Below are 56,196 nucleotides of genomic sequence, written 5' to 3' on the forward strand. Positions count from 1 at the left end.
GCCTGCCCTCGCTCTCCGACCGCCTCGGCGGACTCGACCCCGCCCCGGTGATCGACCCGTACACCATCGACCGCCAGGTCGACCGCTACCGCCGTGGCAAGCGCAACCTCGAAGCGGTCTGCGCGGAGTACGGCGTCGTGCTCGACTCCGCCCACGACGCCACCGCCGACGCCCTCGCCGCGGCCCGCCTGGCCTCGGCGATAGCCGACCGCCACCCGAAGATCGCGGTCCTCGGACCGGCGCTGCTGCACCAGCGCCAGATCGAGTGGTACGCGGCCTGGGCGGCGGACTTCCAGAACTTCCTGCGCGGCAAGGGCGACGCGACGGCGGTGGTCGACGGGACCTGGCCGCTGCGCGAGCCGGCGGACGAGAAGGTCTGACCCCGGGCACGTCGGTCCGGGCCGGTCAGAACGGATACCAGCGCACCGTCCCGTCCCCGTCCCGCAGCGACGCCACCCGGCGCCGGAACTCGGCCAGCGCCTTGGGGTTGGCCGGCGCGTGCTGCGCCACCCACGCGCAGCCGGCCGTCTCGCGGGCGCCGCGCAGCACCGAGCATCCCTCCCACTCCCGCACGTCCCAGCCGTAGGCGTCCGTGAAGGAGTCGTAGGCCTCGGCGGGCAGGCCGTAGCGGTCGCGGGCGAGGGCCATGACCACCAGGTCGTGCTCGCGCAGGTCGGCGGAGAAGGTCTCCAGATCGACCAGGACCGGGCCGTCGGGGCCGACGTGCACATTGCGGGGCAGTGCGTCGCCGTGGATCGGCCCCGGCGTCAGACGGGGCGTCAGCGCGGCCGCCGCCGCCGCGAAGCCGTCCCGCCGCTCACGCAGGTACGCCGCGTCCGCCGGGTCGATCGCGTCGCCCCCGAGACGCAGCCAGCGCTCCACACCGCCCAGCAGATCGCGCGGCGGAAGGGTGAAGGAGGGGGAGGGCAGTGCGTGCACGACCCGGAGCAGTCCGGCCAGATCCCGTGGCTCGGCCGGCCGTACGGGATCGGGCAGCCGGTGCCACACGGTCACCGGGTGCCCCTCCACCAGCAGGGCCTTCGGCCCGGCCGCCCGCACCGCCGGCACGCCCGCCTCGGCCAGCCAGGCCGCGATGTCCAGCTCGCGCCGAGCCCGGCCCAGCAGTTCGGCGTCGCGGCCCACCTTGACGACCAGGTCACCGGCGGCGAACACCGCGTTCTCGCCCAGGGCGAGGAGCCGCGCGTCCCGTGCCGGATCCGGCAGCACCCCTGCCGCGGCCAGTACGTTGCGCGCCCGTGCCTCGTCCATCGTCCGCCTCCGTGCCCTGTCCCGGTCCTGACCAGTCTCGCATTCACACAGGTCGGACCATGTGCGTGCTCCCTTGACGGAATACCGCGCCTTCACGACCATGAACACGCCAACCGGGTCGCGCAAAGGGGCTGATTCCGTGACATTGGTGGTGGAGGCCGGGCGGTCGCCGCGTCGCGCCTCCGATCGCGGCGCCTGGTTCCTCGTCCTGCCCGCCCTGATCCCCATCCTCGTCCTGAGCGTCGGACCGCTGCTGTACGGCATCCTGCTGGCGTTCACCGACGCCCAGTCGGGCCGCACCGCGCCCACGCGGTGGATCGGTGCCCTCAACTTCCGGGACCTGCTGCACGACACGCTGTTCTGGGAGTCCTTCCGGATCGGGCTGGTGTGGGCGGTCGGGGTGACCGTGCCGCAGTTCCTGCTGGCGCTGGGCCTCGCCCTCCTGCTGAACCAGGAGTTACGGCTGCGCTGGCTGGCCCGCGCCCTGGCGATCGTCCCCTGGGCCATGCCCGAGGTCGTGGTCGGCATCATGTGGCGGCTCGTCTACAACCCGGACGCGGGCGTCCTCAACGAGACCCTGCGCGACCTCGGCCTCGGCGACGGGCGGGACTGGCTCGGCGGCCTGGGCAGTGCCCTGCCCGCCGTGATCGTCGTCGGGGTGTGGGCCGGGATGCCGCAGACGACGGTGGCGCTGCTCGCCGGGCTGCAGAACACCCCGCGCGAACTGCACGAGGCGGCGGCGGTGGACGGCGCCGGCGCCTGGCGCCGGTTCCGCACGGTCACCTGGCCCGCCCTCAGACCGGTCGCGCTCGCCGTCACCGCGCTCAACCTGATCTGGAACTTCAACTCCTTCGCCCTGGTCTACGTGCTGACCACCGGCGGTCCCGGCGGCAAGACGCGGCTGCCGATGCTGTTCGCCTACGAAGAGGCCTTCCGCTACGGCCAGTTCGGCTACGCGGCGGCGATGGGATGCGCGATGGTGGCGGTGATAGCGGTACTCCTCGCCGTCTTCCTGGTGGGCCGGCTGCGGGGAGGCGAGGACGCGTGAGGACCCGTACCGGCGCCCGCGTGGGCCAGTACGCCGCCCTGCTGGCGTATCTCGTCTTCCTCGCCTTCCCCTTCCTGTGGCTGGTCTCCACCGCGTTCAAGTCCCCGCGTGAGCTGGGCAGCCCGCACCCCGCCTGGATTCCGCGGGACCCGACCCTGGCCAACTTCCGGCAGGCCTTCGACGAACAGCCACTGCCGCACGCCGCCCTCAACTCCCTCCTCGCGGCGGCCGGGGCCGCGGTGGTCGCCGTCCTGGTGGCCACCCCGATGGCGTACGTCATGGCCCGGCGCCGCACCCTGCTCTCCCGGGCCGCGAGCGGGTGGGTGGTGGTCAGCCAGGCGTTCCCGTTCGTGCTGGTGATCATCCCGCTGTTCCTGGTGCTGAAGAACCTGCGGCTGATCGACTCCGTGCCCGGTCTGGTCCTGGTGTACGTCGTGTGGGCGCTGCCGTTCGCGCTGTGGATGCTCGTCGGGTACGTCCGGGCGGTGCCGGCCGAGCTGGAGGAGGCCGCGGCGGTCGACGGGGCGGGGCGGCTTCGGACGCTGGTGTCGGTGACGGCGCCGCTGCTCGCGCCGGGGATCGTGGCGACGGGACTGTTCGCGTTCGTCACCGCGTGGAACGAGTTCTTCTTCGCGCTGGTGCTGCTGAAGACGCCTCAGAAGCAGACACTGCCCGTCGTGCTCACGCACTTCATCGGCGCCGGCGGCGTCGCGGACCTCGGCCCGCTGGCGGCCGCCGCCTTCCTCGCCACGCTGCCCTCGCTGGTCGTCTTCGCCATCGTCCAGCACCGCATCACGGGCGGCATGCTCGCCGGGGCGGTGAAGAGCTGATGCGCACCAGAGTCGCCACCGCCCTCGTCACCCTCCTCCTGCTGCTGGCGGGCTGCTCCTCGGGCGGCACGGACACCGACGGCCGGATCACCCTCCGCTTCCAGTCCCTGGCCTGGCAGCAGGAGTCCGTAGCCGCCAACAAGGAGCTGGTGAAGGAGTGGAACGCGGCCCACCCGGACGTCCGCGTCGAGTACGTCCAGGGCAGCTGGGACAGCGTCCACGACCAGCTGCTCACCTCTTTCGAGGGCGGCGAGGCCCCGGACGTCATCCACGACGCCTCCGACGACCTCGCGGACTTCGCCTACGGCGGCTGCCTCGCCGACCTGACCGGCCTGCTGCCGCAGCGCCTGAAGTCGGACATCCCGCAGCGCAGTTGGGAGACGGCGACCTTCGGCGACGGGATCTATGGCGTGCCGTTCCTGCAGGAGCCCCGGGTGCTGATCGCCAGCACGGCCCGGCTGAAGCGGTCCGGCGTGCGGATACCGACGCCCGAACGGCCCTGGAGCTGGGCCGAGTTCCGTCAGGTGACGAAGAGGCTCAGCGGGCACGGCACGTACGGCGTCGCCTGGCCGCTGAAGGAACCCGTCTCCGCCACTCTCAACCTGTCGCTGTCGGCGGGCGGCCGGCTCTTCCACCGGGACGCCGACGGCAAGGTGACCGTCCGCTTCGAGGCCGCCGACCAGGTGGTGCCGCGCACCCTCCACGACCAGGTCGCCGTCGACCGCAGCGCGCCCGCCTCGACACTGGGCAGCGGCGGCTCGGACACGCTGCCCGGCTTCTTCGGCGGCACGTACGCCATGATCCCGCTGGGCTTCTCCTACCGGCAGCAGATCGCCCAGCAGGCCCCGAAGGGCTTCGCCTGGCAGGTGCTGCCCGCCCCCGCGGGCGCGGACGGGCTCACCCAGGGCGTCAGCCCGCAGACGCTGTCCATAGCCGCCGACAGCCCCCACAAGAAGGAGGCCGCCGCGTTCATCGACTTCCTGCTCCGGCCGAAGAACATGGTCCGGCTGGCCCTGGGGGACTGGATGCTGCCCACCGGCACCCAGGCCCTCGCCGACCCCGCCCTGCACACCGCGAAGAACGGCTGGGCCACCGGCACCGCCCTGGCCGCCCACCTCAGCCCGGCGCCCGCCCAGTCCGTCCGCGGCTACCCGGAGTGGAAGGACAAGGTGGCGACCCCCGCCTTCCAGGAGTACTACAGCGGAGCGATCGGACTCGGTGAACTGCGTCACCGCCTGGAGAAGGACGGGAATCTGGTGCTGGCCCGGTATCAGCGCTGAGCCCGCAATTCGATTGAACGAGACGTGTATGGAGACCTGGAGGACGGAGTGGGCCCGTTGGTTCCCCCGGAAACCAACGGGCCCACGGTCAACGGGCGGAATCAGACAGTCAGTCGCTCGCCCTCGTCCCGCACGGGAGCCGCCACCGCCTCCGGCGACTCGTCGTGGGTGAGGTCCGGCAGCCGGTTCAGCCACTTCGGCAGGTACCAGTTGCGCTCACCGAGCAGCGCCATCACGGCCGGCAGCAGCACACCGCGGATGATCGTCGCGTCGATCAGCACGGCGGCGGCGAGGCCCACACCCATCTGCTTCATGGACTGCATGGACAGCGTCCCGAAGATCGCGAACACGGCGACCATGATGACGGCGGCGCTGGTGACGACCCCGGCCGTGGTGACCACGCCGTGCTGGATCGCGTCCGTCGTCGTACGTCCGCGCAGTCGCGCCTCACGGATCCGGGAGACCACGAACACGTGGTAGTCCATGGACAGGCCGAACAGGATCACGAAGAGGAACAGCGGCAGCCAGGTGACGATCGCGCCGACGCCCTCCGCGCCCACCAGCGAGGCGCCCCAGCCGTGCTGGAAAACGGCGACGAGGATGCCGTACGCCGCGCCCACCGACAGCAGGTTGAGCAGGATCGAGGTGATCGCCACGGTCAGCGAGCGGAACGACAGCAGCATCAGCAGGAAGGCGAAGACGACCACGAACGCGAAGACCGGGACGACGGAGCCGACCAGCTGGTCGTTGAAGTCGTGGTTGCCCGCGACCTGTCCGGTGATCGGCGCCTCGACGCCGTCCACCTTGCCGAGCGTGGCGGGCCGCACCTCGTCGCGCAGCTTCTCCAGGTTCGCTCCCGCCTTGTCCTGGTCGGAGCCGCCGACCAGCGGGACGTAGACGAAGGCGACGTTCTGCGCGTCGTGCAGCTTGATCTCGACCGGGCCGCGCGAGGCGCCCGAACCGATCGCCCGGTCCTTGAACTGCGCGAGCGCGTCCTTCACCTCGGGTGCGTTGATGTCCTTCGCCTTGACGATCACCTCGGCCGGCTCCGAGCCGCCCGGGAAGGCGTCGTTGACCCGGTTGTACGTCTGCACGATGGGCAGCGAGTCGCCGAACTCCTGGTCCAGGGTGAGGTTCTGGGTCTTCATGCCCAGCGCGGGAGCGGCGATCGCCAGCAGTGCGCCCGCCGCGACCACGACGGAGACGACGGGCTTGGCCAGCACGCCCCGCAGGACCGCGGTCCAGAACCGGCTCTCCCCGTTGCCCTTGCCGTTCCGGCGACGCCGGCCCAGGAACGGGATGCGCCCCTTCTCCACCCGCTCGCCCAGCAGCGAGAGCAGCGCGGGCAGCACGGTCACCGATCCGACCATCGCCACCGCGACGACCATCAGCGAGGCCAGGCCCATCGCCTCGAAGGTGGCGAGACCGGTGAACAGCATGCCCGCCATCGCCACGCACACCGTGACACCGGAGACGACGATCGCCCGCCCGCTGGTCGCGGCGGCGATCCCGAGGGCCGTCTGCGCGTCCCGGCCCGCGGCGCGCTCCTCGCGCTCACGGCGCAGGTAGAACAGGCAGTAGTCGACGCCGACCGCCATGCCGACCAGCAGCATCACGGAGTTGGCGGTGTCGTTCATCGCCTGCACATGGCTGACCAGGCCCATCAGCCCCATCGTCGCCATGATCGCGGTGATCGCCAGGGCCACCGGCAGCAGCGCCGCGACCAGCGCGCCGAAGGCGATGAGCAGAATGCCGAGGGCCACCGGCACCGCCGAGTACTCGGCCTTCTGGAAGTCGTCCCCGAACGCGTCGCTGAACGTCTTCATCATGCTGGCGCCGCCGATCTCCTCGATCCGCAGCGAGCCGTGGTCCTTCTGGACGCCCTCGACGGCCTTCATGACGGGCTCCACCCGGTCACCGGCGGTGTCGGAGTCGCCGCGCATGTCGAACTGGACCAGCGCGCTGCGGCCGTCCTTGGAGATGGTCCGGGTGTCGTACGGCGATGTCACGTCCGTGACCCGGCCGGTCGCGTCCACGGCCTTGACCACGTCGGCGACGGCGGCACGGAACTCCGCGTCCGTCGCCTCGACCTTGCCGTCCTTGGCCTGAATCAGGACCGTCTCACTGGCGGGCTCCTCGATCCCGGCGTCCTTGATGATCCGGGCGGCGGTGTGCGTCTCCCCCTTGAGCTGGTCGCTCTCGTCGACATCGACCCGGCCCGCCGCCGAACCGAGCCCCATCGCCAGGACCACGAACAGCACCCATATGCCGACGGCCGCCCAGCGGTGCCGGGCGCTCCAGCCGCCGGCGCGGGCGGCCAGGCCCCGCACCCGCGTGTCTCCGTTCCCCATGACGGGCTCTCCCCCTTGTTTTTTCTTCGTCCGTGCGTTCCTTACGAAGGTATGGGCGGGATAAGGACATCTCGTCGTGCTGCCCGGTGAGGTACGACGATGTCCTCTCACCGCTGGGGAGGACAACGGCCCCTTACATCTATCTGCGCTTCTCGGGGTGGTGACCGGGGGTGTCCGTTCCGTCGGCAGAGATCCACTTTGTGATGACGCAAGCTTGTTGAACAAGTCACAGGTGCGTGCAGAGGTTGATCCGTTCCGGCCGGATCGGCCAGAGTTTCGCGCAGCCCGGCCACGGGCGCGGCCGTCGTGCCCACCCCCACGGGGCACGACGGCCGCTCTATGGTGGCCGGATGACGACGTATGCGGCGCTGCTGCGCGGAATCAACGTGGGCGGCGGCAAAAAGCTCCCGATGGCCGGACTGCGGCAGGTCATGGCGGACCTCGGCCATGACGGCGTACGCACCTACCTGCAGAGCGGCCAGGCCGTTTTCACCACCGGCCACGGCGACGAGGAGTCCCTGGCCGCGGAGCTCGGGCAGGTCATCGAGGAGCGGTTCGGCTTCGCCGTCGACGTAATCGTGCGCGACCACGCCTATCTGAAGGCGGTCGCCGAGGCCTGCCCCTTCCCGGCCGCGGACCTGGCGGCCAGACAGCTCCACGTCACGTACTTCTCCGCGCCCGTCGAGGAGGCCCGCTTCGCGCAGCTCGACCGGGCCGCCTACCTCCCCGAGGAGTTCCGCCTCGGCGACCGCGCCCTGTACCTGTACGCCCCCGACGGACTGGGCCGCTCCAAGCTCGCCGAGCACCTGGCCAGGCCGCGCATCCTCAAGGGGCTGACCGCCACCACCCGGAACTGGAACACGGTCGTCAGACTCGTGGAGATGACCGCTGAGGAAGGGTGACCTTCCGTAACGGCGGCGGGCACCGGGCCCGCGGCCACGGTGACCGCGACCACGCGCTCTTCGTAGCGCCCGGCCGCTGTGACACATCCGGCGCACGAGACGCAGAACTAAGAGCCGGGCACGGCAAGAAGGTTCGGGAGAGAGCCGGATGCCGTGCACCGGCTCGCGGTCGTCCGCGAACCGGCGTCACAGGGGAGCGCCGGCCGCGGGCGACCGCACCACTCACGGCCGTGCCGCCGTCAGGCACCCACCGCGGACAGCACCGGCACCCGTGCCGCGTCGTACCGCTCCAGCAGTACCCGCGCCACCTCCGGCGCCGGGCCGAGCACGTCGGCCAGGACGTCCGCGCCGGCCGCGCCCCGGGCGATACGGTCCGGCAGGAAGCCGGGGGCCAGGACGTAGGGGGCGACGGCGACCTTCGCGCAGCCCAGGGCGCGCAGTTCGCGCACCGCGTCCTCGGTGCGCGGAAGGGATGCGGAGGCGAACGCAGGCCGCACGGCGCACCAACCGGTGTGCCGCCACTCCCGCGCGATGTCAGCGATCACTGCGATCGCCTCCGGGTCGGTGGACCCCGCCGAGGCCAGGACGACCCCGGTCGAGGACTTGTCGGCGGGCGCCAACCCCGCCTCGTACAGCCGGCGTTCCAGCGCCGACAGCAGCAGCGGTGAGGGGCCCAGCACCTCCGCCTGCCGGATCCGCAGCCGCGGCGGCGCGTCCCGCAGGACCGCCGGGATGTCCGCCTTCGCATGGAACGCGCGGGTCAGCAGGAGGGGCAGCGCCACCACGTCACGGACGCCCTCCGCCGCCAGGGACTCCAACACGCCCTGCACGGAAGGCACGTTGAAGTCCAGGAACCCGGTCTCCACCCGCACGCCCGGCCGCAGCGACCGTACCCGCCGCACCAGGGCGTGCACGGCCTGGGCGTGCCGCGGGTCGCGGCTGCCGTGGGCGATGACGAGAAGGACCGGATCACGCATGGCGGTTCAGCTCTTCACCAGCAGGCCGCGGCTGCGCAGCACCCACCGCTCCAGCGGGCTGAAGATCAGCAGGTCGATGGCGATGCCGACGAACAGGATGAGCAGGATGGCCTCGAACACCATGGCCATGTCGCTGGCGGTACGGGCGTTCTCCAGCAACTGGCCGAGGCCCACCCCCAGGTCGGGGAAGTACGCGATGATCTCCGCGGCCATCAGCGAGCGCCACGAGAACGCCCAGCCCTGCTTCATGCCCGCCACATAGCCGGGCAGCGCGGCGGGCAGGGTGACGTGCCAGGTGCCCTTCAGGCCGGTCGCCCCCATGGTGCGGCCCGCCCGCAGGAACAGCGGCGGCACCTGATCGACGCCGGAGACCAGGCCGTTGGCGATGGACGGGACCGCGCCGAGCAGGATCACCGCGTACATCATCGAGTTGTTCAGACCCAGCCAGATCACCGCCGGCGGTACCCACGCCACCGACGGCAGCGACTGGAGCCCGGACAGGATCGGGCCGATGGCCGCGCGCACGAACTTCACCCGCGCCACCACCAGACCCAGCGGGGTGCCGATCAGCAGCGCGAAGAAGAAGCCCAGCAGACCGCGGGACACGCTGGTCCAGATGTAGCCGACCAGCTCGCCCTTCAGCCAGTCGTTCCGGAACGCCTGCGCCACCGCCGACGGCGAAGGCAGCTTGGTGGGGTTGTCGACGATCTTCAGCGAGATCAGACCCTGCCAGACCACCAGCACCACGGCGACCGCGATGATCGGAGGCAGGATCTTGTCGACGAGGGTCCTCTTGAACGGCGGGCGCCCGGTGGCCGTCGTCTCGAGGGCGTCCAGGCCCGCCTCGACGCTCCCCGAGTCCTTGACCGGTGTCGTCTCAGTGCTGGCCATGACGGCGGATCTCCCCACGCAGTACATCGGTGATCTCAAGGGACAGTTCGGCCACGGGCGCGTCCTCGATGCGGCGCGGCTGCGCGATGTCGACCGTCCACTCACGCGCGATCCGGCCCGGACGGGAGGACAGCAGGATCACGCGCTGGGCGAGCCGCACCGCCTCGCGCACGTTGTGCGTGACGAACAGCACCGACAGCCCCGTCTCCTCCCAGATCCGGGTCAGCTCGTCGTGCAGCAGGTCCCGCGTGATGGCGTCCAGGGCCGCGAACGGCTCGTCCATCAGCAGCAGACTGCTCTCCTGCGCCAGCGCCCGGGCCATCGCCACGCGCTGCCGCATACCGCCCGACAGTTCGTGGACGCGCTTGCCGTACGCGCCCTTCAGCCGGACCAGTTCGAGCAGCTCCTCGGCCTTGCCGCGCCGGTCGGGCTTCGCAACCCCCCGGAGCTTCAGGGCCAGTTCGATGTTCTTGCCCGCGGTCAGCCACGGGAAGAGGGCGTGCTCCTGGAACATCAGGGCCGGGCGGCCGTCCGTGGTGATGCCACCGGCGGTGGGCCGGTCAAGGCCCGCCACCAGGTTCAGCAGCGTGGACTTGCCGCAGCCCGACGCCCCCAGGAGGGTGACGAACTCGCCGGGCGCGACATCGAGGCTGATGTCGTCCAGGACGAGCTGCTGCCCGCTCGGTGTCGCGAAGGACTTCGATACGTGCTCGAGGCGTGCCGCGTAACCGACGGACTCGTCGGCCTTGGCGAGGATCGTGGCCATGGTCGTCACCTCCTGGGAACTCATCGGGGTCGTACGTCAGCTGGTGCCGAGGCCGGCGGCGTCGACCGTGCCGGCGCCGTCGGCCTTGAGAACCTTGTTGAGGAGGGTGAGGTCGTAGATGCCCTTCAGATCGGGCTTCTCCAGCAGGCCGGCCTTGACCGCGTGCTCCGCCTCGGTGCTGAGGGTGGCGGCCAGCGGGTCGTCGGTGAACTGGATCGACTTCCAGGCAGGATCCAGGACGTCCGCCGGGAGCGCCTTGCCCGAGTCCGCCTCGAGCTGCTTGTTCGCCGCGGCCTTCGCCCGGTCCGGGTTGGCGTTGATCCACTGGTTGGCCGCGACCGAGGCCTTCAGCACGGCCTCGACCGCCTTCGGGTGCTCCTTGAGGAAGGCCTGCCGCACGATGATGTTCGTGATCACGAACTTCTTGCCGGGCCACAGCGTGGACTCGTCGAGGATCGTCCTGCCGCCCTCGGCGACCAGCTTCGACGCGGTCGGCTCGGGCACCCACGCGCCGTCCACGGACCCGGCCTTGAAGGCGTCCGGGGTCACCTTGTTGTCGCTGCGGACGACCGTGACGTCGCCCTTGCCGCTCTGCGCGTCGACCTTCCAGCCCTGGTCGGCGATCCAGTTGAGGAACGCCACGTCCTGCGTGTTGCCCAGCTGAGGCGTCGCGATCTTCTTGCCCTTGACGTCCTTCAGGGACTTGATCTTCTTCGGGTTCACGACCAGCTTCACGCCGCCGGACGCCGAACCGCCGATGATCTTCAGGCTCTTGCCGTCCGACTTGGTGTAGCCGTTGATGGCCGGGGACGGGCCGATCCAGCCGATGTCGATGGAGCCGGAATTGAGCGCCTCGATCTCCGAGGGGCCGGCGTTGAAGGTGGCGTAGGAGGCCTTGGTGGCGCCCAGTTCCTTCTGGAAGAGGCCCTGCTCACGGCCGACGAGCGCGGTCGCGTGGGTCAGGTTGCCGAAGTAGCCGATCTTGACGGAGCCGAGGCCGTCGATCTTCTTCGCCCCGGCGGCGACCTTGGCGGTGCCGTCGTCCTTGGCCTCGGAGCCGTAGCCGCAGGCGGCGAGAGCGAGAAGAGGGAGGGCGGCTATGACCGCGAGGCTGCGGCGGAGTGCGGATTTGGCAGGCACGGGAGGTGTTCCTCTCGTTGGCCCGGCGGTCACGATGTCTCAGGTCGTGGCCGGGAGTTCGGCAAAGGGTCTTCGTCGCATCCGGGACGTCGGGTGGGGGGACGGGGCGCGCAGGCAGTGCGCGTACGTCATCGCACACATCGCGCCACTCCGCCCTGGCCGCTGCCGAGGGCGCCGCTGCCGACACGGCCGCCCTCTTTCGCGAACGTCGAGTAGAAGTCGGTGGTCGTCATGCTCAGAAGTCCCAGCCGTCGTCTTCGGAGTCGTCCTTGACCGGTTCCGGGGACGCGAACGACTCGCCGACCATGCCCGCGGTGAGCGTGGTGCCGTCGCTGGGGTCGATCAGGATGAAGGAGCCCGTGCGCCGCGAGTCGGCGTAGGAGTCGACCGGCAGCGGCTCGGCGGTGCGGATCTTCACCCGGCCGATGTCGTTGGCGACGAGCTGCCCCGGGTGCGGGTGCAGGGACAGGTCGTCGAGCGTGAGCCGGGACGGGATGTCCTTGACGATCGCCTTGACCGTGCGGGTGCCGTGCCGGAGCAGCACCCGGTGGCCGACGGTCAGAGGTGCGTCGGCGACGTGGCAGACGGTCGCCTCGATGTCCTGCGTGGTCGGCGGGGCGTCCTTGCTGGGTACGATCAGGTCGCCGCGCGAGATGTCGATGTCGTCCTCCAGCAGGAGGGTCACCGACTGCGTGGTCCACGCGACGTCGACCGGCTCGCCGAGGAGGTCGATGCCGGAGATCTTCGTCGAACGACCGGAGGGCAGGACCGTGACCTGCTCGCCGACCCGGAACGTCCCGGCCGCGATCTGGCCCGCGTAGCCCCGGTAGTCCGGGTGCTCGGCGGTCTGCGGCCGGATCACGTACTGCACGGGCAGGCGGGCGTGGCAGTGCGCCAGGTCGTGGCTGACCGGGACGGTCTCCAGGTGCTCCAGGACCGTCGGGCCGCCGTACCAGTCCATGGTGGCGGACGGCTCCACCACGTTGTCGCCGGCGAGCGCCGAGATCGGGATCGCGGTGACCTCGGGGACGCCCAGTTCGGTCGCGTACGCCGTGAACTCCTCGGCGATCGCGGCGAAGACGGACTCCCGGTACTCGACCAGGTCCATCTTGTTGACCGCCAGGACCACGTGCGGGACCCGCAGCAGCGCCGCGATCGCGGCGTGCCGGCGGGTCTGCTCGACGACGCCGTTGCGGGCGTCGACCAGGATCACCGTCAGCTCGGCGGTGGAGGCCCCGGTGACCATGTTCCGCGTGTACTGCACGTGGCCGGGGGTGTCGGCCAGGATGAACCGGCGGCGGGGCGTGGCGAAGTAGCGGTAGGCCACGTCGATGGTGATGCCCTGCTCCCGCTCGGCGCGCAGGCCGTCCGTGAGGAGCGCCAGGTCGGGACCTTCCTGACCCCGGCTCGCGGAGGCGCGCTCGACGGCCTCCAGCTGGTCGGTGAGGATCGACTTGGAGTCGTGCAGCAGGCGGCCCACCAGGGTGGACTTGCCGTCGTCGACGGAGCCCGCGGTGGCGAACCGCAGCAGGGTGGTGGCCGAGAGTTCCTCGGTCGTCGTGGTGGTCATGCTTAGAAGTACCCCTCGCGCTTGCGGTCTTCCATCGCGGCCTCGGACAGCTTGTCGTCGGCGCGGGTGGCGCCGCGCTCGGTGAGACGGGACGCGGCGATCTCGGCGATGACGGCGTCCAGCGTGGTCGCGTCGGAGTCGACGGCGCCCGTGCAGGACATGTCACCGACGGTCCGGTAGCGCACGAGGCGCTTCTCGACGACCTCGTGCCCCTTCGGGCCGCCCCACTCACCGGCCGTCAGCCACATGCCGCCCCGCTGGAACACCTCGCGCTCGTGCGCGAAGTAGATCTCCGGCAGCTCGATGCCCTCGCGGGCGATGTACTGCCAGACGTCCAGCTCGGTCCAGTTGCTGAGCGGGAAGACGCGGACGTGTTCGCCGGGGGCGTGGCGGCCGTTGTACAGGTTCCACAGCTCGGGCCGCTGCCGGCGCGGGTCCCACTGGGAGAACTCGTCGCGCAGCGAGAACACCCGCTCCTTCGCGCGCGCCTTCTCCTCGTCGCGGCGCCCGCCGCCGAAGACCGCGTCGAACTTCTCGCTCTGGATCTTCTCGGTCAGCGGAAGGGTCTGCAGCGGGTTGCGGGTGCCGTCGGGACGTTCCTTCAGCACACCGCGGTCGATGTAGTCCTGTACGGAGGCCACATGGAGGCGCAGCCCGTGTGCGGCGACCACACGGTCCCGGTACTCCAGGACCTCGGGGAAGTTGTGTCCCGTGTCGACGTGCAGCAGCGAGAAGGGGATCGCCGCGGGGGCGAACGCCTTCAGCGCCAGATGCAGCATGACGATGGAGTCCTTGCCCCCGGAGAACAGGATCACCGGGTTCTCGAACTCACCCGCCACCTCGCGGAAGATGTGCACGGCCTCGGACTCGAGGGCGTCCAGGTGGGAGAGGGCGTACGGAGTGCCGGTGCCCTCGTCGGCCTTGGCGACGGTCGTCATGCCAGTCCCCTTTCGCTGAGCAGGGCGTACACCGACGCCGCGGACTCCGGCACGCTCTGGTGCTGCGACTCGATCCGCAGGTCGGGCGACTCGGGCTCCTCGTACGGGTCGTCGACCCCCGTGAGCCCCGACAGCTCGCCCGCCGCCTGCTTGGCGTACAACCCCTTCACGTCACGTACGGAGCACACCTCGACCGGGGTCGCCACGTGCACCTCCAGGTAGGCCGTGCCGTTCTCCTGGTGCCGCTTGCGCACCGCGTCCCGGCTGTCCGCGTACGGCGCGATCACCGGCACCAGCGCCTTGACGCCGTTACGGGCGAGCAGCTCGGCGACGAAGCCGATGCGCTGCACGTTGGTGTGCCGGTCCTCGCGGCTGAAGCCGAGGCCCGCCGAGATGAACTCGCGGATCTCGTCGCCGTCGAGCACCTCGACGAGGTGGCCTTCCTCGCGCAGCCGGCCGGCCAGCTCGTACGCGATGGTGGTCTTGCCGGCACTCGGCAGACCCGTGAGCCAGACGGTGGCTCCGGTCGTCACGTGTGTCTCCTGAATCGTCGTCATGTCAGCCGTGCAGCCCGCACTCGGTCTTGGCGCGGCCCGCCCAGCGGCCGGCGCGCGCGTCCTCGCCCTCGAGGACCCTGCGGGTGCAGGGGGCGCAGCCGATGGAGGGGTAGCCGTCCATCAGCAGCGGGTTGGTCAGTACGCCGTGTTCGGCGACGTAGGCGTCCACGTCGTCCTGCGTCCAGCGGGCGATCGGGGAGACCTTGACCTTCCGGCGCTTCTCGTCCCAGCCGACCACCGGGGTGTTCGCCCGGGTCGGGGACTCGTCGCGGCGCAGGCCGGTCGCCCAGGCCTGGTAGCCCTTGAGGCCCTCCTCCAGAGGCTGGACCTTGCGGAGCTTGCAGCACAGGTCGGGGTCGCGGTCGTGCAGCCCGGGGCCGTACTCGGCGTCCTGCTCGGCGACCGTCTGCTTCGGGGTGAGCGTGATGACGTTGACGTCCATCACGGCCTCGACCGCGTCGCGGGTGCCGATGGTCTCCGGGAAGTGGTAGCCGGTGTCGAGGAACACGACGTCGACGCCCTTCTGGACGCGGGACGCCAGGTGGGCGACCACCGCGTCCTCCATCGAGGACGTCACACAGAAGCCCTTGCCGAAGGTGTCCACCGCCCACTGCAGGATCTCCAGCGCGGAGGCGTCCTCCAGGTCACGGCCCGCCTGCTCGGCGAGCGTCCTCAGCTCGTCGGCCGTACGTTCTTCCTGAGCCGTCGTCATATCCGGTCATCCCCTCCGTTGTCGGCTCGCTGAAGCCCCCGGGCGAGCAGCCCGAGGAACTTCAACTGGAATGCGCGGTTGCACGCCGCGCATTCCCAGGCGCCGTGACCCTGCTCGCTCGGACGCAGGTCCTCGTCACCGCAGTAGGGGCAGTAGAAGGGGGCGGCCCGCTCGCTCACGACAGGGCCTCCTCGGAAGCCCGGGCGGCCCAGGTGGCGAACCGCTCGCCGTCCTCGCGCTCGGCCTGGAACCGCTTGAGCACGCGCTCGACGTAGTCGGGAAGCTCCTCCGCGGTGACCTTCAGACCGCGCACCTTGCGGCCGAAGCCGGCGTCCAGTCCGAGGGCCCCGCCCAGGTGCACCTGGAAGCCCTCGACCTGCTCGCCCTTGTCGTTCAGGACCAGCTGGCCCTTGAGACCGATGTCCGCCACCTGGATACGGGCGCAGGCGTTCGGGCAGCCGTTGAGGTTGATGGTGATCGGCTCGTCGAAGTCCGGGATCCGGCGCTCCAGTTCGTCGATGAGCTGGGAACCGCGCTGCTTGGTCTCGACGATGGCGAGCTTGCAGTACTCGATGCCGGTGCAGGCCATGGTGCCGCGCCGGAACGGGGACGGCTTGGCGGTCAGGTCCAGCGCCTCCAGGGCCTCGACCAGCGAGTCGACCTGCCCCTCCTCGACATCGAGGATGATCATCTTCTGCTCGACGGTGGTACGGACCCGGCCCGAGCCGTGCGCCTCCGCCAAGTCGGCGATCTTCGTCAGGGTGGTGCCGTCGACGCGGCCGACCCGCGGGGCGAAACCGACGTAGAACCGGCCGTCCTTCTGGCGGTGCACGCCGACGTGGTCGCGCCACTGCTGGACCGGCTGCTCCGGAGCCGGGCCGTCGACGAGCTTGCGCTTCAGGTACTCGTCCTGAAGCACCTGCCGGAACTTCTCCGCGCCCCAGTCGGCGACCAGGAACTTCAGACGGGCCCGCGTACGGAGCCGCCGGTACCCGTAGTCACGGAAGATCGACAGCACGCCCTCGTAGACGTCCGGCACCTCGTCGACCGGCACCCACGCGCCCAGCCGCACACCCAGCTTGGGGTTGGTCGACAGGCCGCCGCCGACCCACACGTCGAAGCCCGGCCCGTGCTCGGGGTGCCGGACGCCGACGAACGCCACGTCGTTGATCTCGTGCACCACGTCCAGCAGCGGCGAGCCCGAGATGGCGGTCTTGAACTTGCGGGGGAGGTTCGAGTACGCCTTGTTGTTCAGGACACGGCGCTTCATCTCCTCCAGCGCCGGGGTGCCGTCGACGATCTCGTCCTCGGCGATGCCCGCGACCGGGGAGCCGATCATCACGCGGGGCGTGTCACCGCAGGCGGTCACCGTGGACAGCCCGACGGCCTCCAGCCGCTCCCAGATCTCCGGCACGTCCTCGACCCGGATCCAGTGGTACTGGACGTTCTGCCGGTCGGTGATGTCGGCGGTCCCGCGCGCGAACTCCTGCGAAATCTCGCCGATCACCCGCAGCTGCTGAGTGGTCAGCCGCCCGCCGTCGATCCGCACCCGGAGCATGAAGTACTCGTCGTCCAGCTCCTCCGGCTCCAGGATCGCGGTCTTGCCGCCGTCGATCCCGGGCTTGCGCTGGGTGTACAGCCCCCACCAGCGCATACGCCCGCGCAGGTCGTTGGGGTCGATCGAGTCGAAGCCGCGCTTGGAGTAGATCGTCTCAATGCGTGTCCGCACGTTGAGACCGTCGTCGTCCTTCTTGAACTGTTCGTTGCCGTTGAGCGGGGTGAAGTGACCCACGGCCCACTGACCCTCACCGCGATGACGGCTCACCTTGCGACGGGGCGCGGAGGCGGCAGGGTTCTGTGGGGTGGCGGCCATGGTTGTTACGTCCTTCGGGACAGGCGGAAAGCGGCTCTGACCAGCGCGTATGGGCGCATTCGGGCATACCTGCGCGTCATTGCGCAGGAGGAGAGGTAAGTCAGGAATGTCGGCGTAGCTGGGCTCTCAGCAGGCGCGACAGATGGCGCTGGACATGCGGCCGAGGTCGACGTGCCGCCGACTCACCAAGGCAATCCCAGTTCCAGACATGACGAAAGCGTGTCATGGGGATCTCTGGCCAGTCCACCGTCATCCGTATTCTGGACACGCATGTCCCGAATGGTGGACACTGTGATCTGGGTCATGCACGGTAGGCGCTTACCGCCACGCCCCCGGCCAGGGCCCTGGCGCCGCGGCCTCCCGCTCCTGCTCCACCTTCGTGTCGAAGAGCCGGAAACCGCGCCGCAGGTAGTTGTCCATGGCGAACTCGCCGTCCTTGCTGCACGTGTGCAGCCACACCCGCTTCGTCGGCGCCCGCCCGGGCCACCGGTCGGTGAGGTCCCACGCCCGGGCCGTGCCCTGGGCCAGCAGGTGACCGCCGATGCGCCGGCCGCGGAAGGCGGGGAGCAGGCCGAAGTAGGCGATCTCCACGACACCCTCGTCCTGCGGGTCCAGCTCCACGTAACCGGCCGGCGTGCCCCGGTCGTACGCCACCCACGTCTCCACGCCCGGCCGGTCCAGGTACTCCTGCCACCGGGCGTAGGTCCAGGAGAGCCGGTCGGTCCAGCGGATGTCGCCGCCGACCGAGGCGTACAGGAACCGGCTGAACTCGGGGGAGGGGACCTCGGAGCGGACGATGCGGACGTCGCCGTCGGGGGCGGCGGCCGGGAGGAGGTCGGCCGGGGACGTCTGCTCCAGGGACCAGGTGGTGACCGTGACGGGGGCCAGGGAATCATCTACCCCAGGGAACTGTCGATCGAGGCCAGGGGTACGGAGAACAGCATGCGGTCCGTGACCGACCACACCTCGCCGGTCTCCTGCCAGTAGGACAGGGATCCGGCGCCCGCCGCCCAGCAGCGGCGCGTCGCGTCCGAGCCGCAGCGTGCCGCCTTCGCGCCCTTGGCGTCCTGGCGCCACAGCGTGCCGTGGCCCTCCACGTTGCCGGGCGGGTGCCCGAGGTACCAGGTGGCGCGTGCCGCGCCGGCCGGGCGGTAGGACAGCACGCCCCGGATGCCGGCCGCCTTCGTCCGGTAGGCCTCGACGGCGTCCACCCGGCCCGCCGCGTCCGTGGCGAGCAGGCCGCCGCGCGCCGGGTCGGCGCTGAGGGCGTACCGCCACAGGCGGGCATGGCGGTCGCTGCCCGCGGGGGTCGATTCGCTGACCACGAGGCTGTCGGGCGCCGTTCCCCGGTCCAGGGAGATGCTGCCCGGGCACGGGGTGCCGCCTTCCGCGGTGGCGCAGTCTCCGGCGGGGAAGCGGTACGCGCCCACGGCCGGCAGCACGTAGTCGTAGCCGTCCGCCGACCAGCCGCCCGGCACCCGGCCGACCGCCGGGCCGTCGACGGTGGTGCGCTGGACCCGGTTCAGGTCGTACACGTAGAGCGCCTCGGCGGCACCGGAGTCGGTCGTGACGAGCAGCTTGTCCTGGTACCAGACCATCCCGGAGACGTGCGAGACCAGGCCCCGGTAGTCGCGGCCGCCGTCGACCGGGACCACCAGCAGCACCCAGCGGTAGGCCAGGTGGCGGGGGTCGTTCGCGTCGACGAAGGCGACCCGGGCCAGGCCGCGCTCGGCGGCGGGCCCGGTCGTCGCGCTGTGCGTCCAGCCCGCGAGGATCACGCGGTTGGCGCCCCACAGGCCGTCGTCGTCCGCGTCGCCGGACGTGGTCACCGACGCCGGCCGCCAGTCGGTGGTGGCGGTGTCGGCGGGGTCCCAGCAGTACGCGCGCGTGGCCGCCGGGGCGACCGGCAGCGACCCGCGTTCCCCGGAGGTGCAGCCGGCCCCTTCGCGCAGGGTGCGGTCGGCGCTCTCGAGGACGGCGCCGACCCCGACGGGACGGCCCATCGCCTTGGTCAGCCGGTCGAGCGAGCCGGCCGGCACCAGCTGTTCCTGAAGTCGCAGTTCGCCGGTCCCGGCGGAGGAGGTCAGCGGCTTCAGGGCGCCCGGGTCGCCGGTGCCCGTGGCCTGCGAGGCGCTGATCAGGGTGGCGGCCGCGGTGAGCGCGAGGGCGGTCCCGGCCAGGACCGCGCGCAGCGCCGCGCCCCGCCGGCGCCGACGGTGTCTGCCGCGTTGTTTCATGTCTCCTCCCGAGGCGGGCCAACTGCGCCTGGTGGTCCGTACGTTGACCGAGGAGCAGCCCGTAGGGGATGCTACGGCAGTTGCGGGCGGCGCATGGCGAAGACCCCGCAAATATGCGGAAGATGTACCTTCGGAAGTGCCGAATATGCCGAATGTGGCAAAGTTCGCCTCTTTTCAGAGCACGGGCGGCGATGTCCGGCTCTCGATCACCGCCGGTGCCGTCGAGTGCGGCAGCAGTTCGCGCGCGTCCCCGGGCAGCAGCACCTCGACCTCCGCCTCCTCGCGGAAACGATACGGCCGATGTTGCAGGAACGCCCCGAGGTACCGCCGTACCCGGGACATCTCGGCCCGCACCGTCACCGTGCGCGAGGGGTCGCCGAACAGGTCCCCGGCCAGGCCCGCCGCGCTGCGGCCGGTGCGGTGCACGGCCAGCAGATAGAGCAACTCGGCGTGCCGGGGGCTCAGTTCCCGGGACCAGGAGCCCGCCCCGCCGGAGACGGTGACCGTCCAGCGGCGCGGCTGGGCGAGGTCCAGCACGATCCGGGCGGAGCCCGGCGGCGGCTCGTCGGCCGCGCGCACCAGCCAGCCCCCGGCCAGCGGCTCCACCGAGCACAGGCCGAGCGCGGGCAGCCACCGCCGGCCCGCCGACAGCGCCGTGGGCAGTCCGGCGCGCGGGGTGTACGGCATCCCCGTGACCGCGGCGGTCCAGCCGTCCCGGTCCGCCACCAGCGCCCGCCCGCCGACCCGGGCCAGCACCGGCGCCGCCTCGGCGCGCAGCCGCTCCAGCGACGTCATGTGCAGCTCCCGCAGGCGGGCCTCGGCGAGCTTGGCCACCGAGTCCACCCAGGCCAGCGTCGCGGGGTGCATGGTCTCCAGCGGGCCGCTGACGTCCACCACGCCGAGCAGCCGGCCGTCCCGGGGGTCGGTGACCGGGGCGCCGGTGCACGTCCAGGAGGTGTGCGCGTGGACGAAGTGCTCACCGGCGAAGACCTGGACCGGCCGGCGCACCACCACCGAGGTCCCCACGCCGTTGGTGCCGACGACGTCCTCCCGCCAGTCGGCGCCCACGTCCAGCCCCAGACCGTCGGCATTGCGCAGCACCGCCGGACTGCCCTCGCGCCACAGCACCCGGCTGTCGGCGTCCGCGACCACCATGATGTGCCGGGCGACGTCCGCGACCGACAACAGCCCCTGCCGCAATACCGGCAGGACGTGCCTGAGCGGCGACTCCTCCCGTCTGCGCCGTACTTCCTCGAGGGACAGCAGCCCGGGGCGGGAGCCGCGGTCGGGGTCGACCCCGACCCGCAGCATGCGCCCCCAGGACTGCTCGATCACCGGGCGCGGCGCGAGGGGCGTCCGCCGCCCGGCGAGCGTGGCCGCGCGCACCTCGCTGAGCACCCGTGCCGCCCGCGACACGTCCATGGCGGCGAGTCGCGCCACGTTCATCGGCGAGTCGGCCACGGAGATCCTCCCGGGGGATGCACCAGCAAGCGGTTGTCAAGCGGTCCGGGGCTGGCCTCCGGTCCGACTGTCGGTCTCATAGTGCCCGTTGGGACGCTTCGCGGGCACACGGTCCGTGCAGAGCCGAGGCCAAGTTGCAACCCCTTGCAACCCTGGTGGACGGCCGCGCGGTGGCCGAAACTTGAGCAGCGCCGCCCCGGGCGGCGCCGTGGCCTGCAACGGGCCGTGAGCGGGGGTGGTGCCGTGTCGGCGCAGCACCACCCCCGCGCCGGGCGCCTCTGGGGCGGATCAGGCCGGTGGACGGCCGCGGCGCGTCATCAGCACGGGTGAGCCCGGGGCGGCGGGGTGGGACGGCACGCCCTCAGGACTCCGGGCGGGCCCGCTCCACCACGGAGGCCAGATTCAGCCCGTACGGCAGCGTGCCGAAGGCCGAACCCCAGTCGCCGCCCAGCCGGGATGCGCAGAACGCGTCGGCGACCTCCGGTGGCGCGAACCGCACCAGCAGCGAACCCTGCAGGACCAGCGCCAGCCGTTCCACGAGCCGCCGGGCGCGCCCCTCCACGCCCTCCAGCTCGCCGAGTTCGGCCAGCAGGTTCTTCACCGCCGCGTCCAGCCGGTGGTCGGCGCCGCGCGCCCGGCCGACCTCGATCAGGTAGGCGTCCAGCGCCCCCGGCTCGCGCTGCAGCGCCCGCAGCACGTCCAGCGCCTGCACGTTGCCCGCGCCCTCCCAGATGGAGTTGAGCGGCGACTCACGCACCAGCCGGGGCATGCCCCACTCCTCGACGTAGCCGTTGCCGCCCAGGCACTCGGCGGCCTCCACCGCCACCGGCGTACACCGCTTGGTCACCCAGTACTTCGCCGCCGGCACCGCCAGGCGCAGCAGCGCCCGCTCCTGCTCGCCTCCGTCGTCGTAGGCGGCGGCGAGCCGCAGCGCCAGCGTGGTCGCGGCCTCCGACTCCAGCGCGAGGTCGGCCAGCACGTTGCGCATCAGCGGCTTGTCGATCAGCTTGCCGCCGAAGGCCTCCCGGTGGGTGCAGTGGTGCACGGCCTGCGCCACCGCCTGCCGCATCAGCCCGGCCGAGCCGAGCACGCAGTCCAGCCGGGTCGCGGCGACCATCTCGATGATGGCCCGCACCCCGCGCCCCTCCTCGCCGACCCGGCGCGCCCAGGTTCCGTCGAACTCGACCTCGCTGGAGGCGTTCGACCGGTTGCCCAGCTTGTTCTTGAGCCGCTGGATGAGAAAGACGTTGCGCGTGCCGTCCGCCAGGACCCGGGGCACCAGGAAGCAGGTGAGCCCGCCCGGGGCCTGGGCGAGCACCAGGAACCCGTCCGACATCGGGGCCGAGCAGAACCACTTGTGGCCGGTGAGCGCGTACGTGCCGTCCTCGGCCAGCGGCGTCGCGGTCGTGGTGTTGGCCCGTACGTCGCTGCCGCCCTGCTTCTCGGTCATGCCCATCCCGAAGAGCACCCCGGCCTTGAGACGGGCGGGCCTGAGCTCGCGGTCGTAGATCGTGGACGTCAGCCGCGGCTCCCACTCGGCGGCGAGTTCCGGGTCGGTGCGCAGCGCGGGCACCGCCGCGTGGGTCATGGACAGCGGACAGCCGTTGCCGGCCTCGACCTGGGACCACATGAGGAACCCGGCCGCCCGCCGCACGTGCCCGGCCGGGCGCACCCAGGCGGTGGTCAGCCCGGCCGAGACGCCCTTGCCGAGCAGCCGGTGCCAGGCCGGGTGGAACTCGACCTCGTCGACGCGGTGGCCGTAGCGGTCGTGGGTGCGCAGTCTGGGCGGGTTGTCGTTGGCCAGTACCGCCCATTCCTGCACCTGCGCCGAGCCGGAGGTCTTGCCGAGCCCGGACAGCTCGTCGCGCACCTCGTCGAAGAGGTCGGGACCGGTGTGCCGCTCGACCGCCTCGCAAAGGGCCCGGTCGGCGGTGAAGAGGTCGTATCCGACCAGCGGTGGTGGCTGGTTCGTCACGGTGTGCGTGCTGGTGCCTGCCATGTCAGCGAACCTACCCGGGGCGACGGCGGTGATGGCCCCAGAGTGGCACAGGCCCGGCCGCCCGACCCATCCCCTCGCCCGTGGGATGAGCGGGGCCCCGCACGACGGATACCTTTAGGACGTGCAGCCAGCAAGTGAACCCCCCGAGCGGCCCGGCGGCCGGCTCCACCGGGCCCGAGCCCTCTACCGGAACGTCTCCAAGCGCAGGACGGCCTGGCTGCTGCTCAAGGACACGGTCAACTCGTGCATGGAGTACCGCATCCTCGGCCTGGCGGCCGAGGCGGCGTTCTTCACGCTGCTGTCCGTGCCGCCGCTGCTGCTGAGCCTGATCGGGCTGCTCGGCTACGTCGACGACTGGACCGGCGCCGACACCATCCAGTCCCTGGAGACCAACCTCCTGGAGGCCTCCCGCACCGTCCTGTCCGACAAGGGCGTCAAGGAGATCGCCGAACCCATCCTGCACGACGTGATGAAAGGCGGCCGGCCGGACGTCATCTCCATCGGCTTCCTGTTCGCCCTGTGGTCGGGCTCCCGCGCGGTGAACGTCTTCATCGACACCATCACCGTGATGTACGGCCTCGACGGCGTCCGGGGCATCGTCAAGACCCGGATCATGGCCTTCCTGCTGTTCGTCGTGGCGCTGCTGATCGGCTCGGTGGCGCTGCCGCTGATGGTGGCGGGGCCGGACGCGGTCGTGCGGATCGTGCCGTGGTCGGAGACGCTGGTGCAGGTCCTGTACTGGCCGGTGGTGATCATCCTCTCGATCGCCTTCCTGACCACGCTGTACCACGTGTCCGTGCCGGTCCGCTCCCCGTGGATCGAGGACGTGCCGGGCGCGCTGGTCGCCCTGGCCATGTGGGTCCTGGGCAGCTTCCTCCTGCGTATCTACCTCACCAGCACCATCGAGGGCGCCACGATCTACGGCTCCCTCGCCGCCGCCGTCGCGGTCCTGCTGTGGATCGGCGTGTCCGCGTTCGCCGTACTCGTCGGCGCCGCCGTCAACGCGGCCATCGACCGGGTCTGGCCGGCCGCCGCCACGGCCGCCGCCCGCGCCGCCCAGGAGAGGCTGCGCGAGGCCCAGGTCGCCGAGTACGTCGCCCGCGCCGCCGCGGCCCGCGAGGCCGACCCCGACGACCCCGACATGCCGTCCGAGTTCCCCGAACGCTGGTCCCGCTTCCTTCCGCCCGAGGACGTGACGGCGCGGTTGCGCACGCATGTGAAGAGCCAGCACAACGCGCACAAGGCGGCGGGCGACACGGGACCGCCGGAGACGTGAGCGGGTGACGTCACCCGGGGAGGCTCACGCGCGCGTGGCGCTTCGTGACCGGGACGATCCCCGGGGTGTCGCCGGCGGCGTAGCCTGGCGTACGTGTACGAGGAGCGTGCGTCCCGGCTGGCCGGTGCGGTGGTGTGGCGCCGCACGCTGGAGGACCCCGCCGTGCGGCCCGTGCTGCCCGACGGCTGCATGGACCTGCTGTGGAGCGAGGGGCGCCTGCTGGTCGCGGGCCCGGACACGCGCGCGTACGTCCCCCAGGGCCCGCGCCGCCGCTGGGCGGGCGTCCGTTTCCACCCCGGCACCGCGCCCGGTTTCCTGGGCGTACCGGCGCACGAACTGCGCGACCGCCGGGTTGAGTTGACCGACCTGTGGCCCGCCGCCGAGGTGCGGCGCCTGGGTGCCCGTGTCGAGGCGGCCCGGGACCCCGCGACGGCGCTGGAGGACATCGCGTGGGAGCGGGCGGCCGAGGCCGGCCCACCCGATCCGCTGCTCGGGCGGCTCGTCGCGGCGCTGGACGCGGGCCGCCCGGTCGCCGCCACGGCCGACGAACTCGGCCTGGGTGCCCGCCAGTTGCACCGCCGCTGTCTGACCGCCTTCGGCTACGGCCCGAAGACGCTGGCCCGGGTGCTCAGGCTGCAACGGGCGCTCGCGCTCGCCCGCACCGGGGTGCCGTTCGCCGAGACGGCCGTGCGGGCCGGGTACGCCGACCAGCCTCACCTGGCCCGGGACGTACGGGAGCTGGCGGGGGCGACGCTCGGGGAGCTACTGGGCCGAAGGTAGCGGCGCGAACAGATCGACGCCGTTGCCGTCGGGGTCGTGCACGGTGGCGTACCGCTGCCCCCAGAACGCGTCCCACGGTTTGAGCTCCCCGTGGTACCCGGCGCCCACCAGGTCCTCGTACACGGCGTCGACGTCGGCGGGCGAGTCGCACCGGAAGGCGAGCGCGACCCGGCCCCCGCCGGCCGGCGGCCGCCACCCGGGGTGGAAGGAGCGGACGGTGTCCTCGGTGTCCAGGGCGAGGGTCAGCCCGCCGGGCAGCTCGGCCTCGACGTGCGGCTGGTCCTCGGCGCCCTCGGGGAAGACGAGCCCGAGGCGACGGTAGAAGGCGAGCGAGGCGGCCAGGTCGGAGGCCACCACGCCGATCACTGCGCATCGTGGAGTCATGCCGTCACCGTAGGCAGCGCCCGGGCGGCCGGTCTTGAACGAATCGGACTGCGCGCCTGCCCTGCGGGGCGGCCGGCAGTCGTCGAGGGCGTCGGTCGGCGGGGCTTCGCGGTGGACGCCACCGAGGACCCCGCCGGCCACCAGCGGCGAGGTGCTCACCCCCCCCGCCGGGCGGCACCGGCTCTCCGGGTACGTCGAGGCGGGGGGCGGCTACGCCGGGGCGCACGCGGCGGCCTGCACCGAGGACGACCGGCCGTACTACGGCGACCTGCTCGGCCCCGCTTCGCGCGGCACCCCGCGTACCAGCCGGGAAGGGCCGTGGCCGAGGACCCCGCGCACCCGGCGACGCGGCATCTGCCGGCCGTCCGGGACTTCACCGACGAGTGGTACGACTTCCGCACCAACCCGCGCGGCACGGTGCGGGTCCTGCAGCGCGCCGACGAGGCGTCGTACGAGGGCGGCGGCATGGGGGAGGCCCACCCGCTGGCCCGGTGCCGTGAGCAGGGGGCCGGCCGGGTCTTCCGCACCGCCCTCGGGCACGCCTGCGAGGCGTACGCCGATCCCGCCTTCCGCGCCCACCTCGCGGCCGGGCCCGCCCGGGCCGCCGACCGGGTCGCGTGACGTTTCTGCGGTGAACCGGTTGCTCCGTCGGAGTGAGTAAAGCTGGCGTACAGAGAACGTCACGTGACTATCTAGGGATGCTCTTGTCTTGGCAAAGGGCTGTCGCGACGCGGCGCCACTCTCGGCGGCCGCGCCACCCACCCACACAAGGAGCCGGACCTTGACTCACGGTAAGAAGCTGCGCGAGCAGATCACCGGACCGGGGACCACCCCGCTGATCGGCGTGTACGACATGTACTCGGCGTCGATCGCGGCCAGGCACTACGACGGGATGTTCGTCTCGGGCTTCGGCTTCGCGGCCTCGTACTACGGGCTGCCGGACATCGGGTTCATCGCCTGGCCGGACATGGTGGCGTTCGTCCAGCGGCTGCGGGGCGCCTTCCCGCACCACCACCTGCTGGTCGACATCGACGACGGATACGTCGATCCGGAGGTCGCCTGTCACGTCGTCGAACACCTGGAGCGGATCGGCGCCTCCGGTGTGATCCTCGAGGACCAGAAGCGCCCCCGCCGCTGCGGGCACGCCGACGGCAAGCAGGTGCTGCCGCTGGAGGAGTACCTGGAGAAGCTGCAGAAGGTCCTCGCCACCCGGCAGGACCTGGTGGTCGTCGCCCGTACGGACGCCACCGACGAGCACGACATCCTGCGCCGGGCCGAGCGGCTGGCCGCCACCGACGCCGACGTCGTCCTGGTCGACGGGGTGCGCAGCGTGGAGTGGATCCGCCGGATCCGCAAGGTCGTCGGCGAGAAACCGCTGCTGTTCAACCAGATCGCGGGCGGCAAGTCGCCGCGCCTGTCGCTGAGCGAACTGTCCGACCTCGGCGTGGACGTAGCGATCTACAGCACCCCGTGCCTGTTCGCCGCGCACGAGGCGATGGACTCCGCGCTCGCCAGCCTCAAGGCGGCCGACGGCCGGCTGCCCGAGGTGGACGCCACGAGCGGCGTCGGCGTCAAGGCGGCCACCCGCCTGCTGGAGCGGAACATCGGCCGTCATCGGCCCGCTCCCGAGGGCGTGGGCGTGTGAGCAGGGCCGCACCCCGCATCCGTTCCGCGACGGCGATCGCGGCGGCCCTCCTCGCAGCCGCCGCGCCCGCGGCCGCGGCCGGGAGTCCGATCACCGTCATCGACAACTCGCAGGCCGACTCGATCCTGGAGGTCGACCGGACCGGCAACGTCTCGACCGGCAGCGGCACCGCCGGCAGCGACCACGACGGCAGCGCCGTCGACCTGATGGAGGCCCTCGTCGGCGCCGCCGGCCAGGACGACGGCGACTGACGCCGGCGCGGTACGACGGCGGCCGGGCACCCCGTGCGGGAGGTGCCCGGCCGTCTCCGTCTGCGCCCGCTCAGTCCTCGCCGAGGTCGGGGTGGCCGGCCTCCTTGAGTTCGACGTCCTCAGTGTCGGCGGGGACGGGGACCGTGGCCCGGGCCGTGCCGAGGGCGGTGGCCAGGGCCACCCCGGCGAGGGTGAACACCCTCGCGGTGCGTGTGGTGATGTTCATGCCCGGGAAACGATCTTGGTCGTACGAGGTCACGGTCACCCCTCCCGGCGGGCGGGCGGCGCCGCCGTGCTCCGGCAGCCCGGTGGCCCTCGGCACCGCACGGTTCGGCGAGACCGCCGGCCTCGCCCTGGGCGGCGCCCCGGCCGCCACCTGCCGCCCCGGCGGCCTTCGCCCACCCCGGCATGCCAAACCGCCGACTCCCAACCTCGGCGGCGACGTCCCGTTCACCACCGACACCTGGGGGCCGCCTCCTTCGCCCCGGAGGGCGGCGGCGGCTCCACCAGCGGCGGCTACGGCCAGCTGGGTTTCGGCACGCTCATGTACGCCGAACAGCCCTCACCACACGCCCGTGCAGCGGAATACCCGGCCGTCATGTGGTGCTGTGGGGTTACCGGTGCACGAGCGCTGCGAAGGGCTGGTGGGCACATGACGGCAGACCGGACGTCAGAGCAGACGGATCCCGTGGTCAGAACGCCGTACGGGGCGGTACGCGGCAGGTACGAGCACGGGATCGCCGTCTTCCGCGGCATCCCGTACGCCGCCCCGCCCTTCGGGCCCCGCCGGTTCCGCCCGCCCGAGCCGCCCGAACCCTGGGACGGGGTGCGCGACGCGGGCGCCTTCGGGCCCACGGCGCCGAAACCGCCCTACTCGGAGGCGTTCGCGCAGTACCTGTCCGACCCGGTGGTGCCCGGCGACGACTGCCTCAACCTCAACGTATGGACGCCCGAGCCGGGCCCCGCCGCCCGGCTCCCCGTCCTCGTGTGGCTGCACGGCGGCGCCCTGACCAGGGGCTCGTCCGCCGTGCCCGTGTACGACGGGCGGGCCTTCGCCCGCGACGGCGTCGTCCTCGTCTCCGTCAACTACCGACTGGGAGTGGAAGGCTACGGCCTGTTCCCGGACGCGCCCGCCAACCTCGGCCTGCGCGACCAGCTGGCCGCCCTGCGCTGGGTGCACGACTCGATCGCGGCCTTCGGCGGCGACCCCGGACGGGTGACCCTGGCCGGGCAGTCCGCCGGGGCCATCAGCACCGGCGCCCTGCTCGCCGCACCCCAGGCGCAGGGCCTCGTCCGGCGGGCGGTGCTGCAGAGCGGCGCCCCGGACGCCTCGGACCGCGACAAGGTACGGCGGATGGTCCGCCGCATGGCCAACCGGCTGAAGATCCCCGCCACCGCCGAGGCCTTCGCCGCCGTCGACCGCGAGCTGCTGCTGCGCACCCAGGCCGAGGTCGGCCGACGCAGCAGCCCGGTCCTGGGCGGCCCGGCCTTCGGCGTCGTCGTCGACGGCGACCTCGTCCCGCGCGACCCGCTCCAGGCCCTGATCGACGGCGAGGCCGCCCAGGGGGTCGACCTGCTCATGGGCTGGACCCGGGACGAGTACCGGCTGTGGCTGGTGCCGGGCGGGCTGGTGGAACACGTCGACCGGCTCGGCGCGGTCGCCCTGGCCGGCGCCATGGCCCGCTGCCGCTGCGGCCACGAGGTGCCGCGCGCCTACCGCGCCCTGCACCCTGACGCCGGCCCCGCCGAGACCGTCGGCCAACTGGTCACCGACCACCTGCTGCGCGTCCCCCTGCACCGCCTGGCCGACGCCCGCCCCGGCTCCTCCTACCTCTACGAGTTCGCGTGGCCCTCCAACCTCCCCGGCCTGGGCGCCTGCCACGCCCTGGAGCTCGGCTTCGTCTTCGACACCGGAAACGTCCCCGAGTCGGCCCGGCTCGCCGGCGAGGGCGCCCCGCAGGAGCTGTGCGACACGATGCACGGGGCCTGGGTGCGGTTCGCCACCACCGGGGATCCCGGATGGGAAGCCTGGGATCCCGCACACCCGGTGCGGATCCTCGGCGACGGTGAGCCGTATACCGCATACGGGCCACGGGATCCCGAAGTCGCCCTGTGGTCGACGGAAGCCAGCACACCGGATCCCGTCGACGGCACCCAGGCCCGCAGCGCGGAACTCGCGGCGACGGTACGCCGGCTGCGCCGGTCGGTCGGCGTCCGCCCGCACTAGGTCCTGCCGTCGGTACGTCAGTGCTCCGCCGCGCCCGCCGGCTTCGCCACCGAGTCCCGCACCCCCACGTGCGTGCCCAGCAGCAGGTGCTCGTCGGCCGAGTCGGCGGTGTGGCCGAGGACGGTGCGTACGGCGAGGCGGCCCAGCTGCTCGTAGGGTGCGTGGACCGTGGTCGGGGCGGTGTGCAGGTCACGGGCGAACGGGATGCCGTCGTACCCGGCCGGCGAGACGTCGCCCGGCACGTCCAGGCCCGCCCCGCAGGGCCTGACGCATCGGACGGTGGTCCGAGTCGCGGGTGAAGTCGCCGTGCCACAGCAGCTCGGGGTCGGGCTCCAGGCCGCGGGCGCGGTGGGCGGCGAGGTAGCCGCGCTCGCGGCCCTGCGCCGTGGTGTGGTCGGGCTTGCCGCCGAGGAACAGCACCCGCCGGTGGCCCTGGGCGAGGACGTGCGCGACCAGGGCGTAGGCGCCGCCCTCGTTGTCGTACTCGATGACCGTCACCGGCGCCCCCGGGCCGATCGGCGGCCGGCCGCGCAGCACCAGCCGGGGGCCCGCCGACGCCGGCGAGTCGGCGATGCGGCGGGTGCGCTCCCGGTACTCGGGGGCGTCCGCGGCCCCGCCGGCCAGGATCACGGCGGCGGCCCGCGGCGCGCATCATCTCGATGAACTCCAGGCTCGTGCCGGATGTCCCCGTCCGTGCTGCACACCAGGCGCAGATGCCCGAGCCGGGTCGCCTCGCGCTCCACGCCGTGCGCCATGTGCGCGAACGACGGCCCGGTGATGTCCTCCAGGACGAAGGCCAGCGTGGGCGTGGCGGCCCCGGCGACGGCCTTGGCGCGCGCATCGGCGACGTAGTCCGTCTCGCGCACCGCCCGCAGCACGCGCGTCCGAGTCGCAGCGCACCACGCCCAGCACCCTCGACACCGTCGACGCGGACACCCCCGCCCGCGCCGCCCTGTCCCGGATGCTGCTCCGCGCCGCGTCCCCGCTCTTCCTGGTCATCCGCCTCGCCCTCTTCCCGCCCTCGGGAACAGCGGCAACACGACGGCAACCGTTTCCCCGCGCCGGAGGCCGGCAGTGGTGGCCGCCCGTACGAAGGGCTTCGGGACGCGGGCGCCCCGTTCAGGCGGCCCGTTCAAGCGGTGCTGAGCGTCCGCGAGATCGACGCGATCGCCTCCGGACCCACCCGGCAGCAGCCGCCGATCAGCCGCGCGCCCGTCCTGCGCCAGGTCTCGACCTGCTCGGCGGTGAAGGAGGAGCGGCCCTTCCAGGCACGGGCCTCGGCGTCCCAGGCCTCGCCGCTGTTGGGGTAGACCACCACCGGCTTGCCGGTCACGCGGGCGGCGGTCCCGATCGCGTGCTCCACGTCCTCGGGGGCGCAGCAGTTGACGCCGACCGCGATCACCTCGTCCGCGTCGGCGGCCAGGGCGAACGCCTCTTCCAGCGGCTGCCCGGCGCGTGTACGACCCTTGTCGACGGTATACGAAAGCCAGGCGGGGGTATCCAGCCCGCGCACCGCCCGCAGCAGCGCCGCCGCCTCGTCCGTGTCCGGAACCGTCTCCAGGGCCAGGACATCCGCTCCGGCCGCCGCCAGCACCTCCAGCCGGGGCCGGTGGAATCGCTCCAGCTCCGCCACGCTCAGCCCGTACCGGCCCCGGTACTCCGAGCCGTCCGCCAGCATCGCCCCGTACGGGCCGACGGAGGCCGCCACCCACAGCGGGCGCGCGATCCCCTTGCCGTGGGCCTGCCGCGCCGCCTCCCGGGCCAGCTCCACGCTCAGGGTGAGCAGCCGGGCCGCCCCCTCGCGCCCGATGCCGCGCTTCGCGAAGCCCTCGAAGGTGGCCTGGTAGCCCGCGGTGATCGCCACGTTCGCGCCCGCCTCGAAGTAGGCGAGGTGCGCCTCGGTGACCGCCTCGGGTCGCTCGGCGAGCAACCGCGCCGACCACAGCTCGTCGCTCAGGTCGTGCCCGGTGGACTCGAGCTGGTTGGACATGCCGCCGTCGAGCACGACGGTGCCGGCGGCGAGGGCTTCGGCGAGGCCGGGGGAGGTGTCGCTGGTCATGTCACGACGCTAGTCGAAGGAGGACGGCCCGAGGCACCCGCGACCGCGTCCACCCCGCCGGCCTCACTCCCGACCCCATCGTCGCGCTCCGGGATCGCGGGAACGTCCGCATCCCCGAGGGCGAGCCCACCGGCGCCGACGGAACTCCGGGGCCGGACCTGACCCTCGGCGGTTCGCCCCCCGCACTCGCCGGCATCGGAGTCACCCCAACTCACCACGCCCGCCAGATCATCCTCATCGGGCGACTCCACGGTCTGCGACCAGCCCGCCGACCCGTACTCCGGCCGGGGCCGGCAGCTCCCGCAGTACCTCGGCAGGGGCCTGCCGGTCGCCAACTACGCGGACTCCGGCGACAGCACGGTCACCTGCCTGCAGAACCCGCAGCTGTGGGCCACTGTCCAGCCGCTCGTCCGCCCCGGCGACCTGGTCCTCGTCCAACTGGCCCACAACGACAGGACGACGGATGAAACGAGGTACCGGGGGAACCCGGAGACACTGGTGGCGGGCGTGCGCGAGAGGGGCGGCGAGCCGGTCCTCGTCACCCCGATCGTGCGCCGCTGGTTCGATGCCGACGGCACCCTGAACAACGACACCGCGATGAGACCCTGGGGCGCCCCGACCGGAACCGGGGCGTCCCAGGCCCCTGCCGCCTCGGGCCCCGCCTCGAAGGAAACCCGCCCCTGATGCACCTGCCCGCCGACGACCGTGCCCTCAGCCCCCGCACCGGTTACACGCGCGCGCACTGGGAGGCCGCCGCCGACGCCCTGCTCGCCGCGGTGGAGCCGTACGCCACCGCCGACCGCGCGCTGTACCACCTGCCCGGCGAGCACGTCAGCTGGTCGGGCCGCCATTCCGACGGCCTGGAGGGCTACGCCCGCACCCTCCTGCTGGCGGCCTTCCGCCGGGACGAGACCGCGCTCGGCCGCTACGCCGAGGGTCTCGCCGCCGGGACCTGCGGTGTCTGGCCGCGCGTCGAGGACCGCGGCCAGCCCCTGGTCGAGGCCGCCTCCATCGCGCTCGCGCTGCGGCTGACCCGCCCGCTGCTGTGGGACCGCCTGGACGACGCCGTACGGCAGCGGGCAGCGGCCTGGCTGGCCGACGCGCTGACCGCCGAACCCTGGCCCTGCAACTGGGAGTTGTTCCCGGTCACCGTCGGCGGCTTCCTCGCGGAGACCGGTTACGAGGCCGACGCCGCCCGCAGGGCGATCGACCGCGGCCTGGAGCGCATCGAGCAGTGGTACGTCGGCGACGGCTGGTACACCGACGGCGACGGCCGCAAGTTCGACTACTACAACGGCTGGGCGATGCACCTCTACCCGGTGCTGCACGCCTGGCTCGCGGACGACCCTGACCTGCTCGACCTGTACGGCGGCCGGCTGGAGACCCATCTCGCCGACTACGCCCGCCTGTTCGGCCGTGACGGCGCCCCCCTGCACCAGGGCCGCTCCCTCACCTACCGGTTCGCGACGACCGCCCCGCTGTGGCTGGGCGTGCTGACGGGCCGTACGCCGCTGGCGCCGGGTCAGACGCGGCGGCTGGCCTCGGGCGCGCTGAAGTACTTCCTGGACCGGGGCGCGGTCGACGAGCGGGGGCTGCTGACCCTCGGCTGGCACGGCCCCGACGGGGCGGTCCTGCAAGGGTATTCGGGGCCCGCGTCGCCGTACTGGGCGAGCAAGGGTTTCCTCGGGCTGCTCCTGCCGCCCGACCACGAGGTGTGGACGGCCGTCGAGGAACCCGGCCCGGCGGAGCGCGCCGACGCGGTGACGGCGATCGAGGGCCCCAACTGGCTGCTGCAGTCGACGCGTGCGGACGGCGTGGTGCGGCTGCACAACCACGGCAGCGAGGACAGCCGCTACGACCCGTACTACACGCGGTTCGCGTACTCCACGGTCACCCGGCCCCTGGGCTCGCCGCCCGACAACGTCGTCGTGGTCGGCGGCGACCCGGTCCGCACGGGCATCGTGCCGCTGGGGGTGGGAGAGGACTGGGCGGCCTCTCGGTACACGGTGGGCTCCGGGGCAGAGGTGACCAGCCTCGTCGTGGCCGGCGGTGCGGTGGAGGTGCGGGCCCATCTGGTGGCCGGCGCGGATCCCGGCACCCAGGTGCACGTCACCGGCTGGGTGCCGTGGGAGGACGAAGAGGCCGAACTCGTGCCGGTGCATGGTCTGTCGGGTGAGTTCGTCCTGTCCGGCGCGACGGGTGACGGACCCAGCCTGTTCGTCGCCCTGGCCCGCCTCACCGCCGAACCCGACCCGCTGCCCCTCGCGGATCTGGTGACGGTGGAGGTGCAGGGGGCCTACGACCTCGGCGTCCGCCGGGCCGGTGGCGGGGTCCGGACCTTCCGGTTCAGGGCGCCGGACGGGCGATCTTCAGGGTCGTCGTGGTCGGTGACGCCCGGGTGAGCAACCCCGTCGCCGGACCCGGAATGTCGCCAAATCCGTATACCTTCTTCACAGGCGTCCGCAAGAATCCCGCCCATGAGTTCCAAGATCCGCCACATCACGGTCGACTGCGCCGACGCCCACACGCTCGCCACCTTCTGGTCCCGCGTCCTGGACCTGCCCCTGCACGAGGACGACCACCCGGGTGACGAGGAGGCGCTGATCGAGGGCGCGGTCTGCTCTTCGTCACCGTCCCGGACGCCAAGACCGTCAAGAACCGCCTGCACGTCGACCTCCAGCCGCAGGACCGTACCCGTGACGAGGAGGTCAAGCGCCTGCTCGCCCTCGGCGCCACGCTGCTCGACGACCGCCGCAAGCCCGACGGGACGGGCTGGGCGGTCCTCGCCGACCCGGAAGGGAACGAGTTCTGCGTGGAGCGCGGCGCGGGCGAACGCTCGGAGTAAGGCCCGGCCCGGCGCGGACACTTCGGCCGGCACCGAAGTGATCCGCGCCCAGCGTTCCGGGTATGAGCGACACCGCCCACGACACCGCACGCGACACTCCCGCCCGGGCCGTCACCGCCATGGCCGACCACGTCCTCGCGCCGGCCGCCACCTGGACCGCCTGGGACGGCACCCCCTTCCACCTCGACGACCGCGTCCACACCCGCACAAGGCGGTCCGCCGCGTCGCCGACCACCTGATCGACCACCTGGCGGAACTGGAGGCCCGGCCGGCGGGCGCGGACCCGCAGCCCGACCACTGGCACGCCTCCGCGATCACCACCGCGGCCGATCTCGCGCCCTTCACGGCCGAGGACCTCGACGACGCCCGCAGCCGCCTCACCCGTCCCGCCCGCGTCCGGGCGGACCGCCTGGACGCGCTGACCGACGAGCGGTTCGACGCCTCGCCCGGCGCGGGCTGGAGCTTGCGCCGACTCGCCGCCCACCTCGCGGAGTCCACGTACTACGCCGACTCCGTGGGCGACCTGTCGTGACGGCCTTCGCCGACCTGCACCGCCCGGGTGAGCCCCTGCTCCTGCCCAACGCCTGGGACCACGCCTCGGCGGCGGCCCTCGCGGGACAGGGTTTCCCCGCGATCGGCACGACCAGCCTGGGTGTCGCGGCCGCCGCCGGGCTGCCCGACGGCGCCGCCGCGACCCGCGAGCACACCCTGCGGCCGGCCCTCGCGCTCGGCACGGAGCCGTTCCTGCTGTCCGTGGACGCGGAGGGCGGCTTCAGCGACGATCCGGACGACGTGGGGGAGTTGGCGTGCCGGCTGTGGGCCGTGGGCGCCGCCGGGATCAACCTGGAGGACGGGACCGGGCCGGCCGACCGGCACGCCGCGAAGATCGCGGCGGCGAAGTCGGCCGCCCCCGGCCTCTTCGTGAACGCGCGCACGGACACGTACTGGCTCGGCGACGGCGAGGGGACGCTGCCCCGTCTGGAGGCCTGCCAAGAGGCCGGTTCCGACGGCGTGTTCGTCCCCGACCTGACCGGCTCACGGCGGATCACCGACCTGGTACGGCACCTCAACGTCCCCTGCTCGCCGGCCCGGGCCCACCGTCTCCCGTCTCGCCGACCTCGGGGTGAGCCGGATCAGCCTCGGCTCCCTGCTCTACCGCCGGGCGGGCGCCGCGGGGGACGACGCCCTCGTACGACGCCGTACAGGCGCTGGGGCGCCGGCCGGGGTGAGCGCGACGGCACAGCCCGGTCCGACGGCATGCGCCCGCAGCGCCGAAACCAGGCGTCGTGAGCCGGGCGCCCGTTTTGTTCGGGGTTCTAAGCGGTCAGCGGTGCCGCTGGCGCGTCGAGCGGAACCATCGTTTCCGCGACCCGGTCGGCGAATGCCACGGGATGCTCCAGCGCGCCGAGGTGACCGCCGGGGAACTCGGTGAAGGCGGCGCCGGTGCGCTCGGCCACCAACTCGGCGGTGCCGTGCAGGACTTCACCCCGGGAGCCGGTTCCGGCGGCCACCGTGAGGCGGTCGGGGGAGGTGGTGAAGGCCGGTACGTACGAGGTGAAGGGGCCGAGGACGTGGGCGAGGAAGACGGCCATGGGGCCCTCGGGGGACGCGTGTTCCCGCATCCCCTGGATCAGCCGGGCCCGCTGCTCCGCCCCGTCCGGCAGCAGCGTCACGCACGGTGGCTCGTGCGCGACCACGTGCCGCAGCCGCTCCGGGTGCCGGGCGAGCAGGTCGAGGGCCGCGATGCCACCGGAGCTGGTCCCGAGGACGTACGCGGACTCGCCCGCCGCGAGCACCTCCTCCAGCACCGCGTACGCCCCCTCGCTCCAGTCCGCCACCCGCTGGTCGGCGACCGGCTGCCCGAGCCGCCCGTGGGCGAGGCCGAGGGGGTCGTACGTCACCACGGTGAACCGCTCCGCCAGCCGCCCGGTGACCGGGCCGAGCCCCATCGGATGCCCGGCCCCGCCGGGGACGACGAGCAGGACGGGCCCGCTGCCGGTCACGTCGTAGTGCGGCTCAGTCATCGCTCTTCTTCTCCCGTGGCCAGTGTTCGAGGGCGACGTGCAGGGCGTCGATCGCCCGGTCCCAGGAGGCCTGTACGTCGCGGGGGGCGCCGAAGCCGCCGGCGGACTCCAGGGCGCAGTAGCCGTGGAAGGTGCTGCGCAGCAGGCGTACGGCGTCGGTGAGGTCGGGTTCGTCGAGGCCGTAGGCGCGCAGCATGCCGTAGGTGACCTCGGCGGTGCGGCGCAGGGCGGGGGAGCCGGCCACGAGAGCCTGGTCGATGCGGATCTGGGTGGCCGCGTAGCGGCCCGGCCGCTCGAGGGCGTACTCCCGGTACGCCCCGGCGAAGGCCGCCAGCGCCTCCTTGCCCGCCCGCCCGGCGACGGCTGCCGCGATCCGGTCGACCAGCTCACCGCCCGCGAACAGCGCGAGCCGGGTGCGCAGGTCCTGCAGATTCCTGACGTGCGAGTACAGGCTCGCGTCCTTCACCCCGAAGCGGCGGGCCAGCGCCGACAGCGTGACGTTCTCGAAGCCGACCTCGTCGGCGAGCTCGGCCGCGGCCGCCACCAGGCGGTCGGCGGTGAGTCCGGCGCGGGCCATGCGACACCTCCTAGGTTGCCTAGGTTTAATCCTAGGGCATCTAGGTTCCGCGGTGCGCGGTTTCCTCGTCGGGGTCGAGGCGTCCGCCCTGACGCGAGGGAACGTAACGGTTCAGCCGATCGGTGCGTACAGTACGCCCAGCTTGTCGATCTGGGCTGACGCGGATCTTCTCGGCCGCCTTCACGACCGAGGAACAGGTCCGGTGCCGGGTGGCCGGGGAGGACGGACCGGGCGGGGAGCGGTTCCTCGGCGTCGGCCGGGAGCACCCTCAGCGAGGTGCCGTCCCGCGCCGGGCCGCAGCGGGCGATGTCCGGCCCGAGCTGGTTCCACATGCCCCACTGTTCGGCCATCACCGCAAGCCCGGCGCGGGTCGGCTCGTCGACGGCCAGACCCTGTTCGAGTTCAGGACCGTGTCAGGACCCGGCCGGATCCTCGGTCCGCGAGAAGACGAAGGAGAACTCGGCGGGCTCCGCGAGCAGGTAGTACTGCGGCAGCGGGCCCGGGCCGCAGGACTGCGAGCCGATGCCGTGCTGGCCGTGATCGAGGTGGACCCACACCGTGTCGCCCGGGGTGAGGTCGGTGCGGTGGGCGGCGGCGTCCAGCTCCTCGGTGGTCCAGCGCCGGGCGCTCAAGAAGAACTCCGGGTCGCCCTCGACACGCAGTCCGCCGAGCTCCGCCCAGCGGACGTCGGTGCGGGCGCCGTTCTCCTGAGGACGGACATAAGGTGTCTGCATACCATCGACCGTCGACTGCCAACGGCCTACCAGCGACGCCGCCCGGGTGTCCGGATACGCCTCGTCGGGACCGCCGCCGAACCACGTCACCTCGTCGGTGTCCGCGCCGGACAGCCCGAAACGGATGCCGAGCCGGGGCAGCGGCACCGTCCACTCGCCTTCGGGCGTCACGGATACCGTCAGCTGCAGACGATCTCCATCGGACGTCCACCGGTATACCGTCGACAGCCCCACCTCCCAGGCGGCCGGCGCCACCCGCGTGCGCACGGTCAGCGCGTCGTCGCCCACGTCCACCGCGTCGAGGCGGTGCCGCATGCGGTGCAGGCCCAGCTTGCGCCACAACTGGCCGTAGCGGATGTCGGTCTGCCAGGCCGCGCCGTCGTCGTTGTCGGTGGTCGCCCGCCACACGTCCAGCCGCAGTCCGGTGACCTCGACCGAGCCGATCGCCCGCAACGCCCCGGTGCGGGCGTCGAAGGAGGCCGGACCGAGGGTGATCAGCCGGTCGCCGGGCACGGGCCCACCGGTCGCGGCCACGGACGGCGCCTGCCGGGCGGAGACGGGGAACTGCCCCCATGCCACCACATGGTCCTTGGGCCCCCACGCGGTGTCGGCGGCGAGCAGCGCCCGCACCGTCCACCGCGTCTCACCGGTCCCCACCGCGGGCGGCTCCGGCAGCTTCACGTCGGCCGACTCGCCGGGGGCGAGCACCGGCACGGACAGCGGGCCCGACTCGACCGTCTCGCCGTCCACCTGGTACGACCACGCGAAGGCCAGCGCGGACAGGTCGGCGAAGTCGTACGTGTTGGTGACGCGGACGGTGCCGTCGGAGCCGTCGCCCTCGATCCGGACCGGCTCGATCACCTTCTTGTACTCGAGCAGACCGGGGGAGGGCCGCCGGTCGGGGAAGAGCAGCCCGTCGCAGACGAAGTTGCCGTCGTGCAGCTCCTCGCCGAAGTCGCCGCCGTACGCGAAGCCGTACCGTTCGTCCTTGATGCCGTGGTCGATCCACTCCCAGATGAAACCGCCCTGGAGCCGGTCGTAGGACTCGAAGATCCGCTGGTAGTCGGCGATGCCGCCGGGTCCGTTGCCCATGGCGTGCCCGTACTCGCAGAGGAGGAAGGGGAGTTCGCGGCGCCTGTGCGGGCCGCCGTCCAGGCCACGGCCGATCCGCTCGACCTCGGCGTGGTCCGCGTACATCCGCGAGTACACGTCCGTGTCACGGCAGTTGATGTCGCCCTCGTAGTGCACGAGCCGCGAGGGGTCCCGGCCGTGGATCCACTCGGACATGGCGGTCAGGCCGCGGCCGGTGCCCGCCTCGTTGCCGAGGGACCAGACGACGACGGACGGGTGGTTCTTGTCGCGCTCGACCATGCGGGCGGCCCGGTCCAGCAGGGCCGGGGTCCAGCGGTCGTCGTCGACGGGGTTGTCCCGCCAGGCCTGCTCGGTGAAGCCGTGGGTCTCCAGGTCGCACTCGTCGATCACCCACAGTCCGTACTCGTCGCACAGGTCGAGGAAGGCCGGGTGCGGCGGGTAGTGGGAGGTGCGGACGGCGTTGACGTTGTGCCGCTTCATCAGCAGCACGTCCTCGCGCATGGTCTCCAGGTCCAGCGCGCGGCCCTTCTCCGGGTGCCACTCGTGCCGGTTGACACCCTTGAAGAGGACGGCCTTTCCGTTGACCTTGATCAGACCGTCGGCCAGTTCGACCGTGCGGAAGCCGATGCGCAGCGGCACCCGCTCGCCTCCGGTGGCCAGCACGCCGTCGTACAGCTTGGGGGTCTCCGCCGACCAGGGTTCGACCGGGACCGTCACCGGCTCACCGGTCGCGACATCGATGTCCAGGGCGGGCACCGTCACCCTGCCGTCGACGTCGGAGTCGACGCGCAGGGTGCCCTCGCCCGTGACGTGGTCGTAGGAGGCGTGCACGAAGAAGTCGAGCACGCCGCCCGCCGGACGGTGCAGCAGCGTCACGTCTCGGAAGATGCCCGGCAGCCACCACTGGTCCTGGTCCTCCAGGTACGAACCGGCCGACCACTGGTGCACGCGGACGGCCAGCACGTTGCCGCTGGGCTTCAGCAGGTGCCCGACGGCGAACTCGTGCGGCAGCCGCGAGCCCTTGAACTCGCCGATGTCGGTGCCGTTCAGCCAGACGCGGGCGCAGGACTCGACGCCGTCGAAGCGGAGGACGGCACCGCCCTCACCCGGCCAGTCCTCGGGCAGGTCGAAGACCCGCAGGTGGTCGCCGGTCGGGTTCTCCGTCGGGACGTGCGGCGGGTCGACCGGGAAGGGGTAGAGATGGTTGGTGTAGACGGGCGAGCCGAACGCTCCGTCGCCCTGGAGCACCCAGTGGCCGGGGACCGCGACCTCGGCCCAGTCCCCCGCGTCGAATCCGGGCTCGGCGAACGAGTCGTCCTCGGCGTCGGCCGTCGCCGACACACGCAGGCGCCAACTACCGTTCAGAGAAAGTGACTTCGCGTCAGACGAGGCGTACCAGGCGCGGGGTGGAAGGGCCCCGCTGCCCGGTGCGACGTCCTCGACGTAGTCGATGGCCGTGGTCGTGCGGAAAGACATCGGTCTCCTAGCTCATCCCTTGATGCCGGTCTGCGCGATCCCCTGCACCAGCCAGCGCTGGAGGAAGAGGAACACGAACAGCGGGGGCAGGATGGAAATGGCGGTGGCCATGAAGATCGTGTGGAAGACGACGGTCTGGTTGGTCATGTATTTGGAGAGCGCGACCTGGACGGTCCACGCGTCCGGGCTCTGGCCGATGACCAGCGGCCACAGGAAGGAGTTCCAGCCGCTGATGAAGGTGATGGTGGCGATCGCCGCGAAGAAGTCCAGCGAGTTGGACACCACGACGCGCCAGTAGGCGCCCCGGTAATCGAGCCCGTCCACGCGTGCCCCCTCCTCCAGCTCCTTCGGGAACCCGAGGAAGTACTGCCGGAACAGAAAGCAGGTGAAACCACTGAACAGCCCCGGGACGATCAGACCCCGGAGTGCTCGTAGGGGATGCGGGCCAGGGCGTGGCCGGCGAGGGAACAGACCAGCAGGACGCCGCTGGTGTGCAGGACGGCGACCAACGTGGAAGTGCGGCCGCGGCCGTCAGCAGGACCCGTCTCCTGGTCCGGGGTGTCGTGGTGCGGGGGTGAGACACGAGCATCCCTTCCGTCGTGAAGGTGGTGCGGTACGGCTCCTCGCGGGGGTGGTGGTACGTTTCCCGGTCCCCTGCCCGGACGACTGCAACGCGCCCTCCAGCGCGAACGTCGCCGCGCCCAGGGACACCGGATCGGTGGGGATCGGGGAGAGGACGATCTCGGTGGCGGCCAGCGGTCGCCTGAGCGCGTGCCGGGCGACGGCCTCGCGCACCTCCTCGAGCAGCGGCTCACCGAGCCGGGCGGCGACCCAGCTGCTGAGCACGACCACTTCGGGATGTCAGGAAGTCGCCGAGGCGTGTATACCTTCGGCGAGGATCGGCACCCGTATCGCGGCGCTCACGGCCACCAGGGCCCGGAGCGCGTCGAGCGAGTGCTGCCGGTGGAACTCCTTCGCCGTGTATGTGACGTTGCGCGCCCAGTTGGTGACCGCTTGAGTCATCCCTGTCGTCCCTCCCGGTGTGTGCGTGTCCATTGACCCTCTCATTCGCCGCTAGCGTAGAAACCGGTTGCTATCCGCGCGTCACCGAGCCGGAAGGTCACTTCCTTGCCCGAGCGTCCCCAGGCACTGTTCGCCATGACAGCCCGGAACGTGCCGCACATCTTCCCGCCGGAGGTGCTCGTGCGGCTGCGCGAGCACGTGGAAATCGATCCCACTCTGGTGGCGCAGGACTTCACCGACCCACGGATCCGGGAGACGCTCGCCCGCACCGAGGTCCTCATCACCGGCTGGGGCTGCCCCCGCCTGGACGCGGCCGCCCTGGACGCGGCCCCCGAGCTCCGCGCGGTGTTGCACGCGGCCGGCTCGGTCAAGGGCTTCACCACCCCGGAGGTCTGGCAGCGCGGCATCGCCGTCTCCTCGGCCGCCGCCGCCAACGCGCTGCCCGTCGCCGAGTACACCCTCGCCATGATCCTGCTCGCCGGGAAGGACGTGTTCGCCCTCCGCGACCGGCTGCGCGGGCGGCGGGCCTTCCCCTACGGCGACATCCTCCCCGGCATCGGCAACTACGGCCGGCGCGTCGGCATCGTCGGCGCCTCCCGCATCGGCCGCCGCCTCATCGAGCTGCTGCGCCCCCACGACCTCAAGGTCAGCCTCGCCGACCCGTACGTGGACGAGGCGGAGGCCGCCCGGCTCGGCGTACCGCTGCTCGAGCTGGAGGAACTGCTGCGCACCTCGGACATCGTCACCGTGCACGCCCCGCAGACCCCGGAGACCCGGCACCTCCTCGGCGCCCGCGAACTCGCCCTGATGCCCGACGGATCGGTGCTGATCAACACCGCGCGGGGCGCGCTCCTCGACCACGACGCCCTGATCGCCGAGCTGCGCGCCGGACGCCTGAGCGCCATCCTCGACGTCACCGACCCCGAGCCGCTGCCCGCCGGCTCGCCCCTCTTCGACCTGCCCAACGTCTTCCTCACCCCCCACCTCGCCGGGTCCCAGGGCAACGAGGTGGCCCGGCTCGGGCAAACGGTCGCCGACGAGGCCGAACGGCTCGCGCGCGGGGGCGGATTGGCGTACGCGGTCGACCACACCGTGCTGGAGCGGGCGGCGTGACGACGGCGAGCGGACGCAGCCTGCGGCGGGCGCGGACGCCTCGACCGTGCGGGACGTCGCCGCGCGCGCCGGGGTCTCCGCGCCCACCGTCTCCCGCGTCCTGGGCGGCACCTACCCGGTGGCGGCGGCCACCCGCGCCAAGGCCTTCAGGACGATGCGCGAGCTCGACTACGTGGTCAACGCGCACGCCCGTACCCTCGGCGGCGCGACGGACAAGACGGTCGCCGGCGACGTCACCGGCCCCTTCTGCGCCCAACCGCGACGAGTTGCCCGACGGCCGGCACCTGGTACCGGGCACGCATGTGGTGCTGCGGGAGTCGACGCGGCGGGCGGGGGCCGGCAGACGCCGGGGCGGCCCCCCGGCCGTGCCGACCGTCCACGGCCGCACGCGGCCCCGGGCCAGTGGTCGTACGCCCGCCGCCCGAACCGCCGGGACCGCGCCGCCGCCGCCCTCCTCGCCCTCTCCCCGAAGCGTCCGTCACGGTCCGCACCGGCGCCCCGGACGACGGCGACGGACCGGACGCGGAGCCGGGGCTGTGGGCCGGCGTGCCGCCGCCGGCCCCGGTCCGGGACGCTCCCGTGCCCGGCCCCCGGCTGCCGCCGGGCACCGCCGTCCCGGGACACATCGCCCGCCACGAGGGGACCCGGCCGGGCAGTCGTACAGGCGGGGGCATACCGTGAGGAGTCGAACACCTGAGCCGGGAGGAGATTCGGATGGGCAGCCGCACCGCGCTGGTCGAGGATCTGATGGAGCGGTTCCCGCACGTACCGCGGGAAGCCGTCTTCAAGGAGGATCTGCTCCGGGGCGGGGTCGCCTTCGACGCGTCCGCGCTGTCCGACAACGAGGGTGGTGAGGTCAAGCCGAAGTCGTACTTCATCTTCTCCTTCGACCACGGCACCCTGCCCGAGCTCGGCGAGGCCGCGCTCCGGCGGCCCCCCGAGGAGATCATCCTCACCGGCGGCCCGTACGACCTGCGCCGCACCGTCGTCTCCGTGCGCGTGAACCCGTCCTCGCCCTACCGGGTCGCCGCCGACGAGGAGGGGCTGCTCGGGCTGTACCTCGACGGCAAGCGGATCGCGGACGTCGGCGTACCGCCCATGCCCGAGTACTACCGGCACACCCTGTCCAACGGGAAGTCCGTCATGGAGGTCGCCCCCACCATCCAGTGGGGCTACCTGATCTACCTGACGGTCTTCCGGGTCTGCCAGTACTTCGGCGCCAAGGAGGAGTGCCAGTACTGCGACATCAACCACAACTGGCGCCAGCACAAGGCTGCCGGCCGGCCGTACACCGGCGTCAAGGACGTGGAGGACGTCCTGGAGGCGCTCGAGATCATCGACCGGTACGACACCCAGAAGGTGTCCACCGCCTACACCCTCACCGGCGGCGCCATCACCAAGACGGTCGCCGGACGCGACGAGGCCGACTTCTACGGCCACTACGCCAAGGCCATCGAGGAGCGCTTCCCGGGCCGCTGGATCGGCAAGGTCGTCGCCCAGGCACTGCCGCGCGACGACGTGCAGCGGTTCAAGGACTACGGCGTGCGGATCTACCACCCCAACTACGAGGTGTGGGACCGCCGTCTGTTCGAGCTGTACTGCCCGGGCAAGGAGCGCTACGTCGGCCGCGACGAGTGGCACAAGCGGATCCTGGACTCGGCGGAGGTCTTCGGCGCGCGCAACGTGATCCCCAACTTCGTCGCGGGCGTGGAGATGGCCGAGCCCTTCGGCTTCACGACGGTCGACGAGGCGATCGCGTCGACGACCGAGGGCCTGCGCTTCTTCATGTCGCACGGCATCACGCCCCGCTTCACCACCTGGTGCCCCGAGCCCACCACCCCGCTCGGCAGGGCCAATCCGCAGGGCGCGCCGCTGGAGTACCACATCCGCCTGCTGGAGGCCTACCGCGCCACCATGGACGACTTCGGCCTGTCCTCGCCCCCCGGCTACGGCCCGCCCGGCCCCGGCCGCGCCGTCTTCTCCGTCAGCTCCTTCATGGACAGCCTTCCCGCGGAGGAACCCGCGCAGGTATAACACGGGGACGCGGGCGTTGAGCCGAAGGCGTTCCGCGTCCGTACAAGAGGCCGGGAGACGGGGGGCCACCTTGGGCACCGGTGGTCACGCGTTCGGGCAGACAGGTCGCGCAGCCGCCGGCAACCGGATTTGAATACGCCGCTTGTCAGTTGTGTCGAAGACGTGAAAGGCTCTTGCCCTGCCGCGAGGTTCCCCCCAACTCCGTCGCCAGCATGGTGAGTTGACCTCGCATGTGGATGCAGGAGACCCATGCCCGACCTGCCGAAGCCCCAGGACGCCGCCGAGGCCGCGCTGTTCGCCGAGTGCTGGGACGCGGTGCTCTCCTATGCCGACCTGTGCACCTCCGGCGCGGCCTCGGCCAACCAGCTGGCCACGGAGGCGTTCGCGCTCGGGCTGCGCGAGGCCCGCGACGCCGAGGCCGCGCCCGGCCGCGGCGCCGGCCGCCGCGCGGCCCGGCTGCCCGTGATCCCCCTGCTGCTCACCGCCGTACGCACCACCGCGGCGGCCTGGGAGGCCGGCGGCCTGGGCCACAAGCTCGACCCCGACCTCAGGCTGTGGCTCAACTCCGACAAGGCCGCCCGCTACACCGGGCCGCCCCTGCGGCGCCCGGTCGCCCTGCGCGGCCTGAGGGACATGCAGGAGGCGGACGCGTCGCTGCTGTGGCTGGCCGAGGCCGAGGCGCTTCCGCTGCCCGCCGTCGCCCGCCGCCTCGGCCTCGACCCGGCCGCCGCGGCCCGGGAACTGGACCAGGTGCGCGGCCTGTTCCGGGACCGCTGCCACCGCGCCCACCTCGACTCGCCGATGGACGCGCAGTGCCGCAGCTACGCGCGCCTCCTGGACGCGGTCACCCGCTCGCCCGCCGCCGACACGCCCGAGGACCTCTCCCGGCACCTCGCCACCTGCGCGCAGTGCGCGGAGGCCGCCGCCTGCCTGCGGCTGCACGGCGGCGGCGTGCCCGCGGCCCTGGCCGGCGGCGTGATCGGCTGGGGCGGCCTCGCCTACCTGGAGCGCCGCCGCCGGGCCGTCGAGGTGCGCCAGGGCGCGGGCCGCCCTGCGAAGCAGGACCACGAGACCGGGGACCCCGAGGACGGCACGCACAAGCACCGCGTCATACGCAACGGGCTGCTCGCCGCCGCCGTACTGCTGTCCATGCTCGCGCTCGGCGTGTCGATGATGCCGTTCGGTGGCTCCGGCGACGACAGCGCCGCCGCCGCCCACGACGACCGTCAGCCGGTCGCCGACCCCACCCCCTCCCTGCCGACCGCCGCCCCGCTGCCCTCGGCCTCCGCGTCCCGCTCCGCCGCCCCCTCCACGTCGGGCACGGCACGCAGGTCCGAGCCCGCCGACTCCGACCCGGAACCGCAGGGCACCTCCTCCGCCACCGCCCACGACACCTCCCGCACCCGCACCCCCACCGCCGCGCCCGCCTGCCGGGTCGAGTACGACCTCGTCGACCAGTGGCCCGACGGCTTCCAGGCCACCGTCACCGTCACCGCCGAGGAGGCCCTGGCGGACTGGCGCGTCACCTGGTCCTTCCGGGACGGCCAGCAGGTCGGCCAGATGTGGGACGCGAGCGTCACCCAGCACGGCTCCCGCGTCACCGCCACCGCCGCCGACTACAACAAGTCCGTCGCCGCGGGCGGCAGCCTCTCCTTCGGCTTCCTCGCCTCCTGGCACGGGAACAACTCGCAGCCGTACGGGTTCACGCTGAACGGCAACAGCTGCGCGACACAATTCGATTGACGGGGCCGAGGGAGCCCCGGCTAGGGTGTGACCGTTGTCGCCGAGCGCGTTCGAGGAGGTGTGACCGATGGCTGTCGTTGCGATGGGCGCTGCCCGCATCCAGAAGTTCATCAAGTCCACCTCCGTGGCCACCGGCTGACGACCTCACACTCCGCCGCGCCTGTTGGCGCGTGCCCGCCGGGGCCACCCTTGTGAAGGGTCCCCCTTGACTTCCAGTTCTGCTGTCTCCTCCCTCGTTCCCTACGGCTGGGACGAGGCCTGGGCGGACGAGTTCGCCCCCCACGCGTCCGAAGGCCTGCTGCCCGGGCGGGTGGTCCGGGTCGACCGCGGCCAGTGCGACGTGGTCACCCCCGACGGGGTCGTCCGGGCCGACACCGCCTTCGTCACCCCGCACGATCCGATGCGGGTGGTGTGCACCGGCGACTGGGTCGCCGTCGACCCCGGCGGCACCCCGCGCTACGTACGGACATGTCTGCCGCGCCGTACCGCCTTCGTACGGTCCACCTCCTCCAAGCGGTCCGAGGGACAGATCCTCGCCGCCAACGTCGACCACGCCGTCGTCGCCGTGTCGCTGGCCGTCGAACTCGACCTCGGCCGCGTCGAGCGGTTCCTGGCCCTCGCCTGGGAGTCGGGGGCGCAGCCCGTGGTCGTGCTGACCAAGGCCGACCTCGTGCCGGACCCGGTGGCGCTGTCGTACCTCGTCCAGGACGTGGAGACGACGGCGCCGGGCGTGCCCGTGCTGACCGTCAGCGCGCTGCGCGGCGACGGGCTCGACGTGCTCGTCGCGCTCGTCGGCAGCGGTACGTCCGTACTGCTCGGGCAGTCCGGCGCGGGCAAGTCCACGCTGGCCAACGCGCTGCTCGGCGAGGACGTGATGGACGTGCGCGCCGCGCGGGACGTGGACGGCAAGGGCCGCCACACCACGACCACGCGCAACCTGCTCGCGCTGCCCGGCGGAGGCGTGCTGATCGACACCCCCGGGCTGCGGGGGGTGGGGCTGTTCGATGCCGAGGTGGGGGTCGGGCAGGTGTTCTCCGAGATCCAGGAGCTGGCGGAGAAGTGCCGGTTCCATGACTGTGCGCATGAGCGGGAACCGGGGTGTGCGGTGCTGGGCGCCGTCGACTCCGGGGAGCTGCCGGTGCGGCGGCTGGAGAGTTACCGGAAGCTGATGCGGGAGAACCAGTGGATCGTCGCGAAGACCGACGCGCGGGTCCGGGCTGAGCTGCGGAAGGACTGGAAGAAGAAGGGGGCCGAGGGGCGGGCGGCGATGGAGGTGAAGCGGGGGCGTTGGCGGTAGGGCTGCCGTGCGCCGGGCCCGGGCGGGGTGGGTGCGCTCAGCGGCGGCGGATGAAGGCCGTGTCCGGTTCCCGCCAGCCCCCACCTCCGCCCCTCGCCCACACTGGATGGCATGACGGACGAAGACACCAGGTACGAAGCCGTGCGCAGCCGGGACGCCCGGTTCGACGGGGAGTTCTTCTTCGCTGTCGAGACGACCGGGATCTACTGCCGGCCCAGCTGCCCTGCGGTGACGCCGAAGCGGCGGAACGTGCGGTTCTTCGCGACGGCCGCCGCCGCGCAGGGGGCGGGGTTCCGGGCGTGCCGGCGGTGCCGGCCGGACGCCGTACCGGGGTCCGCGGAGTGGAACCTGCGCGCGGACGTGGTGGGCCGGGCGATGCGGCTGATCGGGGACGGGGTGGTCGACCGCGAGGGTGTCGCCGGGCTCGCCGCGCGGCTGGGGTACAGCGCGCGGCAGGTGCAGCGGCAGCTCACCGCCGAGCTGGGCGCCGGGCCCGTCGCGCTGGCCCGGGCGCAGCGGGCGCACACCGCGCGGGTGCTGCTCCAGACCACCGGGCTGCCGGTCACCGAGATCGCGTTCGCGTCCGGGTTCGCCAGCGTGCGGCAGTTCAACGACACGATCCGGGCGGTGTACGCCTCGACGCCGAGCGGGTTGCGGGCCGCCGCTCCCAGGGGCCGCAAGGGCGCCACGCCGGGCGCGGGGATCCCGCTGCGGCTCGCGTACCGGGGGCCGTACCGGTCCGGTGCCGTCTTCGACCTGCTCCAGCGGGAGGCCGTGGCCGGTGTCGAGGAGGTGAGCGGCGCGCCGGGCCGCCGTACCTACCGCCGTACGCTGCGGCTGCCGTACGGCACCGGGATCGTCGCCGTCGAGGAGCGCACGGGCGCGGCGAAGGCGGGGCCCGCCGCGCATCCCGGCGGCTGGCTCGACGCGCGGCTGCACCTCACCGACCCACGGGACCTGACGACCGCCGTGCAGCGGCTGCGGCGGCTGTTCGACCTCGACGCCGACCCGTACGCCGTCGACGAGCGGCTCGGCGCCGACCCCGGACTCGCCCCGCTGGTCGCCGCCCGGCCGGGACTGCGCTCACCCGGCACCGCCGACCCCGCGGAACTCGCCGTACGGGCACTGGTCGGGCGCGCGGAGGCCGAGCACCTGGTGCTGCGGTACGGCAAGGCGCTGGACGCCCCCAGCGGCAGCCTCACCCACCTCTTCCCGGAGCCCGCCGTGCTCGCCGGGGCCGAGCCGCACGGCACTCTGGGCGCGCTGGCCGCCGCGCTCGCCGACGGCACCGTACGGCTCGACCCGGGCGCCGACCGGGACGCCACCGCGGCGGCCCTGCTCGCGCTGCCCGGCATGGACCCGGCCGTCGTCGCCGTCGTGCGTGCCCGTGCCCTGGGTGATCCCGATGTCGCCCTGCCGGGCGCCGACGTCCGGGACGACTGGCGGCCCTGGCGGTCGTACGCCGTCCAGCACCTCGCGGTGGCGGGGAAGCTGACGGACTAGTCCGCCTCCAGCCCCCAGCTGTGGATCCGCCGCGGATGGATGCGGATGACCTCCTCGCTGAAGTGCGGGCCCAAGTCGTGCGGGCCGGTGAGGAGTTCGGCCTCGCCGCGGATGTCGACGCCGCGGACCTTCCAGGGGCTGGGGCTGACGATGTCGTCGACGACGAGGGCGACCTTGGGGTTCTTGTGCAGGTTGCGCCACTTCTTGCTGCGGCCCATCGCGTGGCCGCCGACCAGGATCGTGCCGTCGTCCTGCGGGAAGAAGCCCACGGGGTTGGCCTGCGGCTGACCGTACGGGTCGACGGTGGCCAGCCGTCCCAGCCGCTGCGATCGGAGGTAGGCGCGCTCGGCCGCGCTGAATTCGGTCATGGCAGCAGCCAAACACGCCCGCCCGCCCGGCGCATCGGTTCTCCGGACCACGACCATCGGCCCACTCCGCGCTCCGCCGTGCGGGTGGCTCCGCCGGTGACGTTCCGTCAGCATCTGCCGAGCGTGTGGCACGGTCGCCTCCAGCAGGCCGGTGGGAAGGACGGGCGCGGGCATGGGCAAGGGCGGACGGGTCCTGGCGGTGGCGTTCCTGACGCTGGCGGGTACGACGATGACGGCCGGGGCCGGCACCGCCCTTCCCCGGCCGACGCCCGCCCGGCCCGCCTGGACCGGCACCTGGGAGGCCGCCCCCTCCGGCACCGCGTCCGCGCTCCCCGGCGCCGCCATCCGCAACGTCGTGCACCTCAGCGTCGGCGGGCGGGTGCTGCGGGTACACCTGAGCAACCGGTTCGGCAGCGCGCCCCTGACACTCGGCGCGGTCACGGTCGCCCTGCGGTCGGTGGGCGGCCCGGACGCCGTACCCGGCTCCCTGCGCACCGCCACCTTCCACGGCGCCCGGACCGTCACCGTCCCGCCCGGCCGGGACCTGGTCACCGACCCGGTGCCGCTGGCCGTACCGGACGCCGCCGACCTGCTCGTCACGGTCGCGACGCCCACCGCCTCCGGCCCCGCCACCTATCACCGCACCGCCCTGCAGACCGGCTACATCGCCCCCGACGGCGACGACGCGGCCACCGCCGAGAACGGCAGCGCGTACACGGCCACCACCGGCCACTGGTACTACGTCACCGGCGTCGACGTCCGCGGCCCGGCCCCCGGCAGCGTCATCGCGCTCGGCGACTCCCTCACCGACGGCACCGGCACCACCCCCGACACCAACAGCCGCTGGCCCGACCGGCTCGCCGCCCGCCTCCGCCTCCTGTCCCCGCCCCGCCGCCCCGGGGTGCTGAACGCCGGGATCGCCGGCAACCGCCTGCTGCGCGACGGCACCGGGCCGAGCGCCCTGAGCCGGCTCGACGCCGACGCCCTGTCGCGGGCCGGGGTACGGGTGCTCATCGTGCTGGAGGGCATCAACGACATCATCAAGGGCAGCCCTCGGCCCGGCGACGTACACGCCTTCGAGGACGCCTACCGGACGATCGTGGCCCGCGCGCACGCCCGTGGGATCCGGGTCGTCGGGGCCACCCTCACGCCGTACGGCGGGCACGGCGCCTTCACGGCGGCGCGGGAGGCGGTACGGCGGCAGGTCAACACCTTCATCCGGGCGGGCGGCGCCTTCGACGCCGTGGCCGACTTCGACGCCGCCGTCCGCGACCCGGTCCGGCCGCAGCGGATCCGGCCCGCCTACGACTCCGGCGACCACCTGCACTTCAACGACGCGGGCGCGCGGGCGCTGGCCGGCACGGTCGGCCTGGCCGCCCTCGCCCGGTGGACGGTCAGCCCCACCCCCCGGCCGGCAGCGCCGCCGCGACCCGGCGGCCGGGCCGAGGACCGGTCCGCCAGGCCGTGACCCATGCCGGTCATCACCGCCGGCTCACAGCTGGGTTTCAGGAAAGCCGGTCACACTCGGCAACTTCCGTACCTCATACGGCCGTTCGATCACTCACTCGGCACGCCGTTCGAGGCAGGAAGGTGTGCCGATTTTCGGGATGCCCCGTTTTCATACGGCCCGTGCGGTGGACAATCAGGGGCATGAACCAGCAGGGGGGCAGGCCCACCCGTCACGAGGACGACTGGTGGAAGCAGCTGTACGACGACTCCACCGCGGACACGGGTCCCACGGCCGCGGCCGATTCCCTGGACGACCGGTTCGCCTCGGCGGCGGGAGCGGTCGGCGCCCCGCCGGGCGCGTCCACCGAGGGCGCCGCGCCGCAGCCGCCCCCACCCGAGGGCACGGTTCCCGCGCAGCGCGCACCCTGGGAGCCACCGCCCGCCACACCCCCGGCACCGGCGGCCCCTCCGCCCGGCCCGAAGCCCCCCGGGGCCGCCGAACCGCCGCGCGAGGAGAACCCCGCGACACCCGCCCCGGCCGGTCCGCCCCCACGCCCCTCCGCACCCCCGAAGCCTCCCGCACCCCCCACCGCTCCGGCCGCGGAGACCACCGACGGCGCGCGTCCCGCCACCCGCCTCGACGTCCCCGCCCTGCCGCCACCCCCCGCCGGCGTCGATTACGTGGGCTCCGGGCCGCCGACGTACGACCCCGAACCCACCGCGCTGCCGGCCTCCGATCCCGAGGAACTGGACGAGCTGGTCGCCGACACCGTGCTGGACGGAGCGCGGTACGGGGCATGCACGCTGCGGGCCGCGTCCGTGCGCGGGGACTCCGCGCGGTTCCGGGGGGAGCCGCGCCGCGACTCGCTGCTGACCGCGCGGTTCGGCAGCGGGGAGCAGGCGCTGGTCCTGGTGGCGATGGCGACCGGGGCGCGGGCCACGCCGGGCGCGCACCGGGCGGCGGCCGAGGCGTGCCGGTGGATCGGGCACGGGGTGGGGCGCAGCCACGCACGGCTGGTCGAGGACCTCCGGGCCGGCCGGCGCGGCGATCTCAAGTCCGGCCTGCACCGGCTCACCGACCGCAGCCTCGGCAAGCTCCGCGCCGGCGCCACCGAACAGGGCATCGACCCCGAGGAGTACGCGGCCACCCTGCGCTGCCTGCTGCTGCCCGCCGACCCCGGCTGCCGTACGCGCGTCTTCTTCGGTGTCGGCGGGGGCGGACTGTTCCGGCTGCGCGGCGGCGAGTGGCAGGACATAGAGCCCGACGTCCCCGCCACCGGCACCGCCGGCGAGCCCGTCGTCGGCTTCGGCTCGCTCCCGGCCGAGACACCCGAGGGCGACCGGCTCACCATGGACCTCGGCATCCCGACCCCGCCGAGCCCCTTCGAACCGGCCCCGCAACCACCCCGCGAACCCTTCCGCTTCCGCGCCTCCGTCGCCCGGCCGGGTGACGCGCTGCTGATGTGCACCGCCGGTCTCGCCGACCCGTTGCGAGGCGAGCCGGCGCTCTGCGCCTACCTGGCCCGACGCTGGTCCGACCGTACCGCGCCGGGTCTCGCGGCGTTCCTGGCGGACACGCAGGTGCGGGTCAAGGGTTACGCCGACGACCGTACGGTGGCGGCCGTGTGGGAGGCGTGACCGCCGCCGCTGCGGATTCACGGCCATGGCCGAGCAGAGCGTCGCCGCCGTCGACCGGATCGACCAGCCTGCGCAACGTGGCCCGGCCTGACCGCCCGACGACCGGCGGATTCCGGCCAGTTTCGCGGACCCCGACACGGCCGCCGGGACGGGAAGCGGGTGCTCCCCTCCGGCGTGACGGGACGCCCGTGACGTCGTACAGCGGCCCGTTTGTCCGGAACGCGGTCACCATGGCGCTCGAGCCGTGCCTCAGGCGTGGCGCACCCGTGGCCGAACCGCTGGTCGTCACCGGCCCGCCATGCGTGCCCCCGGGCCCACTGGGCATGGATCCCCGTGAACGTGTTCGATCAGGAGGGGCAACGGAAAACGGCGTGCGGGCGGGGGACATGAAAAGGCAGGCACGAGGAGGCGGTCCCGTGGCCATCGGGGCCTCCTCGGCGAGGCAGGCGGGGGACAATGCCGACAACGTCACGGAACAGACGCGACCGCCCCAGCTGAGGCGGAGACTGGGACGGGCGGACCTGCGGGCGGTGCCCGAGGCCCGCAGGGCGCTGCGCGACCTCCTCAGGCACTGGGGGAAACCCGGGCGCTCCGAGATAGCGGAACTGCTCACCAGCGAACTCGTCACCAACGCGCTCGTCCACACGGACCACGACGCCGTCCTGACGGCCGTCATCGGACCGCACGGACTGCGCGTGGAGGTACGGGACTTCGTCGCCCGCAGACCCCGCCTGTGCGTGCCCGACGCCGACGATGACACACACGGCCGGGGCCTGGTGCTGGTGCAGTCCCTCGCGGACGCGTGGGGCGTGCGGGCGCACGGGGTGGGGAAGTCGGTGTGGTTCGAACTCGACGCGGAGGCCGCGTGAACGGGGCGGGGGCGCGACCCTGAAGGTCACGCCCCCGCCCCGCGGTGTCCGGCTCGCCGTGACTAGCCGAACTGCTGCTCGAGGTCCTTCAGCTTGCGCTCCAGGGAGTCGAGGCGCGGCAGGGCCATGGTGTCGTCCTCCGCGGTCAGGTCGACCGTGATGGGGTCAGAGCCTTTGCGGACCGGCTGAAGGGAGGGCCGAGAGCGTACGGGCAGCTGCTCCGGCGCGGATATGGCAGGCTCCGCGGTGACCTGTGCCGAGCCGCGCTCCACTTGCTGCACCTCCGCCTGCCGGCCGGTGCCGCGCCCGACGAAGCCGCGGTGGCCGCGGCTGATTGCCTTCAGCTGGGCGCGCTCGACCCGCTGCTGCTCCCGCTGCCGCTGGCGGCGCTCCTCCTTCTGGCGCTTGTCCTCGCGCACCTCCTCGACCGCCTCGTCCAGGGTGCGCACGCCTTCCAGGAGCATCAGTGACCAGGCGCTGTAGGTCTCGCGGGGGGCCCGCAGCCAGCGGACTATGCGGATCTGCGGCAGCGGGCGCGGCACCAGCCCCTGCTCGCGCAGGGCGGCCCGGCGGGTCTGCTTCAGCGCGCGGTCGAAGAGGACGGCAGCCGAGAGGGACATGCCGGAGAAGAACTGCGGCGCGCCGTCGTGGCCGATGCCCCTGGGCGCGTGCACCCAGTTGAACCAGGCGGCCGCGCCCGCGAACGTCCACACGAGTATCCGGGAGCCGAGCGCCGCGTCACCGTGGCTGGCCTCGCGCACCGCGAGCACGGAGCAGAACATCGCCGCGCCGTCCAGGCCGAACGGCACCAGGTACTCCCAGCCGCCGGTCAGGCCGAGGTTCTGTTCACCGAAGCCGACCAGGCCGTGGAAGGACAGGGCCGCGGCGACCGCCGCACAGCAGAACAGAAGGATGTAGGAGGCCGTGCCGTAGATGGCCTCCTTGCGCCTGCGGCGCTCCTCGCTGCGCTCCCACGAGTCGTCCGCGCTCGCGTTCTCCCCGGAGGAGCGCTTGCCGCGCGCGAGCACCGCCACCGCCGCCAGCATGCCCAGGAGCAGTACGGCGCCCGGAAGCAGCCAGTTCAGCGATATGTCGGTCAGTCTCATCTGGGGTCCCTTACATTGGGATAGGGCGTAACGCCCGCCATAGTGGCCCAATCCCGCGAGCCCTCAGGGGGTTTCGGGGCAAGAGGCCGCCAAGGAGGTGCAAGGGGATGCCCAGGGCGGCGTTCTGCTCGAACTGCCGCTTGAGGGGCGGGAGTTGAGTTCGAATAAGAGTAGCGGTACACATGGGCTCTGGGAAAGTTTCCGTGACCGGTGAGGAAGTTGTGAATCCTCTGTCCCGGAGGAGCTGCTCCGATCGCGGTGATCTCAGTGGACGCCGGAACCTCAAACGGCGGCGGTGGCGGCGAGTTTGGCGACGCGGTCGGTGTCGCAGGTGCGCGGGCAGGTGGCGCAGGTGTCCTCGGGGCGCAGCGTGGAGAACATGCAGCAGCTGGCCCGGTCCCGGGCGGGCAGCGGCTCGCCGTGCGGCCCGGTGAGCGTGCGGAAGGCGGCGGAGCCGACGTACGGCCTGGTCGCCCCGGGCAGCAGCAGCTCCAGCTCCCGTACGGCCCGCTCCTGCTCGCCGAGCAGGTGGGCGACGTACCACAGCCCCTCGACCAGCTCGTCGGTCGCCACGCCCCACAGCGCGGGCCCGCGCCGCCGCATCCGCGGCCCGAACCCGGCGAGCAGGCTCCAGGTGCTCGGCCACCGCGGCCCGCACCCGGCTCGCAGCGCCTCCTCGTGCGGCACCACGACCGCGCCGGGCAGCGCCGCCGCCGGGTAGCCGGGGAGGCAGGCGAAGGAGGAGGCGCGGACGGCCATGCGGCCGGCGGCGCGGTCGTACGAGACGTGCGTCACGGGCAGCCGGGGCACCCGGCGGCGCAGGAACCATGGCACGGTGATCAGCAGGCAGGCGGGCCAGGCGTAGCGGTGCAGCCCGAAGCTCGCCAGCACGTCCGGGCGGGCCCGCTGTCCGTAGTCCCGCAGCACCTGGGCCTCGTCCCATGCCAGGAAGGCCGCCAGGGCCGGTCCGCCCTCGGCGAGCGCAGCGGCCGTGACCCAGGTGCCGCCGTGCGGCACGGCTTCCCCGGCGCCCGGCTCGGTGACGGCCAGGTCCGGCCAGGCCTCGGTGAGACGGGCGTAGGCGTCGCAGAGGGGTGAGGCCGGGACGGGCATGCGGGCACCACCGATCGGAAGGTGAACCAGCGAGCAAATAGTGAGCCTTCCTTACTCACGGTGCGGAAGTTTGAACTGTCGCCCGGTGCGCTTAAGGTGCTTGACGGATGAGTAACAACCCGTCGTAATGACCCCAAGTGCCGACAAGCCGGAGGAGGACCCCGTGAAGCAGGGCGTGCAGGGCTCCGCCGGAACGGGGACGCCGGACCTCCGAGCCGGGGCCCGGGTGCCCCGGCAGCCGACGGCGCGGGACACCGGCCGGGAACGGGGGACCGTGCCGCCCCCGGTCGCCCGGGGCGAGCACACGCACAGCGAGTCGCCGGTTCCGCACACCCGCCCCGTCGTCCAGCGGACCTCGGTGCGCGGGCAGATCCTGGACGCCCTGCGCACCGCGCTGGTGGCGGGGGAGCTGAGGCCCGGCGAGGTGTACTCGGCGCCGGCGCTCGGGGAGCGGTTCGGGGTCTCCGCGACGCCCGTGCGGGAGGCCATGCAGCAGCTCGCGCTGGAGGGCGCGGTCGAGGTCGTGCCGAACCGGGGGTTCCGGGTCGTGGTGCGAGGGGCGCGGGAGCTGGCCGAGCTGGCCGAGGTACGGGCGCTGATCGAGGTGCCGGTGATGCTGCGGCTCGCCCGTACGGTGCCCGCGGAACGGTGGGCGGAGCTGCGGCCGCTGGCCGAGGAGACCGTCCGTGCGGCGTCCTCCGGGTGCCCGGCGACGTACGCGGAGTCCGACCGGGCGTTTCACCGTGCGGTGCTGGGGCTGTCCGGCAAC

48 protein-coding genes and 8 pseudogenes (2 of these 56 only partly in view) are annotated in these 56,196 nt (G+C 72.8%); 26 read left to right on the plus strand and 30 right to left on the minus strand.

Features of this window, described 5'->3' with window-relative positions; genetic code table 11:
- A protein-coding gene (locus ACIBBH_RS23220) for a 3'-5' exonuclease (RefSeq protein WP_399407488.1) crosses the window boundary here: on the plus strand, positions 1–380 show its 3' portion. It extends 343 nt beyond the left edge of the window; only the last 380 of its 723 coding nucleotides appear in the window; its start codon lies off the left edge, out of view; the stop codon is at positions 378–380.
- A 25-nt stretch (positions 381–405) separates the two neighbouring features.
- Here ACIBBH_RS23220 and ACIBBH_RS23225 read toward each other — a convergent pair whose 3' ends face one another.
- Positions 406–1,269 (minus strand): phosphotransferase enzyme family protein, encoded by an 864-nt coding sequence (locus ACIBBH_RS23225; RefSeq protein WP_399407490.1) that lies wholly within the window; start codon positions 1,267–1,269, stop codon positions 406–408.
- 100 nt (positions 1,270–1,369) lie between these two features.
- On the opposite strand from ACIBBH_RS23225, the gene ACIBBH_RS23230 reads away from it, so the two are divergent.
- Genes ACIBBH_RS23230 through ACIBBH_RS23240 form a run of 3 tightly spaced genes read left to right on the plus strand, consistent with a single transcriptional unit; the run spans position 1,370 to position 4,427 of the window.
- Positions 1,370–2,317 (plus strand): carbohydrate ABC transporter permease, encoded by a 948-nt coding sequence (locus ACIBBH_RS23230; RefSeq protein WP_399407492.1) that lies wholly within the window; start codon positions 1,370–1,372, stop codon positions 2,315–2,317.
- Positions 2,314–3,147 (plus strand): carbohydrate ABC transporter permease, encoded by an 834-nt coding sequence (locus tag ACIBBH_RS23235; protein WP_399407494.1) that lies wholly within the window; start codon positions 2,314–2,316, stop codon positions 3,145–3,147. Before ACIBBH_RS23230 ends, ACIBBH_RS23235 begins: the two co-directional genes overlap by 4 nt.
- On the plus strand, positions 3,147–4,427 hold the full coding sequence (locus ACIBBH_RS23240; RefSeq protein ID WP_399407496.1) for an ABC transporter substrate-binding protein: 1,281 nt from the start codon (positions 3,147–3,149) through the stop codon (positions 4,425–4,427). The genes ACIBBH_RS23235 and ACIBBH_RS23240 overlap by 1 nt, the downstream gene beginning before the upstream one ends.
- Positions 4,428–4,528: 101 nt before the next feature.
- On the opposite strand, the gene ACIBBH_RS23245 is transcribed toward ACIBBH_RS23240, so the two are convergent.
- A complete protein-coding gene (locus tag ACIBBH_RS23245) occupies positions 4,529–6,778 on the minus strand; it encodes an MMPL family transporter (RefSeq protein WP_399407498.1) in 2,250 nt (749 codons plus the stop codon).
- 350 nt (positions 6,779–7,128) lie between these two features.
- On the opposite strand from ACIBBH_RS23245, the gene ACIBBH_RS23250 reads away from it, so the two are divergent.
- A complete protein-coding gene (locus ACIBBH_RS23250; RefSeq protein WP_399407500.1) occupies positions 7,129–7,680 on the plus strand; it encodes a DUF1697 domain-containing protein in 552 nt (183 codons plus the stop codon).
- Positions 7,681–7,919: 239 nt separating this feature from the next.
- Here the strand turns inward: ACIBBH_RS23250 and ACIBBH_RS23255 are convergent, their stop codons facing one another.
- The 15 genes from ACIBBH_RS23255 to ACIBBH_RS23325 form a co-directional block, all read right to left on the minus strand.
- Complete coding sequence (locus tag ACIBBH_RS23255; protein ID WP_399407502.1) at positions 7,920–8,657, minus strand: sirohydrochlorin chelatase; 738 nt, start codon at positions 8,655–8,657, stop codon at positions 7,920–7,922.
- Positions 8,658–8,663: 6 nt separating this feature from the next.
- Positions 8,664–9,548 carry an ABC transporter permease gene (locus tag ACIBBH_RS23260; protein ID WP_399407504.1) on the minus strand — a complete coding sequence of 295 codons (885 nt, stop codon included), beginning with the start codon at positions 9,546–9,548 and terminating at the stop codon, positions 8,664–8,666.
- Positions 9,535–10,338 (minus strand): ABC transporter ATP-binding protein, encoded by an 804-nt coding sequence (locus ACIBBH_RS23265; RefSeq protein ID WP_399407505.1) that lies wholly within the window; start codon positions 10,336–10,338, stop codon positions 9,535–9,537. Before ACIBBH_RS23265 ends, ACIBBH_RS23260 begins: the two co-directional genes overlap by 14 nt.
- Before the next feature lie 12 nt (positions 10,339–10,350).
- Positions 10,351–11,454, minus strand: a complete 1,104-nt coding sequence (locus tag ACIBBH_RS23270) for an aliphatic sulfonate ABC transporter substrate-binding protein (protein WP_399407507.1) — start codon at positions 11,452–11,454, stop codon at positions 10,351–10,353.
- Positions 11,455–11,689: 235 nt separating this feature from the next.
- Positions 11,690–13,024: a sulfate adenylyltransferase subunit 1 gene (locus tag ACIBBH_RS23275; protein ID WP_399407509.1), complete on the minus strand. Its 1,335-nt coding sequence runs from the start codon at positions 13,022–13,024 to the stop codon at positions 11,690–11,692.
- Between the two features lie 2 nt (positions 13,025–13,026).
- Positions 13,027–13,962: a sulfate adenylyltransferase subunit CysD gene (cysD, locus tag ACIBBH_RS23280; protein ID WP_399407511.1), complete on the minus strand. Its 936-nt coding sequence runs from the start codon at positions 13,960–13,962 to the stop codon at positions 13,027–13,029.
- Positions 13,959–14,495: an adenylyl-sulfate kinase gene (cysC, locus tag ACIBBH_RS23285; protein ID WP_388795332.1), complete on the minus strand. Its 537-nt coding sequence runs from the start codon at positions 14,493–14,495 to the stop codon at positions 13,959–13,961. Before cysC ends, cysD begins: the two co-directional genes overlap by 4 nt.
- Positions 14,496–14,520: 25 nt before the next feature.
- Positions 14,521–15,231 carry a phosphoadenylyl-sulfate reductase gene (locus ACIBBH_RS23290; protein ID WP_399407513.1) on the minus strand — a complete coding sequence of 237 codons (711 nt, stop codon included), beginning with the start codon at positions 15,229–15,231 and terminating at the stop codon, positions 14,521–14,523.
- Complete coding sequence (locus tag ACIBBH_RS23295; RefSeq protein ID WP_392067192.1) at positions 15,228–15,410, minus strand: hypothetical protein; 183 nt, start codon at positions 15,408–15,410, stop codon at positions 15,228–15,230. The genes ACIBBH_RS23290 and ACIBBH_RS23295 overlap by 4 nt, the downstream gene beginning before the upstream one ends.
- Positions 15,407–17,104 carry a nitrite/sulfite reductase gene (locus tag ACIBBH_RS23300; protein ID WP_399407515.1) on the minus strand — a complete coding sequence of 566 codons (1,698 nt, stop codon included), beginning with the start codon at positions 17,102–17,104 and terminating at the stop codon, positions 15,407–15,409. The genes ACIBBH_RS23295 and ACIBBH_RS23300 overlap by 4 nt, the downstream gene beginning before the upstream one ends.
- A gap of 126 nt (positions 17,105–17,230) precedes the next feature.
- On the minus strand, positions 17,231–17,314 hold the full coding sequence (locus ACIBBH_RS23305; RefSeq protein ID WP_399407608.1) for a putative leader peptide: 84 nt from the start codon (positions 17,312–17,314) through the stop codon (positions 17,231–17,233).
- Between the two features lie 108 nt (positions 17,315–17,422).
- Positions 17,423–17,992 carry a GNAT family N-acetyltransferase gene (locus ACIBBH_RS23310; protein ID WP_399407610.1) on the minus strand — a complete coding sequence of 190 codons (570 nt, stop codon included), beginning with the start codon at positions 17,990–17,992 and terminating at the stop codon, positions 17,423–17,425.
- Between the two features lie 8 nt (positions 17,993–18,000).
- Positions 18,001–19,341: a hypothetical protein gene (locus tag ACIBBH_RS23315; RefSeq protein WP_399407517.1), complete on the minus strand. Its 1,341-nt coding sequence runs from the start codon at positions 19,339–19,341 to the stop codon at positions 18,001–18,003.
- Between the two features lie 174 nt (positions 19,342–19,515).
- Positions 19,516–20,787 carry a GAF domain-containing protein gene (locus tag ACIBBH_RS23320; RefSeq protein ID WP_399407612.1) on the minus strand — a complete coding sequence of 424 codons (1,272 nt, stop codon included), beginning with the start codon at positions 20,785–20,787 and terminating at the stop codon, positions 19,516–19,518.
- Positions 20,788–21,163: 376 nt separating this feature from the next.
- On the minus strand, positions 21,164–22,801 hold the full coding sequence (locus ACIBBH_RS23325; protein ID WP_399407519.1) for an acyl-CoA dehydrogenase family protein: 1,638 nt from the start codon (positions 22,799–22,801) through the stop codon (positions 21,164–21,166).
- A gap of 121 nt (positions 22,802–22,922) precedes the next feature.
- On the opposite strand from ACIBBH_RS23325, the gene ACIBBH_RS23330 reads away from it, so the two are divergent.
- A complete protein-coding gene (locus ACIBBH_RS23330) occupies positions 22,923–24,077 on the plus strand; it encodes a YihY/virulence factor BrkB family protein (RefSeq protein WP_399407521.1) in 1,155 nt (384 codons plus the stop codon).
- 93 nt (positions 24,078–24,170) lie between these two features.
- Positions 24,171–24,857, plus strand: a complete 687-nt coding sequence (locus tag ACIBBH_RS23335; RefSeq protein WP_399407523.1) for a helix-turn-helix domain-containing protein — start codon at positions 24,171–24,173, stop codon at positions 24,855–24,857.
- Here the strand turns inward: ACIBBH_RS23335 and ACIBBH_RS23340 are convergent.
- A complete protein-coding gene (locus ACIBBH_RS23340; RefSeq protein WP_399407525.1) occupies positions 24,840–25,241 on the minus strand; it encodes a VOC family protein in 402 nt (133 codons plus the stop codon). The genes ACIBBH_RS23335 and ACIBBH_RS23340 overlap by 18 nt on opposite strands.
- A 42-nt stretch (positions 25,242–25,283) precedes the next feature.
- Between ACIBBH_RS23340 and ACIBBH_RS23345 the strand changes: the two are divergent.
- The 3 genes and pseudogenes from ACIBBH_RS23345 (at position 25,284) to ACIBBH_RS23355 (ending at position 27,137) form a co-directional block, all read left to right on the plus strand.
- Positions 25,284–25,862: pseudogene (locus tag ACIBBH_RS23345) on the plus strand (ThuA domain-containing protein).
- A gap of 160 nt (positions 25,863–26,022) precedes the next feature.
- Positions 26,023–26,886 (plus strand): oxaloacetate decarboxylase, encoded by an 864-nt coding sequence (locus ACIBBH_RS23350; RefSeq protein ID WP_399407527.1) that lies wholly within the window; start codon positions 26,023–26,025, stop codon positions 26,884–26,886.
- Positions 26,883–27,137: a hypothetical protein gene (locus ACIBBH_RS23355; protein ID WP_399407529.1), complete on the plus strand. Its 255-nt coding sequence runs from the start codon at positions 26,883–26,885 to the stop codon at positions 27,135–27,137. The genes ACIBBH_RS23350 and ACIBBH_RS23355 overlap by 4 nt, the downstream gene beginning before the upstream one ends.
- 70 nt (positions 27,138–27,207) lie before the next feature.
- Here the strand turns inward: ACIBBH_RS23355 and ACIBBH_RS23360 are convergent, their stop codons facing one another.
- The gene (locus ACIBBH_RS23360; protein ID WP_399407531.1) at positions 27,208–27,363 is read right to left on the minus strand and encodes a hypothetical protein; all 156 of its coding nucleotides are present in this window, start codon (positions 27,361–27,363) and stop codon (positions 27,208–27,210) included.
- A 426-nt stretch (positions 27,364–27,789) separates the two neighbouring features.
- Between ACIBBH_RS23360 and ACIBBH_RS23365 the strand changes: the two genes are divergently transcribed.
- Positions 27,790–29,364: a carboxylesterase/lipase family protein gene (locus ACIBBH_RS23365; RefSeq protein WP_399407532.1), complete on the plus strand. Its 1,575-nt coding sequence runs from the start codon at positions 27,790–27,792 to the stop codon at positions 29,362–29,364.
- 17 nt (positions 29,365–29,381) lie between these two features.
- Here ACIBBH_RS23365 and ACIBBH_RS23370 read toward each other — a convergent pair.
- A pseudogene (locus ACIBBH_RS23370) lies at positions 29,382–30,363 on the minus strand (LacI family DNA-binding transcriptional regulator).
- 133 nt (positions 30,364–30,496) lie between these two features.
- On the minus strand, positions 30,497–31,423 hold the full coding sequence (gene mmuM, locus ACIBBH_RS23375; RefSeq protein WP_399407534.1) for a homocysteine S-methyltransferase: 927 nt from the start codon (positions 31,421–31,423) through the stop codon (positions 30,497–30,499).
- Between the two features lie 101 nt (positions 31,424–31,524).
- Here mmuM and ACIBBH_RS23380 point away from each other — a divergent pair.
- The 5 genes and pseudogenes from ACIBBH_RS23380 to ACIBBH_RS23400 all read left to right on the plus strand — a co-directional run.
- Positions 31,525–32,023: pseudogene (locus ACIBBH_RS23380) on the plus strand (carbohydrate esterase); the annotation flags it as partial.
- Positions 32,024–32,106: 83 nt separating this feature from the next.
- Positions 32,107–33,825 (plus strand): DUF2264 domain-containing protein, encoded by a 1,719-nt coding sequence (locus ACIBBH_RS23385; protein ID WP_399407536.1) that lies wholly within the window; start codon positions 32,107–32,109, stop codon positions 33,823–33,825.
- Between the two features lie 75 nt (positions 33,826–33,900).
- Positions 33,901–34,268: pseudogene (locus ACIBBH_RS23390) on the plus strand (VOC family protein).
- A 37-nt stretch (positions 34,269–34,305) separates the two neighbouring features.
- Positions 34,306–34,800 carry a hypothetical protein gene (locus ACIBBH_RS23395; RefSeq protein WP_399407538.1) on the plus strand — a complete coding sequence of 165 codons (495 nt, stop codon included), beginning with the start codon at positions 34,306–34,308 and terminating at the stop codon, positions 34,798–34,800.
- Positions 34,797–35,505: pseudogene (locus ACIBBH_RS23400) on the plus strand (isocitrate lyase/phosphoenolpyruvate mutase family protein); the annotation flags it as partial. The gene ACIBBH_RS23395 and the pseudogene ACIBBH_RS23400, both read left to right, overlap by 4 nt.
- 79 nt (positions 35,506–35,584) lie before the next feature.
- Here the strand turns inward: ACIBBH_RS23400 and ACIBBH_RS23405 are convergent.
- The 6 genes and pseudogenes from ACIBBH_RS23405 to ACIBBH_RS23430 form a co-directional block, all read right to left on the minus strand.
- Positions 35,585–36,292, minus strand: coding sequence for an alpha/beta fold hydrolase (locus ACIBBH_RS23405; protein WP_399407540.1), 708 nt, complete (start codon positions 36,290–36,292; stop codon positions 35,585–35,587).
- Complete coding sequence (locus tag ACIBBH_RS23410) at positions 36,285–36,869, minus strand: TetR/AcrR family transcriptional regulator (RefSeq protein ID WP_399407542.1); 585 nt, start codon at positions 36,867–36,869, stop codon at positions 36,285–36,287. Before ACIBBH_RS23410 ends, ACIBBH_RS23405 begins: the two co-directional genes overlap by 8 nt.
- A gap of 413 nt (positions 36,870–37,282) precedes the next feature.
- Entirely contained in the window at positions 37,283–40,171 is a 2,889-nt protein-coding gene (locus tag ACIBBH_RS23415) for a glycoside hydrolase family 2 TIM barrel-domain containing protein (protein ID WP_399407544.1), read from the minus strand.
- 12 nt (positions 40,172–40,183) lie between these two features.
- A pseudogene (locus ACIBBH_RS23420) lies at positions 40,184–40,686 on the minus strand (carbohydrate ABC transporter permease); the annotation flags it as partial.
- 85 nt (positions 40,687–40,771) lie between these two features.
- Positions 40,772–41,032, minus strand: a pseudogene (locus ACIBBH_RS23425) (transcriptional regulator); the annotation flags it as partial.
- The gene (locus tag ACIBBH_RS23430; RefSeq protein ID WP_399407616.1) at positions 41,033–41,194 is read right to left on the minus strand and encodes a hypothetical protein; all 162 of its coding nucleotides are present in this window, start codon (positions 41,192–41,194) and stop codon (positions 41,033–41,035) included. It abuts the pseudogene before it with no gap.
- 105 nt (positions 41,195–41,299) lie between these two features.
- Between ACIBBH_RS23430 and ACIBBH_RS23435 the strand changes: the two genes are divergently transcribed.
- The 6 genes from ACIBBH_RS23435 (at position 41,300) to ACIBBH_RS23460 (ending at position 48,884) form a co-directional block, all read left to right on the plus strand.
- Positions 41,300–42,307, plus strand: a complete 1,008-nt coding sequence (locus ACIBBH_RS23435; RefSeq protein WP_399407546.1) for a hydroxyacid dehydrogenase — start codon at positions 41,300–41,302, stop codon at positions 42,305–42,307.
- Between the two features lie 46 nt (positions 42,308–42,353).
- On the plus strand, positions 42,354–43,004 hold the full coding sequence (locus ACIBBH_RS23440; RefSeq protein ID WP_399407548.1) for a LacI family DNA-binding transcriptional regulator: 651 nt from the start codon (positions 42,354–42,356) through the stop codon (positions 43,002–43,004).
- 17 nt (positions 43,005–43,021) lie between these two features.
- On the plus strand, positions 43,022–44,341 hold the full coding sequence (locus ACIBBH_RS23445) for a radical SAM protein (RefSeq protein ID WP_399407550.1): 1,320 nt from the start codon (positions 43,022–43,024) through the stop codon (positions 44,339–44,341).
- A 249-nt stretch (positions 44,342–44,590) separates the two neighbouring features.
- Positions 44,591–46,084, plus strand: coding sequence for a cellulose-binding domain-containing protein (locus ACIBBH_RS23450; protein ID WP_399407552.1), 1,494 nt, complete (start codon positions 44,591–44,593; stop codon positions 46,082–46,084).
- Positions 46,085–46,289: 205 nt separating this feature from the next.
- The gene (rsgA, locus tag ACIBBH_RS23455) at positions 46,290–47,381 is read left to right on the plus strand and encodes a ribosome small subunit-dependent GTPase A (protein WP_399407554.1); all 1,092 of its coding nucleotides are present in this window, start codon (positions 46,290–46,292) and stop codon (positions 47,379–47,381) included.
- A gap of 111 nt (positions 47,382–47,492) precedes the next feature.
- The gene (locus ACIBBH_RS23460; RefSeq protein ID WP_399407556.1) at positions 47,493–48,884 is read left to right on the plus strand and encodes a bifunctional transcriptional activator/DNA repair enzyme AdaA; all 1,392 of its coding nucleotides are present in this window, start codon (positions 47,493–47,495) and stop codon (positions 48,882–48,884) included.
- Here the strand turns inward: ACIBBH_RS23460 and ACIBBH_RS23465 are convergent.
- Positions 48,881–49,252, minus strand: a complete 372-nt coding sequence (locus ACIBBH_RS23465) for a PPOX class F420-dependent oxidoreductase (RefSeq protein WP_399407558.1) — start codon at positions 49,250–49,252, stop codon at positions 48,881–48,883. The two genes, ACIBBH_RS23460 and ACIBBH_RS23465, sit on opposite strands and share 4 nt — an antisense overlap.
- A gap of 172 nt (positions 49,253–49,424) precedes the next feature.
- On the opposite strand from ACIBBH_RS23465, the gene ACIBBH_RS23470 reads away from it, so the two are divergent.
- From ACIBBH_RS23470 to ACIBBH_RS23480, 3 genes are all read left to right on the plus strand, one after another.
- A complete protein-coding gene (locus tag ACIBBH_RS23470; protein WP_399407560.1) occupies positions 49,425–50,720 on the plus strand; it encodes an SGNH/GDSL hydrolase family protein in 1,296 nt (431 codons plus the stop codon).
- A gap of 182 nt (positions 50,721–50,902) precedes the next feature.
- Positions 50,903–52,339 (plus strand): protein phosphatase 2C domain-containing protein, encoded by a 1,437-nt coding sequence (locus ACIBBH_RS23475; RefSeq protein ID WP_399407562.1) that lies wholly within the window; start codon positions 50,903–50,905, stop codon positions 52,337–52,339.
- A gap of 416 nt (positions 52,340–52,755) precedes the next feature.
- Complete coding sequence (locus ACIBBH_RS23480) at positions 52,756–53,208, plus strand: ATP-binding protein (RefSeq protein ID WP_399407564.1); 453 nt, start codon at positions 52,756–52,758, stop codon at positions 53,206–53,208.
- Positions 53,209–53,270: 62 nt separating this feature from the next.
- On the opposite strand, the gene ACIBBH_RS23485 is transcribed toward ACIBBH_RS23480, so the two are convergent.
- Entirely contained in the window at positions 53,271–54,314 is a 1,044-nt protein-coding gene (locus ACIBBH_RS23485) for a DUF2637 domain-containing protein (protein WP_399407566.1), read from the minus strand.
- Between the two features lie 282 nt (positions 54,315–54,596).
- Positions 54,597–55,427, minus strand: a pseudogene (locus ACIBBH_RS23490) ((2Fe-2S)-binding protein).
- Positions 55,428–55,590: 163 nt separating this feature from the next.
- On the opposite strand from ACIBBH_RS23490, the gene ACIBBH_RS23495 reads away from it, so the two are divergent.
- Positions 55,591–56,196, plus strand: the 5' portion of a protein-coding gene (locus tag ACIBBH_RS23495; protein ID WP_399407614.1) for a GntR family transcriptional regulator. Its footprint extends 195 nt past the window's final position; only the first 606 of its 801 coding nucleotides appear in the window; it begins with the start codon at positions 55,591–55,593; its stop codon lies beyond the right edge, outside the window.

Source organism: Streptomyces sp. NPDC051636, from assembly GCF_044453765.1.
Taxonomy (GTDB): domain Bacteria; phylum Actinomycetota; class Actinomycetes; order Streptomycetales; family Streptomycetaceae; genus Streptomyces.

What these genes read in the sequence shown, in the direction of transcription:
- ACIBBH_RS23415 (WP_399407544.1), bottom strand. Translation starts at nt 40,171, where the DNA reads ATGTCTTTCCGCACGACCACGGCCATCGACTACGTCGAGGACGTCGCA.
- ACIBBH_RS23260 (WP_399407504.1), bottom strand. Translation starts at nt 9,548, where the DNA reads ATGGCCAGCACTGAGACGACACCGGTCAAGGACTCGGGGAGCGTCGAG.
- ACIBBH_RS23360 (WP_399407531.1), bottom strand. Translation starts at nt 27,363, where the DNA reads ATGAACATCACCACACGCACCGCGAGGGTGTTCACCCTCGCCGGGGTG.
- ACIBBH_RS23410 (WP_399407542.1), bottom strand. Translation starts at nt 36,869, where the DNA reads ATGGCCCGCGCCGGACTCACCGCCGACCGCCTGGTGGCGGCCGCGGCC.
- ACIBBH_RS23340 (WP_399407525.1), bottom strand. Translation starts at nt 25,241, where the DNA reads ATGACTCCACGATGCGCAGTGATCGGCGTGGTGGCCTCCGACCTGGCC.
- ACIBBH_RS23265 (WP_399407505.1), bottom strand. Translation starts at nt 10,338, where the DNA reads ATGAGTTCCCAGGAGGTGACGACCATGGCCACGATCCTCGCCAAGGCC.
- ACIBBH_RS23470 (WP_399407560.1), top strand. Translation starts at nt 49,425, where the DNA reads ATGGGCAAGGGCGGACGGGTCCTGGCGGTGGCGTTCCTGACGCTGGCG.
- ACIBBH_RS23305 (WP_399407608.1), bottom strand. Translation starts at nt 17,314, where the DNA reads ATGTCTGGAACTGGGATTGCCTTGGTGAGTCGGCGGCACGTCGACCTC.
- ACIBBH_RS23290 (WP_399407513.1), bottom strand. Translation starts at nt 15,231, where the DNA reads ATGACGACGGCTCAGGAAGAACGTACGGCCGACGAGCTGAGGACGCTC.
- mmuM (WP_399407534.1), bottom strand. Translation starts at nt 31,423, where the DNA reads ATGACCAGCGACACCTCCCCCGGCCTCGCCGAAGCCCTCGCCGCCGGC.
- ACIBBH_RS23300 (WP_399407515.1), bottom strand. Translation starts at nt 17,104, where the DNA reads ATGGCCGCCACCCCACAGAACCCTGCCGCCTCCGCGCCCCGTCGCAAG.
- ACIBBH_RS23445 (WP_399407550.1), top strand. Translation starts at nt 43,022, where the DNA reads ATGGGCAGCCGCACCGCGCTGGTCGAGGATCTGATGGAGCGGTTCCCG.
- ACIBBH_RS23405 (WP_399407540.1), bottom strand. Translation starts at nt 36,292, where the DNA reads ATGACTGAGCCGCACTACGACGTGACCGGCAGCGGGCCCGTCCTGCTC.
- ACIBBH_RS23240 (WP_399407496.1), top strand. Translation starts at nt 3,147, where the DNA reads ATGCGCACCAGAGTCGCCACCGCCCTCGTCACCCTCCTCCTGCTGCTG.
- ACIBBH_RS23465 (WP_399407558.1), bottom strand. Translation starts at nt 49,252, where the DNA reads ATGACCGAATTCAGCGCGGCCGAGCGCGCCTACCTCCGATCGCAGCGG.
- cysD (WP_399407511.1), bottom strand. Translation starts at nt 13,962, where the DNA reads ATGACGACCGTCGCCAAGGCCGACGAGGGCACCGGCACTCCGTACGCC.
- ACIBBH_RS23430 (WP_399407616.1), bottom strand. Translation starts at nt 41,194, where the DNA reads ATGACTCAAGCGGTCACCAACTGGGCGCGCAACGTCACATACACGGCG.
- ACIBBH_RS23230 (WP_399407492.1), top strand. Translation starts at nt 1,370, where the DNA reads ATGAACACGCCAACCGGGTCGCGCAAAGGGGCTGATTCCGTGACATTG.
- ACIBBH_RS23325 (WP_399407519.1), bottom strand. Translation starts at nt 22,801, where the DNA reads ATGGCAGGCACCAGCACGCACACCGTGACGAACCAGCCACCACCGCTG.
- ACIBBH_RS23475 (WP_399407562.1), top strand. Translation starts at nt 50,903, where the DNA reads ATGAACCAGCAGGGGGGCAGGCCCACCCGTCACGAGGACGACTGGTGG.
- ACIBBH_RS23485 (WP_399407566.1), bottom strand. Translation starts at nt 54,314, where the DNA reads ATGAGACTGACCGACATATCGCTGAACTGGCTGCTTCCGGGCGCCGTA.
- ACIBBH_RS23320 (WP_399407612.1), bottom strand. Translation starts at nt 20,787, where the DNA reads ATGAACGTGGCGCGACTCGCCGCCATGGACGTGTCGCGGGCGGCACGG.
- ACIBBH_RS23365 (WP_399407532.1), top strand. Translation starts at nt 27,790, where the DNA reads ATGACGGCAGACCGGACGTCAGAGCAGACGGATCCCGTGGTCAGAACG.
- ACIBBH_RS23245 (WP_399407498.1), bottom strand. Translation starts at nt 6,778, where the DNA reads ATGGGGAACGGAGACACGCGGGTGCGGGGCCTGGCCGCCCGCGCCGGC.
- ACIBBH_RS23250 (WP_399407500.1), top strand. Translation starts at nt 7,129, where the DNA reads ATGACGACGTATGCGGCGCTGCTGCGCGGAATCAACGTGGGCGGCGGC.
- ACIBBH_RS23315 (WP_399407517.1), bottom strand. Translation starts at nt 19,341, where the DNA reads ATGAAACAACGCGGCAGACACCGTCGGCGCCGGCGGGGCGCGGCGCTG.
- ACIBBH_RS23225 (WP_399407490.1), bottom strand. Translation starts at nt 1,269, where the DNA reads ATGGACGAGGCACGGGCGCGCAACGTACTGGCCGCGGCAGGGGTGCTG.
- ACIBBH_RS23255 (WP_399407502.1), bottom strand. Translation starts at nt 8,657, where the DNA reads ATGCGTGATCCGGTCCTTCTCGTCATCGCCCACGGCAGCCGCGACCCG.
- ACIBBH_RS23385 (WP_399407536.1), top strand. Translation starts at nt 32,107, where the DNA reads ATGCACCTGCCCGCCGACGACCGTGCCCTCAGCCCCCGCACCGGTTAC.
- ACIBBH_RS23450 (WP_399407552.1), top strand. Translation starts at nt 44,591, where the DNA reads ATGCCCGACCTGCCGAAGCCCCAGGACGCCGCCGAGGCCGCGCTGTTC.
- ACIBBH_RS23460 (WP_399407556.1), top strand. Translation starts at nt 47,493, where the DNA reads ATGACGGACGAAGACACCAGGTACGAAGCCGTGCGCAGCCGGGACGCC.
- ACIBBH_RS23275 (WP_399407509.1), bottom strand. Translation starts at nt 13,024, where the DNA reads ATGACCACCACGACGACCGAGGAACTCTCGGCCACCACCCTGCTGCGG.